This is a genomic window from Vibrio coralliilyticus (assembly GCF_024449095.1).
Lineage (GTDB): Bacteria > Pseudomonadota > Gammaproteobacteria > Enterobacterales > Vibrionaceae > Vibrio > Vibrio coralliilyticus_A.
Window position 1 is genome coordinate 57,672 of record NZ_CP024629.1, and the last position, 57,671, is coordinate 115,342.

The following is a 57,671-nucleotide window of genomic DNA, read 5'->3' on the forward strand; positions in this document are numbered from 1 at the left end:
AGCTCTGCCATTGTTCGATTTAAGTGATCTAGGCACCGTATATCAAAAAGGAGATTTTTATGTATCGTACCCTATGCCTGTCGGGTTTATTGGTTCTTTCTGGTTGCGCCAGCATGGAAAAGAATGACACCTTCGTACCGAACCCAGAGAAACATATTGTAAGGGGGGATAAGGAAAATGCGGTAGGCGCTTACTACTATTTGGCCAAAGGGATCGACGAGAAAACCGTTGAGCGCTCTATCACAATTTATTTTAGTGAATTTAACAAGTCTTACCAATATGATTTATGCCCTGAATTTAAGGGCTACAACGCGCTTAAAACGAAGATTACGGACAATAGTACTGGTAATGTTGAATACATACATGAGGAGATGCAGGTAGATTGCATGTCCACCCTGACGGTAGCGGAGAAAAAGAACAACCATGTTTTGGTCACGCTGGATATGAAACGTCTCGATGGATACAGAGTGTCATTTCAAAATGGTGTAGAAGACCATTTTCCTATAGTGACCGAGACAAAAACCTCATTCATGGGGCATAAGTCGCAGCCAGGCTACACCAAAACGAGTTCTGCCGATCCTAGTTTTAACATTTTTTCGAGTGAAGTTTCATACGTTACTCTGTTTTAACGTGAGGGCAGCATGAAAGAGCTATCTCTATTATTCTTCGTTTTTTTGTCGGCACTGTCTTTTGGTGTCATTGTTGTAATATTCATGCGAACAACCATGATATCTGCCTACGAGGGAATTTTTGGCGCTCTGGTTGTTAAGAGCTGGCAGAAGATTGTATCCGTCATTATCGTTGTGAGTTCACTATCGGGCGGTATTTCACTTCATTACTTGGAGCGTTATATCTTTCCGGTTGCCAGTAATGAGGATTCCAAAGAGGTGGTTCATAGCATTGATGCAAAAGTCATCGCTTATGAATCGCTAAGAGCCTTCCTGTCGGCTGCCAGTTCAGTTATGGCCGTGATGATGACTCTACTAGTGGCTAGCCTCATCATCGTATTAATATTGAAGGTTAAAGAGAAGCTCCCGAAAAATAGAGAGTAGAACTTATTAGACTGTGATGAAAAGGCCGCTATATATAGCGGCCTTTTGATATATGACCAATAAAACTAAATTTCAGTCAGGGCTTCTTCAGTGATAAGCCGTATTTCGCTTTTGAGATTCGGGGCTGAATTAAGCCTTTCAATACTCTCAAGGTGCACCAGATTAACTTCTTTTCCGAATGCCTCAAGAACGCCTGCTAACTTGTTTGTGTCATGAATGCACTGAACGGTTCCTAAGTCATCCAATACGTATTGGGCGCTGCGCTCAAATATTTCCAATTTTAACGCCGTGATGATGTCATTAGTACTCGGTTTGGAAATTTGCAGTACGGATATTTCAGGTAGAAGGCTTTCTAAATAGTTTCGAATGCCTCTCTCGATTGCTCGTGAGTTTTTGTAACGAGCGGAAGTGGCTCGAATGGATTCTATCTTATGGATGATCGTGAGGAGGGTAAGCACACTTTTATTGAAAAACATTGGCATTAATACCGGTGTCAATAAGCCTCTATTCGTACGGCGATATGACATTACCAGTTTGAAGCGAGATTTGGCTATCTCTTTTTTCTCCTTGCTTTCCTGCTTGTTTTTATCATCGCCACTCATGAACTGCTGGCGGTGGTAAAGATAGCGAAGTAGCTGTTTTTTCGCCTGAGTGGACCAAAACAGTGTGTTTTCACTTTGTAAAAAACGAGTGCCTAATGGCATGTCAGTGTACCCGTTTAGCGCTTCTTCATTGTGGAGAGCGATGCTTACGCCATTGTCACTCTTGAACCAATTGGTGTGCAGCATATAAGGCTTGATGTGACACCAGCGAAATCGGTTAGGTCGCAGCTGGCCACCTGATGAGCCTTTTGAATGAATTTGTTTTTCTTCATCACTACTTAACGGGTGCAAGACACCGGTCGCTTCTAGCGACTTTGAGTAAAAATAGATCACGCGGACCTCCAAGTTGTTTTCTGACATTTTCATAAGCAGTGTAACTCACGTTAGAGATTTGCGCTATATTAATTTACTCATTTAATTGTTATTGCTTGTTTGACTATCTTGCGCTCAACAACCACACCAACCGTACTAATGTCATTAAACAGACACTTAAAGATCCCTTCACTTATTGGTAACACCTATTAAAAATAATCCTATTTAATAGTTTTATCAATAACACTTGCCAAAGGAACCTTTACAGCTAATTTGTTTGTGCTATATTGATATGGTCAGTTAATTTTAAGGGGTAGCGATTTCTATGGAAGAGGAAAGTACAGTCGGCGAATGCTCTAACTGTGGTAAGTCAGCCCACATGGAGCAGAAAATGGCTGGATGGTTAGATTGTGAAGCGTGTCCATTTTGTATGACACTAGTACTGAAAAGTAGCCAGTCAGGAATGCCAGTAACATCAAACTCAGTGCTGGTGTGGCAAAACGTCAAAAGATTCTACTCTTGTAACTCCTTTAATGAGCTTCGAGCTGTGTTTAACACCCGAAGAGGCGATCTCTCAATGGGAGATACTCTATGAAAAATAGTGCTATCGATTTCCCTGAAGCTATAACGTGTTTTATCCGCTCAACATACACAACATATGAGCTGGCCCGTGTTTTACGCTCGGTAAACATCAATGTTGAGGTGAGTTACTCAACTACACAGCCCACTACATATGTAGAACCGCAAGCGCATACCTTGCCTGAGTTGGAGATAGTGTCTATGGAACGAGGCAATCTAACGATGTCCCGCCTTAAAGGCTCCCCTAACTCATTGCTAATGGCGCAAGCTGTCGCTTTAAGATGCGACACGATTCGAGCTGAAATTATTTAGTGATACCACCAGCTAAAAACTATTGGAGTTTTAAATGGATATTCAAGAAGTAACAACGTTAGATGCAGGTTACTTTCCTGCTTGCCCTTATTGTGAAGAGTTAATACAGCAAGACGCCTTAGTTATTAAGCATAACAGTGAAGGATATATGGCACTTGCCCATAGACAGTGCGTTGAGGGAGCTGAACATGCTGCAAGTATCTGAAACTTACTCGGTAAAGCACCTTTCGAATGGCGCAGGACGCATCTACATCAAAAACTCATCTCAACTGCGTAGGGTTGGCTATGTTTCTGGAGCTGCTTTTGATGTTTTGGATTATAGGGATGGCTTTAAGCTAGAACTCAAACCAGATGGTGAAAGAGCGGTTATGAACACATCTCGTGGCGAGCTGATTGAGCTGCGAAACAAAACTGTGGGTACGAAGCTAAAAGGGGTAGAACGCGTTACTGTTACGTTCTCTGAAGGCGTCCTTCTCATCACTATCCCAATAAACGAAGCAAAGCGTATTGCGCGTGAGCTATCCGCAAAGAAAGCACTAGATAACGGTACACCACTGCGAAAGGCTTCTTTATGCTCTGGTTTGGGGATGACAGCCTATCATCTAGCGAGGGGAATGCAGGAGCAGGGGATTGAGGTAGAGATGGCATACTCCGTTGATAATGACAAACTCGCTGTCGCATTACAGGTCGAGGGAAACCCGATCTGGGAAAACAAGACTGATGATGCCCAGGCATTTGCAATGGATATGCGACAAGTTCCGCTAAGTACTCTTAACCCAGTCCATATTGTAGAAGTTGGCTATCCATGCGTTGGCCAATCAACACTTTGTCCACCAGACAAGCGAGACTTAGATCATCCAATTGCGGGAACTTTATTTTGCTCGCTAATCTCAATGCTAGTTCAGCTCAACCCCGTTCTAGTTGTAATTGAGAACACGCCACTTTTTATATCTAGCCAAACATTATCGATCATGAGTCGCGAGCTCAAAGAATATGGATATAGAGTAGAGAGCACTAAAATTAGCGGTTACGAAAATGGTGATTTTGAAATACGAGAGCGTGCTTGCGTAACCATTATTTCTGATGGACTTCCACCTTTACGACCGGGGCTATTTCAAGCGCCGATGAGTGTTGAAAGACAATGCTTTAATGACATTCGTGAGGATGTGCCGCTTGATAGCTGGCGGTGGAGCAAGATGGAGCATGTGACCAAGAAGCAACATAACCCGAAACTGAATTTTAAGCACAACTTATTGTTTGGCGATGAAGACCAAGTTGCTACTTTAACCGCTAACTATGCATCACCACGAATTTCATCTGCGATGGTCGCTCACCCTGAATACGCAGAGAATGGTTTACAGCGATTAATCACGCCTCTAGAACACTCTAGGATCAGGGAAGTCCCTAAATCTCTATGGAAGGTTCTCGCAGATGTTATTAGTGGTAAACATCCATTAGTCAGTAGTCGCGGGAACTCAACACATGTACAACGAATGCTTGGCAATGGGCCTTCTCCTCGCGCTTGGTTCAACTTTGGCGGCTTTCTCGGGAAATACTTTAACTCCATCCGTGACAATGTCACACATTTAACTGTTGAACAGGTGGCTTAAAACACCCGTTGATAAGGGATGCACGCGCTGATTTTATCTGCCGTGATATCCATTAGGGCATGTGTTTCTTTCTTGTTATTTGATTCAGTGTTTGTTTGGGCATAGAATTGGCAGCGTTCACCTTTTTTCTCGTTTGATTGGGGTGGACAGATGGGTGGTAGTGTCGCAGCTACCACCCACTCCCTTCCTGCCTATCCAAACTCTGTTCATTAGCTAAGACTTTGCATCTGTTGGTTTTATTAAAAAACTAGCTTTGAAGCACGTAATTCATAATTAGCACTCATTGGAAGAAGAGTTTTGAATCTACAAGAGCTGAATGAGCAAGCGGAAACGCTTGATGTTACTTATAGCGGTATCGGTGAAAACAAAGAACTACCTCGACTTTGGATTGAGGGTGCGAAGCTGTCATTAGCAGGTTTTGCTAAAGGCATGCGATACACATATCAAAAGGTGAACAACTCCCTAGTATTAGAGCCGGATGAAAATGGAAAAGGTCGGGTTTCCGGCAGGAATAGGCATGGTAGAACGCTGCCGATCATTGACCTTAAAATACCACTGCTTGATGAATGGTTTGGCAGGGGTGCTCGCATCAAGGTGGTGTTTTCAGTAAATAAGATCACCATCACTTTGCATCACGAAGAGCAGGCTAAGCGTCAGCGAGAGGCTCAGTGTATTGCTAACTTGAAAAAGGGCACTCTGAAAGAAGCGAGTATATGTACTGGTGGGGGTATATCAACGACCGCCGTTCATGATGGACTAGCCGAAGCTGGCATCAAAGGTGACCTGTGCTGGGTTGTTGATAGCAACCTTAGTTACCTTCAATCAGCCGCGAAAAACTCATGGGCGATTAACGATACGACATCATTTTATGTAGGAAAGGTAGAAGAGGTTGAGTCCCAATATTTCACGGATGTCGATTTGCTTAGTTTTTCATTGCCTTGTACGGGTTTATCAAAAGCGGGGCGAAGTCGGCATAAACTCAAGCCAGAAGAGCATGAAAGCGCAACATCCTTATTCGGTCTTGTCAATGCTATAAAAAGCTCGAACGCCGCTATATTGGTCAGTGAAAATGTGCACGAAGCTAAGGGTTCATCAATCTACACATTGCTTATTCAGGAACTGAAACGACTTGGTTACAAAGTCCTAGAGCGTATTTTGGATGGCAGTGACACAGGTACGATTGAGAACCGCCCTAGATACTGGTTTTTAGCTGTCTCTGAAGGGCTGGCTGATGGCTTATCTTTCGATCTTGGCCATGTTGTCAAGCGATCGCAATTCGTTTCAGACATTCTAGAAAAAGACATCCCAGAATCAAGCTGGGGTACTCACGAATATCTTAATGACAAAGCTCGTAGGGATGCAGAGCAGGGGAAAGGGTTTAAGCGTCAACTGCTTTCCGGCAACGAGACTAAGGTGGGGGTTATTTTGCGCGACTACGCAAATAGTTGGGATCTTCCAGATTGACAGTGCATGTATGATGTATGAGGATTGACACTTTGATTGTTCGCACTTAGGAGGTTGTCCCATGGAGCTGTCCAAAAATGAGAGGATTGTGCTTATTCGTCATGTAGGAAACACTTATGCGGAAATAAGCTCTACTCCAATCAGTAAGCAATCGATATTGAAGTCGTGTGAAGATCGAGAGTCATATTTTGTGACACCCAACTTGGCTTTCGATGAAAGGCATGACATTTATTTATTCCCCTTTCTGTTAAATCTAGACGGCTCTCCTTGGGACGAAGCTAATGTCTTTTTATTCTCCGCAGCTAGAGAAAACAGTAAGGGCTATACCGTCTCTGATGCTCTACGACAAAGAGCAAGTATGCTGCTCGATTACAAGATATTCTGCGAGCATCACAATATTGATCATACGAATTTTGTAGGTCGTAAGCCCCAAAGACCTACGTATAAATATTTTTTTGAATTGTTACAGCACGTAGATAACGGAGCTTTGGCCAGAGCTAGCCTGAATAAAAGAACAAAGGTCGTTTATGACTATTACAAATATCTTTCTATACAACCAAACTCAACGATAGATCTTGAAAGAGTTGACACCGTTGAGTCTGTACGATTGTTCTTTAAGAATTCGCATGGAAGAAGTTATGGGGTTAACGTTGAGAAGCGTCACCAGAGCTTAGCGATCAGCAGGCAAGCTAGCCCAGTTCCTATTGGTTGTGTTAGGGAGTATGGCGAAGATCTTCGACCTTTGCGTGATGCAGAACTGGAAGACATGCTGAGGGTTTTACAAACCAAAGTATTTTCGGTTGATGAACGCCTTATACACTATATAGCGTTGCATACAGGTTCACGTAAACAAACTATTCTTACCATGCGAATGAAACATTTGGACGCATTTTCTTCTGACAAGCTCTTACCAGATAAAACGTACATGCTTAAAGCTGGTCCAGGTACTGGCATTGATACGAAATTTAATAAACCACAAACTCTATACTTCCCTGCGTCATTAGCAGCACAAATTTGTACATATGCAAAGTGTAAAAAAGCTAGAGAACGGCGCAATAAGTTTTTATCGAAGAATGGTGACGTGCTATGTGGAGAGGATATGTACCTTTTCCTTTCTCCAGAGGGTGAGCCTCATTACATGGCTAAGTCAGATCCAAGATATAAGACAAAGAAGAGTAGACCTCAAGGACGTAATACATCTTATATGAAAAAGAAGTTGCAGAGTTATTCTAATGAAGTATTTCCAGATGATTTTACATTTCACTGGTTAAGAGCAACCTACGCTCTTCGTTATTATCGTTTTCTTCAACCTCTTGTTGCAAAAGGACTAGCTACAGATGGAGACATTATCTCTATGGTGCAAAAGCGATTACATCATTCGGAACGAGCCACTACTGAGCATTACTTAAAGTTATTTGATGGGATTGACAATAGACTTTCTGCTCAACAAAAGTATGAAGAAAGGGTATTTGATTTATATGGGATGGAAAGGGGGGGGGGGAGTGTCTGACGCGAATTATGTTGTACGAGAAACAGTAATCGTTACCTTACGTGATCTAGTAGAAAATGAATATCTTTACCCGGAGCAACTTAGAGTTTCTTTACCTAACGGAGGGAAGAAGCTACCTATGGACTTGGGAGCAATTGCTTACGCTAAGAGAAAATACATAAATGGCCAAAACCAAAATCCATACCTTGTTGTAGAAGAGTCTTTGATAAAACATAGGCGTAATTTTTTGCGTTCTTTGATGGATTATATCGTCACAAAAGGGTATCAAGAGAAATCCGTAGTTGCCATTATAGGAAGAGTACGAGGTGCTTTCAACTACATAGAAGAGCGTGGTTTTGCAGAATTATTTTTGAAGGACACCGAGCAATCGGAAGTAGTGTATAGAGAGATATCTAAAGAACTTAAACATCAGGTTACCAGCAATCAAATCACACCGAGGCAGGCTGAGATCAAACAAGTGGACATTGCTTTTTTGATTCAGGTTCATTTTGGAAAACAGATAAGTGATTACATAGTTGGCAACACAGTGAAATTTAATGGTAGTGTTTCTGTGACGGCTCCTCGCAAACGTGCTGATCTAAAATATGCTTTCAACATTTATAAGTCTCTGGCTGAAGAGTTGACGAGTTTTCTCATATATGAAAAGAAGCTCCCTTTTAAGTTGAGAATGCCTGACTATACAACCTTTATATTTCCATATGCTACACATAGAGTTACACCCTACTGTAATCGCTCTACCGATGTGTACAACCACCAATTGGGTAGGATGGCAACAGAAAAAGAGTATTTTGATAAGCGTCCAAATAAGAAAAAAAGCGAGCTTAGGGAGAACTTAAAACGCTCCAATAAACGTCTTGCACAAGCAAACCTAGATCCTCGCGCGAAATGTCGTCGAGCCTTTGCCTGTACAGCTATGCAGTCTTATCAGATGTTGTTTATGATGTTGACTGGTGCATATGCAAGCGAAATAGCACAGTTAGAATTTAATGGTAAATTAGAATTCGATAAGTCGCTGACAAACAAAAGTTATCGCGCTATTAAACTTAGAGCAGCTGGAAAAACCGTGCAATATGATATTGCTGCTGGGGCCGTTTCGTTATTCAGAAAATACTTGAAATTAAGACAATGGGTTCTGGACGGAAAAAAAGAGAGTCGATTGTTTTTTGGATTGAAGGTCAAAGACTGGGAGCCTGTTTCTGTATCTGAAGCAAATATAAGGAGCTTTCAGCGAAAAAAGATAATCGGTATATTCATGCCTTCAGATTTTGAAATGCTGACATCTCGCCAGTTTAGAAAAACAAAAAGCCTTTTTTTACATGAGCAACCGGATGTTGATCGTCATACAGTGGCTCAAGTCTTAAACCACTCAGAACAGACTAACGAGCGCCATTATATGATGGTATCTCCAGAGAGAGCCCAAAACGAACTCTCAAGTTTTTGGGAGGCTGCGTATGAGGCATCAAGACATGTAGTTCAGAACGCTTACAAGGACCAAGACTGCAAACATCGCCCCATTGCTGCAGGTCATTGTGATGATTTTCAGCGCCCACAGTCTGCAATAGAGTCTCCCCCTATTGAACCGGATTGTAGAAAGCAGTATGGATGTCTTTTTTGTATTAACTATATTTGCCATGCCGATGATGATGACGATATCCATAAGTTGTTTAGTCTGCTTTACATTGTAACGGGCGTGCTCAATGGCGTTTCTGATGCAAATAAGGCTAATGAGCTTTTTTTACTGTTATCAGCTAGGGTCCGACAAATACTTCATCAAATTAAGATGAAATCCCCAAAAGGCTGTAAAAAAGTCAGCGAAATTAGTGACCGGGTATTTAAACTAGGAGAGCTTACCCCGTACTGGGAAAATCGACTTCAAAGATATGAGGCTCTAGGCTTAATATTTCTTGAAGAGCAAAATGGGATGAACCCGTGAACGACCCGAAAGTGATTCAAAATCGTTGTTATCTCTTGGCTTTGGCAGCTCAAAAATTGAGTAGTGAAGAGTTTATTGCACCGGATATATTCGACAGCGCATTAGGTAATCACATTCCAGATAATTTCGTCCTGTGTCGTGACAGAAGCAATAAAGTTACAGCTTACTACGGCCAGATGGACTGGGATTTAAAACCTTATCGATTGGCTGCTAGCGGTAATTATAAAATGAGCTTTGGAAAGTTGATTAAAACTAATCAACCAGGTAAAGATCTAGAGCTAATTAATGAGGTTAAGCAAATAATGTTTGTCCTCATGTATCATGTCAGGTCTGGTGTTAATGGTTCTTTATCTGTTAGCTCACTAATGAAATACTACAATGTCACCATGCATGCGGCACAGTTTTGTATAGATAGCGGTGAAAACCGTATGCTTGGACGACTGTGCTTATCGGAATTGTTTTCAAATCCATTTTACTTGGCTGCTTTTGTCAAAACTATAGATAACAAGCGAAGGAGACAGGTCATCCACGCACTTTTGAATCATCTCAACATCGTCGGCCACGAACGACTTGGTTACTTGGTTATCAATGACCCAAAGATGCATGAGCAGCTCGACCATAACCAACACCCTTTGATTCCCACAAGAATCTACCTTGAGATGATTAACTTTCTTACAGAAAGAGTGCAATTCCTCAAGGCAAAAACAAAAGGGTTGGAAGCATTTATAAAGGAGTTTTCAGATCCGTTTTATGGTTTGAATAAGAAGGCACAACGAAAGCAACAACGTGAGCAAGGGATCGAAAGCCCTGTTGTCAGGCCAACTATCAAGGAGGCGATTTTCGCTCATGGTTTGGATGACTTATTCTCTCATTCTGATTACAAGATTAATGGTAGGGCGAAACTAAACGGTGCATTGACCCGTATTCAGTATGAGATGAAGTCATTAATCCATCTCTATACGGGAATGCGGAATGATGAAGTAAATAGGTTAAGGTACGATTGCGTTATTAATCGGCCTCTTGAAGATTCTATAAAGGATCACCTTGGTAACGTTTTGGTTCCTGCTAGGTCGGTAGAGTTATTGTCAACAACAACCAAATTTACGGGGTACCAACAAGAGGATTCTTGGTTGGCCCACCCTGTAGTGTTGGATGCGATTTATGTACTCCGTAGAATTGTTCGAGGTTACGCTTTAATGATTGGCGTTAAAGCTGATGAATGCCCTTTACTAGTAAGTACGATGGCGATATTCAAGAAAAGCGAACTGGGTAATAAAAGGTTAGAAATAACGGCTCATAAAAAGGAAACAGCAAAGACGTTCCTCTGTAAACCACAGTTTAAAATTACGGAAGATGATTATGACGTTTTGCAGGCAAGTGATCCTAGTCGAAATTTTTCATTAGAACCAACCTATCAGTGTGGGTGTGTTTGGCCACTTACGACTCATCAATTTAGGCGTTCTCTCGCATTTTACGCAGTAAATAGTGGGTTCGTATCACTGCCCACTCTCATGCGACAATTCAAACACCTATCGCAAGAGATGTCTAAGTATTACAGCCGTAACAACGAGAATGTAAAAACGATTTTCGGTCATTACGATGTAGCAGAGGGTAAATACGTACTGCCATTAAATCACATAGTATATGAAGTTCAGGTAGGAATGTCACTTGCTACAGCTGAGGCTCTTCTAACTGACTTACTAGATGAAGATGTTAGCTTGCATGGTAAGACAGGAGCGTATTTAGAGAGGAAAAGGAGCAAGCTTAGGAATGGCGAGGTTTTAGTTGAAAAACTCAAGGAAGAAACTGCGCAACGAGTTCATAACGGAGAGATGAGTTATAGAAAAACATTGCTTGGTGGATGCACTAATACGGAAACTTGTGAATGTTCAATTTTAGGAGAATTTGCAGACTGTCTCAGTAGTAAATGCGCTGTTATAACATCAAGTAATATTGAAAAATTAATTGCTTTAACTCAGAGAGAGTTGCAATGCTACGAACCAAACTCTATCGAGTTTTTATCTGCGGAGTTAGAGTTGGAAGACTTATTGCGATATAAAAAGTACAGTATTGAACGTGAATACCTTTCACCTGAAGGAGATACAACATGACAGTAAAGAGTGGATTAGAGGCATGTTATGAAGCGTTTGAGCGCCTAAAGGAAGGTAAGCCGAACAATTCTAAGTTTTTCGGTATTGCTCCAAGTAAATTAACCCCTTCAATCGTGTCTCAGGAGGCTGGTTTCGATAGTGGGTATCTTAAGAGGAAACGCCCGAATCATCAGGGGATTATTTCTCTGATTGATGCTTTTAAAGAGGAAAGTAAAGACACGACTTTATCTAAAGCCGAGACTATAAGACGTGAAAGTCGCAAAGCAAATTATTACAAAGATGAATTAGAACGGGTCAGGCTTCTTCTGGAGCACTCTCTAGCACGTGAGTTGTTGCTTGCTACAAAGCTAAGGGAACTAGAAAAACAGCTCTATGATTCGAATAAAGTGATTAGAATAGATCCTAGTAAGTAGCCGATTGCAGTGTTCAAAATAAAAATTGGGTAGTGCTTTAAGTTTTTCTTATGTTAATGTGGTTCGCTTAACCTATGTTACAGCTACATGTTCTCTGCCAACCATAGTAATCTAATCAATAATCAGATCAGATTCTTCTAAGCGGGAATAACCCTCCCTAGAGTAGTGAAGAAAAAGTCAGGTTGTGTTGAAGGGCAATAAATTTTGTTATGAATCTTTAAAGATGTAACATCGACTATAATGGTTAATATCTAGAATTATCTAGGTGAGCTGAGAAAAAGCATAGTTCTTATAGGAACGGTGTTTTCTTTGCTGATTGAGATCGGATTGGCCGATGTTGGCAAACTAATTTCTGCTCCTTTATCATTTAGAGTCCCATGCTCGCTTAAATTTGACTTTTTTATGTAGAACAAAATCTCGTTCAAGGTTGAAGTACTCGTCATCGTTTCTCATCTATAAGTTCACTTCAAACATCATTCGGCTCAGCTTATACTTATATTCTAAGTCACCCAGATCATTTGTTTATCTATTGCCAAAGCAGATGACATAGGCGTCACTAAACTCTTTGGGCTTTATCATAACTATGCATGTTACCTACAATTAGTGACAGGCAAGCTCTGAAACAATATATTTTAGAGAGAGCTTTAGAAAACAGACATAATCGAGTGCTTTTACTCTTGTTTCACGCTCGACAAGTTGAACAGTTTTTCCCAAGATTTATGCTATAAAATTCAAAGTCGTAAAACAATATTATACGTATAACCATAATCATACAAAGCAAGGACTTCTAGTCAGATGAATAAGGGCATTCATGAGCATGTCACTAGCTAAGAATTTATCTATTGTAAAGCTGTGTGTATTCGTAGCCATCTTTCCTTTAGCTCAAGCAAGCCAATTTGTTGGGAGTAATGTTTGTGCCGACTGTCATCAGGAGGCTTTCCAAGCCTGGCAGGGTTCTCACCATCAACAGGCAATGCAGCATGCGACTGCCGATACGGTATTAGGTAACTTCAGCGATTTAAAGTTGGAGTTTAAAGGTAGTATCAACCGATTCTTTAAACGTAATAATCAGTTCTTGGCCAATATACAAGGGCCAGATGGGCAATGGCATGACTACCAAATCAAATACACCTTTGGCGTCACCCCACTTCAGCAATATATGGTTGAGTTTGAGGATGGTAGAGTCCAACTGATTCCTTTTGCGTGGGACTCAAGGCCTGAAAGCCAAGGTGGGCAACGATGGTTCCACCTCTACCCGAATATGACCCCCAAAGATGAGTTTTATTGGACCAACACAGGTCAAAATTGGAATTTCATGTGTGCAGATTGCCACTCGACCAACCTTGAAAAAAACTATAGTGCTGACACAAACACTTATAAAACAACGTGGTCTGAAATCAGTGTCGGCTGCGAGGCATGCCATGGCGCAGGGCAAGCTCACCTTGAATGGGTCAACTCAAGTCAACCATCAGAAGCGCACTTTGGCTTCGACCGTGATCTATCAAAAACGGTAAAAGAATGGGTATTTAAAGAAGGTAGTTCAGCCGCTCAGCCTCTTGCCATTGAAGATACCGAGCAATTGGCGGTGTGCGCACAATGCCATAGCCGACGAGTTCAGCTTAGCGAAAGTAACGATCATGTCTCCGGCAATTTTCTGGACCGTTACTTGCTAAGTACTATTACCCCCGAGCTGTATCATCATGATGGTCAGATATATGACGAGGACTACGTCTACGGCTCATTTCTGCAGTCTAAAATGGCTGAAAAAGGAGTCAGTTGTACCAATTGTCACGACCCGCACAATGCGAAATTGAAAATACCAGAGGAAACGGTCTGCGCTCAGTGTCATTCGCCACAAGAGTACAGCTCAGATAAGCACACTTTCCACTTACCCAGCAGCGAGGCATCAAAGTGCACAACGTGTCACATGCCGGAAACGACTTATATGCAAGTTGACCCCCGACGTGACCATAGTTGGCAAATCCCAAGGCCCGATCTTTCTATGGACATCGGTACACCGAACGTTTGTACGAGCTGTCACGAGGATAAAACCGATCAATGGGCAGATAGTGCTTTGGAGAAATGGTTTCCAAACTCAGAGCATCGAAACCCACGACACTTTTCGATCGCCTTTTATGCCTCGGCCATCAATCATAATAGTGCCGGAAATGCACTGTCATATGTTGCTCAGAACTCAGGGGAAAGTGCCATCATTCGAGCCTCAGCATTACAACGCATAGCCAATCATCCAGGGCAAAATAGCCTAGTGGCATTAGCACGAGCAACGAAACACCAGAACGAGCTCATTCGGTTAGGCGCGGTTCAAGGAGCAATCAACTATCCTTTCGATCAGAAATGGCAGCTATTGGCGCCTTTACTCGAGGATTCTGTTTATGCTGTTCGGACAGAAGCGGCAGGTGCCTTAGCCAAACATTGGCAATCCATGGCAATAGCTCAGAAACAGCGTATTGAGCCGGCACTTGAAGAGTATTTAAGTATTCAGATTTATAACAGCGATAGAGGCTTTGGAAGAACCAATCTTGGCAACGTCTATCGTGCACAAGGAAAGCTTGATAAAGCCATTACATCTTACACCTCTGCTATAGAAATTGAACCCTACTACCCTAACAGCTATATCAGCTTAGCCGATTTATACAAGTCAGCGGGAAAAGAGGAATTAGCGTTAAACGTACTCAAGCAAGGACTCAATGCTCAACCTTCATCTGGAGTATTCATGTACTCCATCGGACTATCTTTGATACGGCAGAAGAACAAGAGTGAGGCCATAAGCTACTTTAAGCAGGCTACATTCGCTGAGCCTGAGAACGCACAATACTGGCTTGTTTATGGGCTTTCACTAGAGCATTCAAGCCTGACGAAAGCTGATTCTGCACTTGCCAAAGCTTACAGCCTAAGCCAAGACCCAAATCATCTATACGCACGCTGCGATCTACAAGTTAGGCACAAGTTGAAAACCGCACAAGCCTGTATCAATAAGCTTGCACCTTTTGCTCCCAACGATGTGGTTTCTCAGTTGAAGGCTAAGTTACATTCACCTTCAAATGTAGTTAAGTGAAATTACTTGTCGTCACTAGACCAAGCGGTTGGTATACTATCTAGACTATGTTTATGTGAAGAGTAATAACCAATGAAAGATATGCGTCAAGCCATGTTGGATTCTGGCTTCAAGCTGATTAATGAACATGGGTTTGCCGGTGTTGGGCTTATGAAGATCATCAACGAGGCAGAAGGCACAAAAGGTTCTTTTTACCACTACTTCAAATCAAAAGAACATTTTGGCGAAATCCTACTTGGGGATTACTTCGATAATCACTTATCGATATTAGATGGCTACTTAAGTGATGAGACAATGGCTCGCCAACAAAGAGTGATTGAGTACTTTACGTTCTGGAGCAAATCCAAGCTAACAAACGACTTTCAAATTCAGTGTTTGGTCGTCAAACTGGCAGGTGAGATTTCAGGCACTTCCAACCAAATGCAGTCCACAATGTCGGAGGGTGCCGAGAAAATCATCCAGCGAATGGCAGATCTGTTTATTGAAGGAAATGAAAATGACGACTTTAATATCGCCGATCCTAAAGCGCTGTCTCGCACACTTTATGGTCTATGGCTTGGCTCTACCCTCATGGCGGCAATGCAAAGAAATCGCGCGATTCTAGATACGGCCATGCAAGAAACGATTTCCTCAATTAGCTAGACTAGCTCCCATATAGCCAAAGGCCCGCGATGCGGGCCCTTTTCGTTGGTGCTTTAGGTTAGTTACCAACACCACCATTATTTGTAGCTGGCATTTCCGGAGTGAGAGGCGGCCACTCTTTAAAGGTCGCTAAGTGTTGCTGCACTGCTGCCTGAGCAGGACCAAATACCCACATTTTTTCGCCCATCCACTTCAAGTACATACCTGACTCTTCTGCCGCTCTTTCGTAAGGGTCTCGGCGAAGGTTAAAGAGTAATGGTGCATTTAACTCCTCCTTCGCGCCACCCCAACCATGATTCTGTACTACAAAGTGGGCTTTCCAATCACCATAACGAACCGCCTGAAGTTTATCACGCTCATAATAGAAAATTTCATTACGATTCGATGGGCTATCTTTCGTGAGCATATCTAATTGGTTGTAACCATCAAGGTGGGCCTTGAAGCCATCGTGGCCTTTCAGTAGTTTTTCTTTGAGGTCGGTAGGGCCACCCGCTGCAGCGACTAGTGTTGGTAACCAATCCATGCCATCAAATATGCCGTTGTTCACAGAGCCTGCTGGGATTTTGTCTGGCCAGCTGACTAAAGCAGGTGCTCTAACGCCCCCTTCCCAAGTGGTCCCTTTCTCACCGTGGAATGGTGTCATACCGCCATCAGGCCACGTCATAATCTCAGGGCCGTTATCCGCGGTGAATATCACGATAGTATTGTCTGCTACGCCGAGCTCTTCTAACTTGGCAAACATCTCCCCTACATGGTCATCGAGATCTTTCATGACAACTTCTTGCAGCCCCCAACCATTTTTTCCAAGCATGGCTTCATACTCTGGCGACAGATGCGTCCACACATGGCCTCTCGAAGGACAATACCACGTAAAGAAAGGTTTATCGGCCTTGACCGCTCTTTCAATGAAGTCGATAGCGTGCTTATTCACTTCGTCATCAAGGGTTCTCATTCGTTCAATCGTCAGTGGACCATCATCTTTAATGGTTTGCTTCCCTTTGCCATCAGATTTTGCATGAATCACATTACGAGGCGCAAACTTCTGAAACGCAGGATCCGTAGGCCAATCGGGGTCTTCAGTGTATTCCATGGCGTTTAGGTGATATAGCCACCCCCAGTACTCATCAAAACCGTGCATAGTAGGTAGAAACTCGTCTCTGTCACCAAGATGGTTCTTACCAAACTGGCCAGTCACATAGCCCATCGTTTTCAATATCTCAGGTAACGTTGGGGTGTCCGCATGAAGACCCACCGGCTCTCCAGGCAAGCCAACGGTGTGCATACCGGTTCGCACTGGAAACTGCCCTGTTAGAAAAGCAGAACGCCCAGCGGTACAAGACGGCTGGGCGTAATAATCCGTTAGCATCATTCCATTTTCTGCGATGCTATCTATATTTGGAGTTTGGCTGCTCATCACCCCATTGTGATAAGCACTGACGTTAGAAATACCAATATCATCAGTAAAGATGACAAAAATATTCGGCTGCTCTTGGGCTGCAGCGCTGAAAGCAGGCCAAGTAGCCAAAAACACTCGCTATAAGAAGGTGAAGCATCCTTTTCATATGTTGCCCTCGTTCAATTTCTTCTAAGTAGGATATACAAGTCTCACTTCTAGGCAAAAATAATTGACCTGTATTTAAGTTGGCACACTATTTTTTATGAGGTTGATCTTGCCACGCGTTTAAAGTATGTTTAACTTTCATATAGTTACTTCTCATACCTCGAACTAAAGCGTAGCAGACAAAACAAGATGTACAAGTTGCACAGAAAAAGACTTTACTCTCTATAAGAGTCAAGCTTTACAAGTACCCTACGATTTTGAAACAGACACGATATGGTCAATCTCAGGTTGTTTAAAAGCTTACCAGCTGAATACTGTTTTTTTATATAAACCACATTATTACTCGATCAGTTTTGATTATGTTTGATACAAACTCCCACGAACCCACGAACCCACGAGGCATTTGTCGGAATTTTCGGGGTTATGTAGGCCGGTTGGTGTGTTGTGGTGCAGCTTCACTTGAGATCAGTTAACATTGTTTTGGTTGTAGGGTTAGACTGGCGTTGTTGCCTAAATCAGTTGAACCTTTTCCGAGTCCTGCGATCTGATCCTTTATGAGGATTAGACTGGTGGTGATATGGGTAAAGCGAAGAAGAAGATAACTAACTGGGCGGAGTACAATACGTCTCTGTGCAAACGTGGTTCGGTTACGTTCTGGATAGATGACTCCGCCATAGATGCATGGCAATGCAAAACCCATCATGGCAAGCGTGGGAGAGGCTTTCAGTACTCAGATACAGCGATTGAAACGGCTTTGATGATAAAGGGTATCTTCTCTCTGCCATTGCGTGCACTTCAAGGCTTTATCGACTCGATCTTCAAGTTACTAGATGTTCCGCTGACGTCCCCTGACTACACCTGTATCAGTAAACGCTCGAAGACAGTTCAGGTCAAATATCGCAATAAATCTAGAGGGGCTATTCGCCATATCGCCATTGACTCGACAGGTCTCAAAGTTTTTGGTGAGGGTGAATGGAAAGTGAAAAAGCATGGTGCAGAAAAGCGCAGAACATGGCGCAAACTGCACTTAGCTGTTGATGTAGATACCCACGAAGCTATCAGTGCTGAAGTTAGCCTTGTCAATGTTGGCGATAGTGAAGTGCTTCCTACATTGCTCAACCCACTACGCAGAAAGGTCATTACCGTATCTGCTGATGGAGCCTATGACAGCAAAAATTGCCACGAGACTTTGAAAAAGAAAGGTAGTATCCCGTTGATACCGCCTCGAAAGAATGCAGCCCTTTGGGAAGATGGCCATCCCAGAAACGAAGCAGTAACCGCCTTGAAAAATGGGACAATCTCGGAGTGGAAAGCCCAATCTGGTTATCACTATCGGTCAATATCTGAAACTGCAATGTCCCGATATAAAGGACTAACAAGCGGAAAATTGAGCTTGAGATGTTACAACGCTCAAGTGGGCGAAATCATGGCGAATGTCAAAGTAATAAACAAAGTCATAGGACTAGGTATGCCTGTCAGAAGCTAACGGTTAGCCCTATATATAGCGTCGTTGTTCTTTAAGCTGATTTGATCAACAACGCCGTGAGTCTTCAAAGTGATTTGATTCTTTAGTCATACCTGATGATTTGTAATATCGTTCATTGCCTTTATTATTGATCGGGCGGAGCGCCCGTTCAAGGTAAGTCAGGTTTTTTGTGTAAAAATATCGGCATGTAAGTTTGTTTGTTGAAAGTGCTGTGGATAAAAGTGTCGTTGTTTGTGGACTTAGCCCAGAGTGTAACTTTGGAGGAAATAGAACTCTTGTAACCCATCTAATGGCAATAGAGCTTCCGGCCTATTTCTCCCTCCTTCCTGCTGACTCTAAAACAGAGGGCTTGTTGAAGTCTGTTCACAGTAAACTAAATAAAGACCGAATAACGGAAATTACTCACTCAATTAAGCTTGCACTGAGGAATGTCGAGAAGACCCCATTTTTGTCATTGACTTATGTAGTTGGAGGTAAATCTTCTATGCAAACGCAACAAAAACAAATGGTTGAGTTAACTTATGCTCCCAAAAACACCTTGATAGTGGGAGGAGTTCTAGAATTAATAGCGATTGCCAAGTTATTGGGCATAGAGCCCCCTTTTTATCCGGCGCGAAGATCTTCAGTTGAACACATGCTAGCGGATAGTGGCATTAGGCAAAGCCTATCGCGTTTACCGATTCAGGTTACAATGATATTCAATACCGTTTCAGCGATTAGTTTTGATGATATGTGCGACTACTACACCAAGTACAACGCTCGCACATCTCAGTTACATTCACCTATTCAAACCACCATGATGAGTAATTCGTCTATCAACGATTGTGTAAAAGAAATCGCTGAGAAAACTAACTTGGAGCGATATGGAGGAATGACTAGTTCGTCCATGCGCTTAACTAAATCTGAACAAGGAATTGTCGCAGAAGCGACGTTGATAAAACTTGTCCTAGGTTCAATTGCGGGAGCAAATGCTCAAGATAAAAACAAAGTAGATGATTTCAATGGAAGAAAAGGAGTTTTCTCAGAAGAAACCATATCAACAACGAAGCAATATATCATTTTATTTTTGAAGGTTTGGCTGGATGGTATTTCAAAACAGATCGGTAGCGACAGAGATGGTTTTCACTATTCCCCTTCACTTTGGCTATCGCTTGGGTTGTTGATTAAGAAAATCATCGATACTTCGCCTATAAATGAAACCCAGGCATCCATTCATAGATCAGCTCAAATGTTAGCGCAGCTAGGCTATTCAAAATCAGCTGAACATTGGAACCAATGCAAAGTTATGGATCTAGATTTAACGGGGCAAAAATATAAAAACGCCACTGGTGGCGGGCGTTCATTTAGAGTGGGCTTATCGAACTACCTTCTAACCAAGATTTGTAATATCAGTCAATCCAAAGTCTGATATTTTTCATTCAAATTGGTTTGTACGATTTAAGTATTTCCCGAAAAGTTTGTTACTTTTACATGTTCAGGGCTATGCCGTTTAAGAAGGGACGAAACAGGCGTTGTTGATCAAATCAGCTTAAAGAACAACGACGCTATATATAGGGCTAACCGTTAGCTTCTGACAGGCATACCTAGTCCTATGACTTTGTTTATTGCTTTGACATTCGCCATGATTTCGCCCACTTGAGCGTTGTAACATCTCAAGCTCAATTTCCCGCTTGTTAGTCCTTTATATCGGGACATTGCAGTTTCAGATATTGACCGATAGTGATAACCAGATTGGGCTTTCCACTCCGAGATTGTCCCATTTTTCAAGGCGGTTACTGCTTCGTTTCTGGGATGGCCATCTTCCCAAAGGGCTGCATTCTTTCGAGGCGGTATCAACGGGATACTACCTTTCTTTTTCAAAGTCTCGTGGCAATTTTTGCTGTCATAGGCTCCATCAGCAGATACGGTAATGACCTTTCTGCGTAGTGGGTTGAGCAATGTAGGAAGCACTTCACTATCGCCAACATTGACAAGGCTAACTTCAGCACTGATAGCTTCGTGGGTATCTACATCAACAGCTAAGTGCAGTTTGCGCCATGTTCTGCGCTTTTCTGCACCATGCTTTTTCACTTTCCATTCACCCTCACCAAAAACTTTGAGACCTGTCGAGTCAATGGCGATATGGCGAATAGCCCCTCTAGATTTATTGCGATATTTGACCTGAACTGTCTTCGAGCGTTTACTGATACAGGTGTAGTCAGGGGACGTCAGCGGAACATCTAGTAACTTGAAGATCGAGTCGATAAAGCCTTGAAGTGCACGCAATGGCAGAGAGAAGATACCCTTTATCATCAAAGCCGTTTCAATCGCTGTATCTGAGTACTGAAAGCCTCTCCCACGCTTGCCATGATGGGTTTTGCATTGCCATGCATCTATGGCGGAGTCATCTATCCAGAACGTAACCGAACCACGTTTGCACAGAGACGTATTGTACTCCGCCCAGTTAGTTATCTTCTTCTTCGCTTTACCCATATCACCACCAGTCTAATCCTCATAAAGGATCAGATCGCAGGACTCGGAAAAGGTTCAACTGATTTAGGCAACAACGCCGACGAAACAGGTTAAACGTTGTTACCTCTGCGTTTTTCTGCGTATGAGTTGTTCATCAACTCATACGCAGAAGGGTAAGTCCTTTCCTGACAGAAGAAAGCTATTGCAGTGGACTATTCTTAACTAAATATTCACTTTCGTCTTTGCAAAAATGTTCTTCGTAACTCTGAGGTGAAACGTAGTAAGGTCTCATTGCATAAGGTCTTTCAAGCACACTATATTTGTCGGTGCTATCTGTAAGTCTAGTCCCTGTCCTCGTCATCTTTATCGGATAGGTAAGAAGTTGCATAAGCTGTGTCTTACTAGAGGGTTCTATGAACAGAGAGCTTCGTTCTATATCCATTGTTCCAGCTTTAGTGACCGCAACCTTCAGATTGAATCTAGCTTGCTCCTCATAAGGCCATGGTTCTGGACTTAGCGCCATCCATAGCTCCTCTTTCCACTTTTCAATTGGGACAAACGTGCTAGTGTAACTTCTCCATACTCCATCGAGTCCTTGTGTTACCCGCTCAGCCGCAACGAATACTTCAATGTCTTCAGGGGACCAGCCAGAGGCAGGATTGATAGTGTAAAGTAGTTCACCAATTGAACCTTTATACACGTTAGATGCTTTCCAATTCCAATTAGACGAACGAAAGTCCCATTCAAAAGGATATTCAACCGTCATACTAAGACCTACACCAGATAGCTGACATTTACTACTGAATGTGACACAAAGATAACCATTATCGCGAATGGCCATCCGCTGGTTTGGATTAGATAGGCTCAGTGTGGGCATTGTTATTAGCGAAAATATGCCTAACTCTTCATTGTATGTCGGATAAGAGCCATTAGGTGATAACTCCGGTGCTTCTTTAGCTCCCAGAGACCCTGGCATCTCTATCGTGATCTTGTCAGTATTCCCCATAAACTCAACTGAACCACGGAGCGACAATTCACCAAAAACTACAGTAGGCATAGGCGGAGGCAACTGCAGACCAGTTAAAACAGAAGGTCGACTAAAATTGGCGAACTTGGTTAAACTGGATAGTCCATTTAAAACCGTTTTACTAATTGGCTCAGGACTTACGCCACCAGCGCCACCTAAAAACTCAGACACTTTATTCAGTGCAAAGGCGGCGTCTGAATTTGGTGACCAACCATTTCCGCCACTATAAATCGCATGAGCTATATCTTCTTGATTTTTGAACATGTCGTGCAGGGCTTGATAGTTACGGAACGTTGTAGCACCCACTTGTTGGTCTACACCTGTCTCTAATAAATAACTAGTCAAGTAATCATCGGAAACCATTCCATTACTGTCTCTGACAGGTACCGAATTTGCCAAAGAACGCCCAGTTAGTGATATGTCACCACTGGCTATCGGTGTAATTAAAACATCAAGGGCAGAAGAGAAACACGAAGTACAGGGGTCGTAGCCAATCTCAAAATCGCCATAAATCCATTGAGTATCTTCATTGGCAATTAGCTTAGCCATTGATGTCACTCGGGTTGGCGATTTAGCGCGATTAAGTGGGTGGCTTTTATAAGGAGAAAATAGATTTGTAGCCACCCTATCATTATCTCCCATTGTGTGAAAGCTCAATAACAGCAGAGTTGTAAAGTCCGGGGTTTTGGTCGTACAAGGCCAGCACTCTTAACTTTCCTATTAATCGATTATACAAAATCATATAAGGTACTGAGTAAGACTTTGTTGGTGAAGCTGTAACGGGTTCACCATCTTGCGGCATAGGTAAATCCCATATCCATTTTTATGAGTTCCCCAACCACTGCTTGGCTGTATATATCCGGGATTTGGCTGTTATCTCCCTCTAAAAGCTGAAAACGGATAGCGATCCCAGTAAGTATTCATAAGCAGGATTTGACACCCATTTCTGTTCAGAGGGTTGCCCAAGCTCATATTGAATGATGGGCAAATCTGGTTGAGTCCAGTCATTCCTGTTGGTTTGATAATCGTTGGTCCAGTCCATAACTATTGTTTCTTTTACTAATGGGAACGTGAGGTGCTGACGGATTCGTGCTAATAAAGTTGCTATCCGAAGTATTACCCCTACTTATCGACGATACTAACTTCCAAGCGCTATTAACTTCATCTCTTGTGGGTTCAAAACTAATTGAGTTATCATCTTGAAGAGTCATATAATAACCATTTGAAGGGTCTTTTAGATAAAAAAAACGTTCCGTCAATATCTTCAGCGTCCCACCAACAGTATTGCTCTTTGCTTGCTGCAGGGCACAATTGAATGCTCGTATTCCCACCAGCAATTCTTAAGCCTTCCCCATCTCTAATCCATAGCCACCACAAATCAACTCTGCCACGTTTATTTTTGTCAATCAACGTTAACTTAGCATCAACATCTATGTTCCTTTCCAATACAGTTGTCCGAGATATTTTTTTTTGTGAGTATGCGAAGCGGGAGTCTTTATACTCGTCTTTTTTAGGTACAAAGTGATATCCTGTACCTGGATTGTAAGTAGGAATAAAACCAGCGAATGCACTAGTGCAGCTTGCACTCAGGATGATACTCCAAAACACGTTACTGTAGGTCATAAATTTACCTTATTTTGTTATTTATATTTAGGTCCCTTCGTCTATAACTGTGCACCACTCCTTGTGCTAATTTTCACAGTTAGTTTTTTCGCCCGCTAAGACACCTCCTTTTTTGTTCGCTCTCAACTATTTCAAAGTAAAGATATTAGCTGACTAAATAATCGCTATAGTAGATAAGAACGTTGTAGTGATTTTATTATTTCAAAGCTTCTTTCAGGTAATAAACAAAATTTTTATACCTACAATTATCTTTTTAAATGGCAGTATATTTTGTTTTGACTATCGATAAATTAATTAAATAGAAAAGTCAAGACCCACCTTTTAATAAAACCTCCATAGTTCACAAGCTAGTAATGGAAATCGTGATATAAGCATCAGACATCACAAGCTGGGTTATTTATGGCTGGCTTTGCGTTTCCTCCATCGACGTAAAATCTGATTTAGAGGGGCGTTGTTGATCAAATCAGCTTAAAGAACAACGACGCTATATATAGGGCTAACCGTTTAGCTTCTGACAGGCATACCTAGTCCTATGACTTTGTTTATTGCTTTGACATTCGCCATGATTCCGCCCACTTGAGCGTTGTAACATCTCAAGCTCAATTTTCCGCTTGTTAGTCCTTTATATCGGGACATTGCAGTTTCAGATATTGACCGATAGTGAATAACCAGATTGGGCTTTCCACTCCGAAATTGTCCCATTTTTCAAGGCGGTTACTGCTTCGTTTCTGGGATGGCCATCTTCCCAAAGGGCTGCATTCTTTCGAGGCGGTATCAACGGGATACTACTTTTCTTTTTTAAAGTCTCGTGGCAATTTTTGCTGTCATAGGCTCCATCAGCAGATACGGTAATGACCTTTCTGCGTAGTGGGTTGAGCAATGTAGGAAGCACTTCACTATCGCCAACATTGACAAGGCTAACTTCAGCACTGATAGCTTCGTGGGTATCTACATCAACAGCTAAGTGCAGTTTGCGCCATGTTCTGCGCTTTTCTGCACCATGCTTTTTCACTTTCCATTCACCCTCACCAAAAACTTTGAGACCTGTCGAGTCAATGGCGATATGGCGAATAGCCCCTCTAGATTTATTGCGATATTTGACCTGAACTGTCTTCGAGCGTTTACTGATACAGGTGTAGCCAGGGGACGTCAGCGGAACATCTAGTAACTTGAAGATCGAGTCGATAAAGCCTTGAAGTGCACGCAATGGCAGAGAGAAGATACCCTTTATCATCAAAGCCGTTTCAATCGCTGTATCTGAGTACTGAAAGCCTCTCCCACGCTTGCCATGATGGGTTTTGCATTGCCATGCATCTATGGCGGAGTCATCTATCCAGAACGTAACCGAACCACGTTTGCACAGAGACGTATTGTACTCCGCCCAGTTAGTTATCTTCTTCTTCGCTTTACCCATATCACCACCAGTCTAATCCTCATAAAGGATCAGATCGCAGGACTCGGAAAAGGTTCAACTGATTTAGGCAACAACGCCTTCTCTAAGTGTTAGTTAAAATAATTAAGGTCGACCCAACATGAAATACATAGTTCAGTATATCTTTGTATTAATGGCATTAATGCTGTTAGCTGGTTGTGATTCAGAAGACTCCCAAACATCAGTAGATGCAAAAGTTAATGAAATTAAGGTCACTCCTTCACCAACTTCGGTATTAGAAGGTCGTACGCAACAGCTAATCGCAATTGCTAAATACGATGATGGAAGCGAAAATGACGTCAGTGATTCTGTTTCCTGGGAGATTGTTGGAGACCCAACAATCGCGGACGTATCCGCTTCAGGTTTGATAACGGCCAACACTAAAGGTGACACAGAGATCACTGCCAGCAAGGATGGTATCGTCAGTAATACGGTGAAAGTTACTGTGTGTGACTTAGCAGGTGTATGTATTGATCCCTTCGATACAGGTAGTGGTAGGTTGTTCACTAATTCACCATCGGTGGCTTACTTAGATAGCATTGGTGGCAGCGCAACAGATGGTAGCTATATTGAAAAAGGGGCTTACGGCCCAGTTGGTGAATTCTACCTATTCAACTGGGGTAATGCGAATGCCCTGTGCACGGCCTACAATACTAAAAGCTTAGGAGGACGAACCAATTGGCGCTTAGCAACAAGAGATGAGTTAAAAGTGGAGCTGTACGACATATACGGCAATATGTTTGCCGACCGCGGCTGGCCTACCGAGTACTCATATTGGTCTATGACACCTGATAGTTCTAGCTATTACTACGTAAGCCTCAACAATGGTAAGATCTCCAGCTCCATCCCAAGCGGCATGAACCAAGCGTCCTGCGTCTCAGAGCCTTAACGTTGGACTATAAGCGCAACCCAATGGTTGGATAAACAAGCTATTCCTTAAATGTCAGGTGAAGCTTATCTTTGCTTTCCGAAGTAAGCGTCATCAATGGTGAGTTCACTGAGTCCTTGATGGTTACACTCTTCTTATAAAATGTAAAAATTTCCAGTTCGGCTTAACGAGATGCCGTGTAAGCTTTTAAGTCGGTCCAGCGACCCTTTCCATCCACCATAGTCAATTAATTTCTGAGTGAACTCAGTGTTGGTAAACAAGCTAGCTTGTGATTTGAAAACATTATGTGGCCCATAGTGCTTAAGGGTTTTGATATAGAATCTCATGTCCATACGCTAGGGCAACATTTACGGCTATAAGCATCAATAATGACAACCAAGTACAGGAACCCGTCAGCCATTAGGACAATATGATGTCAATGGCCCAAATTTAGTTTGGGCAAGTGACTGCGATATCACGTAACAGGTAGGAGTGCTTTGTTCGGGAATATTATTTTCGGTTTGGGACATGGATCCAATGCACATGTCCGCATGACCCGAACGATACATTTACAATTAAGATTATGTCTCTTTTTTGCTAGAGCGGTTTGAAATCATCGACTATCCATGTTCGGATCTTGAAGATGAATTTCGTTAATCATGCGATACAAATCAACCTCTTCATCAGAGAGCCCGATGGATTGATAGCAAGCGGAAAAGCTAGCAGTATTAAGTAATACACACTAGAGTTTTATCAGTAATTGGGTAAATTTTACAACAAACTCTTTCGCTGTGCTAGGTCTAAAGACCGAATAACTTAGCCAAAAAATCATTTTCCAGACTCAACTGACTTTCAAAGAAAAAGTCATAGGCTCATTCTCAAACAGCTCCTTTTACCATGTAGAAATTTGGTTACCGTGTAAGTTGTATTTCTGAGCTAATTAAGCGACAGTTTTATGACCTTTTGCCGCCGCCAATGCAATCTTAGCTTTAAATTCAGGAGAATGGTTTCTACGCTTTCTAGTAATAATCTGTTCCAATATCTCAGAGAACTATCAAAACAGATAAGTCATTTAAAGTTATGTCTGAGAATTGAACATCACTTCTAAGCTCAAGTATGCACAATGTTCTACACGGCGATGATGTCATCAATGCAATGTAACCCAGTTTTCAAAGAAACCTACCAGCGGTTGGTGAAAGCTGAAAAGCCCTAAGAAGTCGAGATCATTGCTTGAAATGGTATTCATACTAAATTGAATGTTGAGAGGTGGCGTCAGGTGAAATGAAAACATGGCTTAAAATTAGCTATTGATGCCATAGTCGTTTGCTATGCGTTTCCTGAATTTAACCAGGTAGCCCTTCTATCATCGGAACCTGCTCTAAGTTTTGATCCCATTCTGCCTTACTAGCGACAAATATATGAGCGTTTGGTTTATTTGAAATTGTTGAGTCAATACTTCCTGCAGGCACTGCTAAAAACGACCCACCCATTTGAACATTTGGCAGAGCAGAACCACAGTGCGAGCAAAAACTCTTCACGTGCTTTGTAGACGGCAGACTATACGTGCTTATGTTGTTTTCGCCCGATATCCACGTTAGAACAGCGGTAGTAGAAAACAAGTTAGACGCATGAGCGGAACCAGTATCTTTGCGACAATATTGACAATGACACATGAAAAAACTTTCAAACTCACCTTCAACTTCAAAGCTCACTTCACCGCAAAGGCATGACCCTTTATGTATTGCACTAATTTAATATATCCTCAATAAATAAAATTGAAACGAACACACTTAGACACAATGACTCCCTGTCGATTCTAGCTATCAATATCACAATATCGTGGATTAGCCAATTGAGGTCGGATAGACTTGCATACCGCTGACGAATAATTTAATTACCCTTACCGCAGTGTATCTAATGAGGTGTCGCACACTTCATTCCACTATGCTAATACTCATTGCTATGCTAATCAATACCAAGCACATTCCAAGGAAGAGAACATATTTGTTGGCCATGAAGGAAAACTCTTTCTTCGAACAACGACTTCGAGTAGGGGGGGGGCAATTACTTACTCTAGGAGCTTACGCCGTCAAGGTAATGCACCTTTGCAAGATGGGGTAACTTCTCATTGGAACACCGTACTCAGAGTGCAGAGTGGTGGCGCCTTGCAAACACTTTCCCGCCATGCTGTTCTTTGGCGTAACTCTGCCGCACCTAACACTCTTCTACTGAAGATATCCATTCTTATACAAAGAAGTCAAAAATTGCAGACACCCCATTCAACTAGCGAAGTATTTTACATAGGCGAGCTAACGCGTTTTAAGTAAAAATCCACCTGCATAGCAGGTGGCTTTGGTTGGCCCCCTATAAGGGGGCTCACTGCTATTTATCTAATCCTAGAAGCATTTGTCGCTCCTCTTCTTCTTTTCCCACACGATCTTGGTGCCTGACATATCTACGTATAATTTCCTCGTTCATCCCTACCCGAATCAAACAAAGTAACCTCGTTGCCAGAACTTATTACCCCAGAGCTTTTTCTTTCTCAAATACGGAAATTTGTTAAACAACCTAATCGCTGTACGACCTTTAAACAAACCCCATGTAATTTGAGATACTCATGCTCGGCGGAAGCCTCACGACTAAATGGACATGATCAATTTGGACGTTAAGCTCGACAACCTTGCATTTCTTCATATTGCTGTAAACGTAGATACTCCGATACAGCTCTTTGCCTAAATTTCCTTTCAGAATCTTTAGTCGATATTTAGGTGTCCAAACAATATGATATTGACACCGATGATAAACGTGTGAAGCGGATTCATATCTGCTCATGTTCGTTATTTCCTTCATTTGTTGGTTGCAAACGAGGACATCTTGAACATGAGCGTTCTTCGGGCAAAGCCCAAAAGAACGATCACCACCTTCTAAAGAAGGTGGTTTAGGGCCAGAAAATAAAAAATTTTATTTAAACTGAACAACCCACCCAACTAGAAAGCCTTGGGAAGCGGTATTATATGCGAAAACATCACCGTTATCGTAATCCACCCAAGTGGATTTATAGGCTAGGTTAAGATCCGACCAACTATTTATTTGGTAGCGCACACCTGTTAGCACTGAGCTTGTAAAATCTGTGTCGCTTCCAAGCCCGACATCGACGCTCGCGTGAAAATGCCAATCTTCACTAAGCGAGTTCGTCCACCGAATTCCAACCAGATAATCGATCCAGTCTTCATCGAGCGATTTCGCTTTGTCTAGAGCACCTCCCTGTGTATAGAGTTTGGCGTCGATGTCGTTGTCCCACCAACGGATTCCAGCCATATAGTCTATGGCGCCAACCTCGTACTCAACGCGCTTGAATCCTTTGGCTTCAAGCACACCTTGGCGGATGTCTACGTTCCCTTTCAATAATTCCAAGTTAGTGTTCAACACTGCATCGGAGTGACCACTGAGCTTCATAAAGCTGTAATCAACGTAGTAACCCCATTGATTGGCGTAAATGCCTTCAAGGCGCAGCATTGCTCCCATATCGATATGATCCATGATGAAAGCAGGATCAATATTTACATCAGTGGAGAGACCTCCAATTCGATTGTCTCCCCGAATGTTCAATGCCAATGCATAGATCTCCATGCTGTGTCGCCATTGTGAATGAGCCTCTGCTTCTGATATATCGCTAGCATCAGCAGAACATGCAGCCCAAAGTATACCGAGACAAAAAATATTCCTTTTTTCCACCTGCTACTACCCTCTTATGTGAGTGTTGACTCATATATTTAAGGTAGTTCATATTTGTAGGACTGATCAGAAAACCCCCTTTTTGTGTAAAAACCTCTGACATACAATTGACAATACGCATCTAGACTGACCGGTTTGTTTTGTTTATTGTGTATGGAAATCAACCACGAGGTGATGTATGAAATATGATCTAACATCAGTGCAAATGGAAAATGCTCTTAGCTTTATGAAGGAAGCATTTACAGCTAACCCCATGCCAAGTCAGGCGAGCAGAATCAAGAAACTAATGAGGCTTAAGTCCGCGCTAATCGAATATACAGACAAACTTTGCACAGCTGTCAGCCTAGATTATGGATACCGAAGCCAATTGGATACATTGATGGCAGACATCGTGCCTTGTATTGGCAATATTGATCATACGATTGACTGCCTACCGCATTGGATGACGTCGTCAATTCGCCACCCAGGTGCCTTGCTTTCTACGTCTAAAGTTGAAGTAGTTTACCAACCTAAGGGGGTGGTTGGGATTGTTACACCATGGAACTTTCCTATTATGCTGTCCGTGGGGCCACTAATATCAGCGTTGGCAGCAGGTAACCGAGCGATGATAAAGATGAGTGAATTTACCCCATACACCAACCAGGTGTTGGGTGAAATGCTCGCAACGGTATTTGATCACAGTGAAGTTCAAGTTGTGGAGGGTGAAGCAGATATCGCAGCATCGTTTACGGCGTTAAATTTTGATCACATGTTGTTTACGGGATCAACGCAAGTTGGTCGTCACGTAATGAAAGCCGCTGCGGCCAATTTAACGCCTGTTACTCTTGAGTTAGGCGGAAAATCGCCGGTGATTGTGGCGGAAGACATGCCGATCAATATTGCGGTAGAACGCATTATTTATGGCAAGAGCCTTAACAATGGGCAGGTCTGCGTAGCCCCGGATTACATATTGTTGCCAGAGAGCAAAATTGAGCACTTTATTGATGAGTACAAATCTCGGTACCAAAGCTTGTTTGTTGAAGGAGTGTATTCGAACAACCTGACCTCAATGGCAAACCAAAGGCAGTATGAACGCATCATGGCGTTGCTGGATGAAGAAGAGCAGGCAGAAACTCGAATTGAAGCCTGTCATAGCGATGCACTTGATCCTAGTAACCATAGTCTAGTGACCCACTTATTGGTTGAACCTAGTTTGACCTCTACTGTTATGACAGAAGAAATTTTTGGCCCTATACTGCCAATTATCGGGTATCAAAATATTGAAGAGGCGTTTTCCATCGTCAATAGTAAACCTCGACCTCTCGCATTATACCTGATGACTTTTGATCGAGACTTGCAAGCGCAAGTGAAAACCAGAGTTCATTCCGGGGGAATGTGCATCAACGATTGTGTGTTCCACTTGGCTGTGGATGACGCACCGTTTGGTGGCGTTGGAGAATCTGGGTTAGGACATTATCACGGTAAAGAAGGCTTCTTAACTTTCTCTCATGCTAAAACCGTAATGGAAACAGGCTTGGACCATAGAGTAAAACACTTGTTTTCAGCGGAAGATAAACGAATTGAAAGCAGCAGTCATGAATATGTTTGGAAAATAGCAAGTGATTTAAATTAAATTTCAGGTTTATTAATATGTTAGAGCGATTTTTTGAAAAAACGATCAAATCCTATTTGATCATCACAGGTCTACTGACTGCCACTGCATTCTCTACGTTTTTGGCACCAGAGTGGAGCATGAAAACTTTGTTTTCCTACAATGACGTCATGATGATGAATAAGGAGTACTTGCAAGGAACCTATCAGCATTGGGGAGTGATGGTGGGTTGTATCGGTGTTCTGCTCATGTTCTCGGCGAAATACAAGCAGCTTAGAACCTCAACAATGATTTACAGCGCGTTCGAGAAATCCATGTTTGTTGGCATTTTCTTGTACAACGTTTGTATCAATGATTACCAAATGGTTTTACGGTTGGAGTGGTGTATTCGCGCTCGATGCGTTCGTCACAATTTATTCGTTGGTCTACCTGTATTACTACTTGAATAGAGATAAAACGAAAACCCCAGCTCACCTTCGTTGATCACCTTGCGAAAAAAAGCCCGCTGTCGGTGCAACGTAGTTCACTTAAGAGGAGCTGCGTAGCGATTAACAGGGTATCGGGTCTTTGATATTTTTACCGCCCTAGGCCGATTTGGCTTAGGGCGTTTGTCTATAAAGAGGATAGATAAATCTCCTCGAAGGCTCTTTAAGCGTTTCGGCGTGTTACCTAAAGACACCGCTTTACTCATCATTTTGAGCTGGCTGGCTATAAATTGGCAAGCGTACTTAAAGCTGATTTCATTAGGTAAGCGTCCGTGTTCAACGGCAGCTTGACTAGCTTCTCGTCTCACCAAGTTATAACCAAGTAATAACCCCCACAGCTCTTGATAGACGAGTTCGACTGTTTTGCTTCTCAACACGGCGTTGTTGATCAAATCAGCTTAAAGAACAACGACGCTATATATAGGGCTAACCGTTAGCTTCTGACAGGCATACCTAGTCCTATGACTTTGTTTATTGCTTTGACATTCGCCATGATTTCGCCCACTTGAGCGTTGTAACATCTCAAGCTCAATTTTCCGCTTGTTAGTCCTTTATATCGGGACATTGCAGTTTCAGATATTGACCGATAGTGATAACCAGATTGGGCTTTCCACTCCGAGATTGTCCCATTTTTCAAGGCGGTTACTGCTTCGTTTCTGGGATGGCCATCTTCCCAAAGGGCTGCATTCTTTCGAGGCGGTATCAACGGGATACTACCTTTCTTTTTCAAAGTCTCGTGGCAATTTTTGCTGTCATAGGCTCCATCAGCAGATACGGTAATGACCTTTCTGCGTAGTGGGTTGAGCAATGTAGGAAGCACTTCACTATCGCCAACATTGACAAGGCTAACTTCAGCACTGATAGCTTCGTGGGTATCTACATCAACAGCTAAGTGCAGTTTGCGCCATGTTCTGCGCTTTTCTGCACCATGCTTTTTCACTTTCCCATTCACCCTCACCAAAAACTTTGAGACCTGTCGAGTCAATGGCGATATGGCGAATAGCCCCTCTAGATTTATTGCGATATTTGACCTGAACTGTCTTCGAGCGTTTACTGATACAGGTGTAGTCAGGGGACGTCAGCGGAACATCTAGTAACTTGAAGATCGAGTCGATAAAGCCTTGAAGTGCACGCAATGGCAGAGAGAAGATACCCTTTATCATCAAAGCCGTTTCAATCGCTGTATCTTGAGTACTGAAAGCCTCTCCCACGCTTGCCATGATGGGTTTTGCATTGCCATGCATCTATGGCGGAGTCATCTATCCAGAACGTAACCGAACCACGTTTGCACAGAGACGTATTGTACTCCGCCCAGTTAGTTATCTTCTTCTTCGCTTTACCCATATCACCACCAGTCTAATCCTCATAAAGGATCAGATCGCAGGACTCGGAAAAGGTTCAACTGACTTAGGCAACAACGCCATTTAATCAAGTTGATAAATCCGAGGGCTGGTAGAATTACTGTCGACACTGCATGGCTTAACAGGCATTCGAATATATAGGTCACAAGCTATTCCATACGCTATGTCATTGGGCTGAAAGGCGTCATCTAACGAAATTTAGAACTTGGATTGCCTCTAAATAGTTCATCAACCGTCAAGGTCAATGGCAATTTTACGGTTGGCAAAAGATCATGAAAATGGATTTCAATACCAGAATACTTTGCAAAGAAAAAGTCAAAGAGGCAAATTAGTAGTTCTTGGCATGAGCCTAGTGAGGTGAAAGTTACACACTGGGTTCTTAGGAAGAGGGCACTTGGTAACAAGTGTCATCCACCTGATAGATTGAATTTGTCAAAGTTGCTCCCAACCAGAAAAACACTAGTTTTTATAAGAACTCCGCTTCCTTTCATGACTCTTATCCATGGTATAGTGTGGTTCACATCCAGAATAATAACTAAAGGCAGGAGCTTAAAGTCGAGTCGTGACTTACGAGGTCTAGTACAATCTGTGTCAATAATAGCCTCTACTTAGTCAATTACTGTCAATAACTAGGGTAATTAACTTTTGTCAATGTTTTTTATTAGTTTTGATTGTAAAGTTATGATTTTTAAAAAATAAATTTATGTCAATATCTTATACACCTGCACGTTACCAAGCAGAGAAGGAGCACTGAGCCCTTTTTAGTTAGAGAGGATGGCAAAGAGAGGCTTTTTACTCCCATTGAACATAGCAGGCTAAAATCAGTCCCAGAGTCCCTCATCAATGGAGTGTGTATGACTGTTGCTCATCAAATCCTAGGTCAAAGTATCGATTACCTTCAAGGAAAGTTACCTATCAAATCTCTAGTGGAACAATTGATGACCAAACTCGGTTTAAAGCCATGTATGTCTGAGGATATTGGGTTAGATCGCGTAGCTATCTAGAAGCTAGGGATTCATTAATCAATCAGTGTATTATCTATAATTGGTTAGCGAGGGGAGAACTATGAAAAAGCTAGTTATAACAATGGGTTTGATGTTGCTTGCATCGACCGCAAACGCGACAACTACAGAGGCAGTAACTAAAGAGTTTGGTTTGGATATGGTCGATTCTGTAGTTGAACTTCAACTACAGACGGCATGTGGAACTCACATTTCAAGTACTGGTGCGCAAGTTTTAGTTGTTGATTCCGACTGCATTTCAAACGTGAATGAACTACTCACCACGTTAGAGACAGAGCCGAGTGCAACTCCACTGGTGAGTAAGGTTAGTGCGTTCATGGATGCTAACAACATCCCGAAAACGCTTTAATGGGGGAAAGGAGCCCTTTTGCTGAACTGCAAAAAGTAACGGAAAGACCAAGGCGATCAATGGGGTGATAGCTTTGAAAGACGTAAGACTAACGACGAGGGAAAAGAGCATCACCCTTTAGATTGAGGTCTGGAAAATCCACCCTGTATATTTTCATTGTCTGGAAAAGGATTGAATTAATGACTAAGCAGTGGACACATGACGAGTTGTGTAAAAAAGCGGTTGCGTGGTTAAAACGACCCCATAGTGCGGGTGGTTGTGGATGCCCTAACGCTTACTCAGAAGTTAATTCAGGCTCTAATGGTGGCGAGATTGTAGATGCCATTGGTTTAAAAACAGCGTCCGGTACAGAGAGTGTTGTTGTAGAGGTTAAGGTATCACGTAGTGATTTCTTGGCTGATAAAAAGAAAGCGTTTAGGCAAAATTCAGAGCTAGGCATGGGTAATTTCCGGTATTACATGTGTCCTGAAAATCTCATACGAGAAGATGAGTTGCCGCCTAAATGGGGATTGATCTATATAGGTCGGCGTGGCAAGGCGACAGTGATTTCTGGTCATAGAAAAGGGAGTAAGAAAGAGTGGTTCTTTGAAAGTAATCGAGATGCAGAACTAGGTATGGCGTCATTGCTACTCGCTAAGTCAGGTGATTTTGAACATCTAAATGATGTATCTAGACTGAATCAGCGCTTAGAGGCCAAGGTGAGAAAGCTACAAGTTAGACTTGAAGAATTAGAGCGTCCAATTAGGCATGAGGAACTAATTCGAGGGCTGGATGAGATGGCTACATCACTCAAACCCATTCCAAAAGCTGTAGGTTAATACTCTGGACTTTTCCAGACTTTCAGTGCTAGCAAACCTGTTTTGACTAGCGAATATTAGTTTTTCTGGGAAACCTGCGGAACGTTGGCCTTGCCTAGTTTTCCAGTGTTAGTCCAGATAAGGATATAAAGGGTAAAAATGATCACTGATGGCATTAAACAATCCGACAAAGCTAAGGTTTTTGATTGGCTTGTTGAAAGGCTTGAAAACGGCACATTAGAGATGCTGTTTAAAGCTGACGACTCGGACGGGTTAGAACACTTCGATTCAGTAAGTAGTTTTAATGGACTCATTAATGAAATAGCAGTTTCAAGTCAGCACCTGGCCAGAAAGAAATCGGCTAAATATGTAGTTTTAACTCTTGGTCAATTCGATGACATTAGAGCTGAAATATACTCTAGCTACTCTCAATCAGGCTGCATGGACGAGGATGCAGCGCAAAGCGCTGTACGAGCTTACCGCTCCATGACCAAGGCTGAAGGAGCCAACTTGATTTCACCATTACGTTAAATTATCAAGTAAGGATGTAAAGGATAGGAAGGTTATGCGCAATGAGTAGAGAAGCATTTGAAGCCGCAATTATTGTGCTTGCAGGGCAATCAGAGGCTAAACAGCCAAGTGGTTAACAGAGCTGGTTAAAGGTTACTTTTAAGAGGAAATGAAATGGTTAACAAATTTTGGCTTTTTGAATTAGGCATGTTGGTTTGGCTGGGTATTGTTATTTACGGATTCTTTACCGCTTGGACGTTACCACTTGTCTCAGCAATTACCATTTTAACGTTGGTTATGAGTGCCCATATGTACCGAAAAAATAAGCAGGACGATTCTTAGGGGGATAGAATGCCGAAATCAATACTACTCATCATCTCTTTTGTTTTGGCTTTTTCGTTGGTTTTATCAAGCGCAGCATTCTATATGTCGTTCGATGTTTATACGAAAGCGAAAAATACAGAACGTCAGCAAATGTGTGAAAAACAACAAATCATGGACTTCTTTGAGTGCATGAAGGGATAGAGGGAAAAGACGATGTCAGACAAAACATACAGCTTGCGAGCTTTGTATCTAGGTACTTCTGATGATGGTGTCAAAGTGCAAAGCCCATTCTTAGAAAATTGCGATGTTCAAGACACTTTAGATGCTTTCAAGAAAGATAGCATACCAAAAGATACAGCTCCGTTCTTTATCGACTTATGGGAAGATGAAGAAAGTACATTGGTAGAAACTATTGGGGTTTCTGAAGATACATACAAGCGCATTACTGGTGAAGAAGTTCTAACTTACTCCGATTATGAACAGGCTCACCAACTACGTGAAGACGCCATTTTTGGGGCAATGCAAGAGGTGTTACGTGAAAAAGGAATTGAAGTACCAGTTAACCCTGCATCTGAACAATTTGATGCTGCGCTAGCTGTTCATAGGTTCAAGAAGAAAGATCATGTTCTTGTTGACGTTAATGTTGACGATTTGCAGCTTGATAATGGTGAAAGAGTCTAACGGGGGAAATTCATGTTCTGTAGAAAAAGAAAGCGCCTACTCAAAAAGGTACACAAAGCAATTAAGTTACGTGCATCAGAGTCTCAAATTTATATGATTCGCAAAAATCATGGTCGTCAACTTTGTTTACAGAATCTATTAAACAAATAACGAAGGGAAAAACGCATGTCTGATATGGAGTTTACTAAATACTGGACTTCTGAGCGTGCTCGAAAAAAACAAACTGCACTGACAAAGCTTTCCAATGGCTTACGCAAAGAAGTTCTTGATAACCCCTTAGCAAATGAACTGTTTGAGCGTGAAGAAATCGAAGCAATCGAAGTTGCAGTTCAAGCGCTTAGTCAAGTAAAGCGCAAATTTGCGCATATCAAAGAGAAGAAAGCTCGCCGTGAAAAGCGCATGGACGAAGAGCTTACGGCCATAAAAGCAATATGCAAGAAACACGCTGCTCAGATTTTGGATTCTCTGAACCCAAACCATGAAACCTTCACTAAGGAGCAGTTTTGCTTGTGGGTGACGGCATCTAACTATACTCGTATGCGACTCGTTCCTGAGTTATGGGAGTTAGATATTAACCATAATATCGACAACCATCATTTGGACAGTGACCATACACTCCGTCAGCGTCATGTTGGGAGTATGCGCGATAAGGCATTAGAAGCTTTAGAGGAATGTTTAGATCGAGCATGGACGTTTTCAGTCAAGGAAGATGCTTGGGTGGCCAGTGTTCCAATTAAGGAAGCCGTGGAAACTATTCAAGCACTGACTAAGAGCAGTGAGTATTCAAATGTTGAAAAACGATATGCTCACCTAATCGAACCATTGGAAGCGTTTAACCGAGAGGTTGAAGCGGTTCAGCGTCGAAAAAACATTAAATCGGTATAACGAAGGAAATGGCATGAGTATTTCATTTTTTGGTTCACTTTTAGTACCTCAGTCAATGAGTGAAGAAGATGCTCAGGCGCTACAGCGTGAAATCTCAGAACGCGATGAGTTTGATGCGATACAAGTGCAGAGGGATGTTACTCGCAAAGCTACTTTCTTGTTTGAAGGTGAGCGCACTATTGAATCAAAAGGGCTTGAATATCCTGATGTTATGTTAGGTGCTTGGTGTGATACTGGTGGAGGCTCATTTTTCTATGAACCTGCCTACAAACCTATAGCTTACTTTCTGAAAGAGCGTGGTTACAACGTTCTAAGTTTCCATACGACTATTGAAAGCTAGTCAACAAGCCAAGAACCAAGGCGCAAAATGAAGCCACTGAAGCACTGGCTCTAAGAAGTCGAGCGAGTAGCCACAGTAACCAGATTGCTCTATTAGCGAAACCGATAGACACGTATCGGTACCGCTAAAATTGTTGATTACAAATGCTCTTGCGATATTGGCGTCTTACGATACGACCCACAAGCACCGCGTATCGATACTCACAATCAAATTCCTCACAAGTGTACGCATTGCGGTTTAGTAGCATATTTTGCACACGCTTATCCGTTTATCGAAGCCGATGGAAAGCGATTTGTGCATTGGGATGCGATGAGAGGTTTTAATCTAAACAGTGATCGCGAGGAATAATCAATAGCTGAGCACTAGGCAATGACTCGGCTTATGATATTTCCAGGACTTCAGGGCATTACTTCACAATAGTTAAAACAGAGATTATGATAGTAGGTATCCACTTTATGTATTGCATGAAAGTGGGCACAAAAAAAGCCACCGACTGCAATCGGTGACTTTGATGTAAGCTTACCTCATCATGAGTTCAAGTAACTGGCTGATAGCCAGAGCGAGATTGAGTAGGGCGATTAACCATTCAATCGGCATATGCTTCTCCTTCTATGTTGGTTTGCATTGAAAAGACCTTAGCGACCGCCATCGTTGAGGTCTTTTTTCTTATTCGCTTCCCAGTTTACGGGCTTATTAAAATTTCCAAAATTTAACGTGAATTTACTTTAGCATTCCTTCAAAACACTTTATTCATAAAAGCCAGCCATTTTAGACGGCGTTTTTACTTTCAGGGTTCTATCAAAACGAGCGCACACTGAATCAGGATAATCCCAGGCTCATCAAAGACGCGACCATAATTGGGTTAGTCTCATAGTTTTTGGAAATCTTTGACCGACTAAAGATGCCTTGGGCCTGCTGCTGTAAAAGTCGCGGGTGCGTCATGCGATTACAGGAATCAGCACGCCCTCATTAGCCGTGCGTTGAGGGGAGACATGCTGCAAGTGAGGGTTGAGTTTTTCTGGAAAACCTCTTCATAGGAAAGATCAAATATTGGACAAGATGGTATTTGATTGCTTGGATTGCATGAGGCGGGGTCAATAGACCAGTCAATTTTTGCTTATAGAGCTTCCTTGGAGTTAGGAAGATTGATAAGCGCTGGCGCAAATGGGCTACCTAGAAACCACCAGCCTCGATAATGTGTTAACACACACAGATGGTTTTGTTAAGAAGCGACCTAGTTTATTTCTTCCCAGAGCCATTCGTTGCCGAGAAAGCGTGTCAGTGCTGCTTTTCCTCGACAGGGCTTCTTGTAAAACCTAGGGCACCATCCATCGAAACTTTCGGTTCCATTCGATCTAAACTCGGGTGTTACAGTCAATACCCATTCCCCATCTTTATAATTCAGATGAAAAGTGTGGCCATCCAGTTCTTGTGTTTTGAAGCTCTTAGTTTTCATATGGTCAGGAATGACAACATTCACCGGCATGTAATCACTACCTAATTTTACCTTTGGTTTTTTTGGTGGCCATATCAAGCAGATTGGACATAATCATTTGAGGTAAGCCAACTCTGGATGCTTGTCTAAACTGATTAATCTGCTGACGTTGCACCCCATAGAGCTGTGCCAATTGGTTGTCATTCTCTACATCGTGCAGCTTTAGTAGTTCATCCACAAGCTGAGTGTTGTTTTTTGCTTCTTTCATAAGATAATTCGACTCTCTGGCTATCATTTGTAATTATTATAGATACATGAGTTAAGCGATCAAGGAGTATTCACATTAGCTTTCTCTCTAGCTCGCATTATTCCTGGCCACCAGCGCCCACTCACCTTCACTTTTTCTAAAAAAGTTTATTCGGGTTGAAATGTGGCCCTGCAATTCAAGTCATTAGACAATCTAACGGTTGAATCTGTGATTCTTGTCTTTTCCGTTGTAAGTCGGCTAATCGAACACAATAGGTTTCACTTTCTTTAAGTCTTGGTTTCCTCTGTATTTAACACAGTGAGGACAGACCCAATTCCCTTTGACTTTTTCCCACCCTATCGCTTTAGCGGATTTTACTATGTCTTTGTATGTTAGGAGTACGGAACTTTGGTTAGCACTACCTGACATTTCACCCACCCCGCGATTATCGTGGCTCCAACACCTAGAGGTTTCAGGGAGTCCATATTTATTTTTACCTCCAGTGTAAAGCTCATCGGCATGGTCTTCGCAAGACTCTTCACACCTTAGCTCAATCCAAACTGACATAACTGAGACTCCTATTTCGCGTTGTTGTCGTCAGACATTTGTGTTAATGGTTGCTGGTTTTGCTGAAAGACTTACCAGTCACACCTCATTAGGCTGGGGCACCGTGGATTAGAAAACGTATAGGGAAAGGCAGTTTCTATACACTTCATGCGCTTCCATTTTGGTCACACCATGATTGGCAAGCTCGATTTCTGCACTTTCCAGATCTCCAGTGCCGAAACATTCGTGTTTTTCTAACACATAGCGAATGAACTTACTTCGTGTTGGTGGTAGCGCATGCTTGCACTGCTCAAGTAGGTTGGACTGCATAATGTTATTCCGTTTCAAATCTTAGCGATTAATTAGCCTGAGCTAAAAATGATAGGTTATGGCCGTTATCTAACTCTGGGCACTGCGGATCTAGAATCCTGGCCAGAGAATCATTGACACACATAAGAACGCCCAAAGATTGATTCTCTGTTAGGTTGATGCCGATTAACTCTCCTACACCTTGACCATCTTCAAATACACCACTTTCAGATTTTACAATGGCATGATGCGAACTTTGCCAATCAATGTCTGAACCAGAAATAACCCCGTAGGATAGTTCACCAGTTAACCCAATCTTGCTAAGAGCTAGCTTATACATTTCACTGCTTGCAAGCTGCTTAGCTTCATTGATTGATGCATCACAATCAGATTCACCCGCTAAGTAAACAGGCTTACCATTTATCAAGACGGCAATGTGATCTGTGTTTTTAACAAACTCTGACGGTGTGTAAGGGCCAGTTGTAATTGTTGACTTCACTAGCAATTCTTTTAACTTCGCTTGATATTCGTTCATAGGTAACCTCGTGTTTGTTTTGTTCTTGATTGTGTAATTATATTATTTACATCGCTTATGTCAATAAAATAATTACACGCTTGCAAGTGAAATACTTCAAACAAGCCAGTTGAATGTTTTACGAAAGCTGGAATTCTGAGCTCTACTGAATACTTGATGCCGTTGATGTCAAAGCTGGTGGATGATTTTGACATAGCTGATGTGCCAATGCCTTGCGCTTCATGTGCCCGTTAATAAATCGCTTAGGCCAGCATTGGTGTCATCGCTGAGTTTTTAAGGGGCTAGGTGGTTATACCTCGCCCCATGTATAATGGTAGTAGCCAACTTCTTGTGGTTTTTTAGAAAAACTTGGCAGATATTAATGCTAGGTCAGTGTCGTGTTTCAACATAGCCTTGCAAATGACTCCCAGAAGCCCGTAGCTGAGTGATTGTTCTTCCTGACTGCTTTCGTTAAGCAATCGCAATAAGTCTCTGTTGCTTGCCGTAGAGCCTTAGTCAAAAGGTTAATGATTCTAGGCTGAGTTCGAGCTAGAAACTCATCAGAGAGGAGTGGAATAGGCAAGCACTCTATCAACGGTTCAATTTCTTCGTCGGACAAAGTCTTGCTACTGGTCAGAGATTCCAGCAGAGCAATCAGTACATGCTGTACTTCTTCCCCTGGTGGCTTATCAAGCATTGTGAGTTGCACAAGCTTACACAAACACGCCCTGACAAGTATCTTTATGCTGTCTCTATCCCATTGAGTTGATGAGTGTGCTGCGGTCAGTCTTGCTAAGGCATTTAAATGAGCGTCATCACCATTGTGAATTACCTCCTCCATGCATGCATACGCCATTGCGGTGGAGATATTCTGAAGGTTTAAGCACATTAGGTTATGTATGACCTCCATATTGGTGTTTCTGGTAATCTTGTCGTGGAAGTTAACCGGTACAAGTGGAGTGGAACACGACTCGAAACCACTCAACACTATTCTGGTAAAGTGATCGATACAGAAATGCCCAATATTAAGACTCGCGGCCAGAGCGTGGCTCATTAGGAAGTTATGAGTGCACAAATCTCTTAGTTTAATTTTCAAATCTAACGGTATGTTGAGCTTTGAATCAGAGTGTTGTTGTGTGCGCTCCAGTATGAGAGATAAGTTAGCAATGAAGTTGCTAGGCAACGACATTTCTTCATCCGAGTCTTGAAAGTAAACCGTGTAATGGTCGTCATTGTATACAGGCCATTTGCCTTGATAAGCCTCGCAGTATTGGTGTAGTAGCTCATAAACGTTCTCTGTCATGTGCCAATTACAGTCATCGAATAGATTTGGCCCGATGCAGGCGAGCAGCACGGCGGTCATCTCATCAATTACAAAATCAGTGCATTGTGTGCTTTCCGAAGGCTCGTCGTTCTTATTGATTAAGAGCTTTATGTCAGGACAGAGCACAGCTAGAATCGCTTTCTGGAAGTTATCCTGCCCGTTTATGAATCGATACTTCATGTCTATCGGTAATGAGGCTTGTTCCATTATTGGCTTCAGCTTCTCTCTCGATTCTCTGATAGGTGCCGTAATCTTCTCAATTTCAGCTAATATCTCGTCGCCTGTCGCATTCTCAGGAAGCTTGAGGATATAGAAGACTTCTTTTTCATCTTCGTTCATTATTGCAGAGGCAATATGGTAGACAGCGTGAATTGGCGACAATTTATCAGCCAGAGTTACCACTTTAGCTTGCAAGATTAATGGATCCCCTTTTTCTGCACCAATCAGCTTTTGGGCAGTTTCACCTTTACTGTCAATGAGGTATTGGGGGCATTTGGACACGAAGAACTTTCGCACCACCAGCTTAAGGTGGGATTGGTGTTCACAGGTATAGTCAAACGCGTGCAGGTATTTACCAACTTCCATTGGCCAATCTTGTTCTGAAAAGTGTTGGCGTGCATGAAATAAGAGGTTGAAACAGTACTTCGCGTTCTTATGCGGGTCATCGCAGAACCAATCTATGATCGTCTCAGCAACATCTTTAATCCTATGGCAGAAGTAAAACATCAGTCGCCATGAGTAGTCTTCGAAGTAATCATCAAAAACGCTTAAGGGTACTTCGGATGAGAGTTCTCTAGCTTTATCTTTGTCTTGTGAGTAGACCGATTCAAGGTATTGCCCCCACAAGTACACAAGGTTCCTTTTTTCATAATGCTCTAAGGACTCCTTCTCCTGGTACTTGTCTATGTTGTTGCGGATCAGCTGCGCGGCTAATTGGTAGTCCTTTTGGTTACCAGCCAATATAGAATAGAGCGTAACTATTTCTTCACGCTCCTTATCTTCAGGAGCAAGGGCTTCTAGCTTCTCCTCAAGCGTTTGGAACTGTCTTGATGCGTGAAGGTAAGACAGATAGGAGTGGTAAGGTTCAGAGAGCCATGGGGTTTCGTCGCCAAAGACGATATCAGATAGCAGCACTGCAAATTCAGGATAACCATGCATTGCTAATTCAGGTGCGATGAAATTTACAAACGAAGCATTGAGGGTAGTGTCTTTGAAACTGCGGATGGCACTCTCGATATCGCTATAAGGAAACTCATTGTCTTCAAGAATAGGGGCGCTTTTTGCCGCTAAGGCAATCATGTTGGCTTTAGCCGCAACAGTATCCTTCTCGGCCAGTATTTCGAGCGTACCAATAATCAGATCGCTATCCCCACTTTCATAGAGGAGTTTGCAAGCTTGAAAGTTACAGTGCTCTTCTTCTTTTTGGTTGATGAGTGCCTGCATTAGCTCTTCAGGCTCGCAATCGCGCAATGCTTCCATATCTTTACGCGCTGTGTCCAAAATAAACGAAGCTAGCATTGCATCGTCGAAGAAGTTCTTCGCTTCGATGTGCTCTCTGTTTCGCTTTATACAGTCTTCCATGGATAAGCTGGCCATGTGTGTATAACGGAACAAATGGCAAAGTATGTGTAGCAGCCTAAAGTCTGGTATTTCGCTTTCATCAACCAATAGTATGAGGTCGCTGCACAACCTATCGAATTGGTTTTTCTGTTCGTAAGTTAGGCAGAAAAAGTCCTTATCGATTTCCACGTGATTAGAAACGCACTGGAGAATTACGTTCTCGCGTTTGAATTCCTGTAATGGTTTTAGATGTTCTAGCCTTTCAAGCACTTTTCTTGCGTGATCATACATCGAAAGATCTATGGATTTTTCAAAGAGCGCGATTAGTTCAAAATCAGACAAGGTTTCGATACTTTCACAGATGGCCTCAACGTAGTCCCTTGTGGCAAGTCTACGAAGATAGACATGCTGGGGAATAGTAATGTCATCTAACGTTTGGGATATTTCTTCAAACCGCTGGTGGGCAGCGTCTGCGCCTTTTCTTTGTTCGATGAGTTTTAGTAGGGCTGCTTCTGCTAAACCTTGCGTTAACGACTCCAATTGCTGGCCTTGACTGTAACCCTCAACTGTTCTGGTATCTTCCTCATCTACCTCGTCGGTCAATATCACTTTAAGGCACGCAACGGCCAATTTTGCTTCTTGGTCTAAATCTGGTATCTCACTAACCATTTCCAGTCGGTCTAATGCTGAACTGATTTTGTTTTCCTGAAAAACCTTGAGCGCCTTGATGAGAATTGGGCGAATTGGTTTAAGGCTAACAGCGTCATTAACCTGCACCAATAGCTTGTCGATAAACACGCTATTGTTGACAAGCTTGTCTCCATTAAATGCATCGCCTGAACCGTTACTAGTGATATTAACAGTGCTCATAGTTACCTCATAGAGCTTGAGATTAGTGGGCTTCGAAGAGCTTGAGAAGAAAGGGCATTACCCATCAAAGACGATAGGTAATGCTAAGGAGTGTTAAGGGCTATTTGTTGCTGTCTTCGCCGTTTACGATAATCTTGTCACCCGTAACTTTGTCACCATAGAACGCATCACCACCACCGTTGGCTGTGATGTTGATGACTTGCTTTGGCTGAGCGTTGAGTTCATTGATAATGTTCATGAGCTGAGTATTTGCTTCGATAACGGCTGCAAGTTGCTCCTTGGATTCGGCCTCTTTGAACTCTCGCTTATCAAGCTCCTTGGCAATAGCAGCTGCAACGTTATCATCTAGCTTGGCCAAATTATCCAATGCGGCCTTAACGTACGCAGCTGTTGGTTTAATTGTCGACTTAACAAGGTCGTAAAGGGCACCACCAAGAAGCGCACTAGTCACAAAATCCATAAGCTATCTTTCCTAAATCCATGTTTTTGAGGTGGGCTATTATACAAGGACTTTCGCTGCAATAGAAAGCACATGCTTATAGCTTGAAGCTATCCCCATTGCTAATGAATTTCTACGTTAATGAACTGCTCGCTTTGAACACGGCTTAATTGCGACTCACTGATATCTTCGGTTGCCAGCAGCTGAGCGCGGCGCGTCTCATCGAGTTTGCAACTGGTAACCACTTGAACGGATACCTTGTTATCCATTGAGGCGACAAAAGCCTGAAGCTTTTCTGGCACTGAAACTTCAATGGTTCGAATTTGGACCTGACCTGTAAAGCCAGCCTCCACCGCTCGAAGTAGAGCGGTTCGAACTATGGACATTACGTGCGGGCACTGCTCGGCCTTTAAATCGAGTTGCTCTACCATCGTCTTCACTCCTATCGGTTACAGTATTCAGAGGCGATAATTCGCAGTTGGGTGCACAGCAAACGAGCAAGGCGGCGTTCGCTCCCTTTCACTATTTTCACCTTGTTATCAATACGCTGGTATATCTGACTGTTTAGCCATAGCGGATCTTCTCTGTCAGCAAACGGCAGTTCTGCGAGTTTTGCCAGTGGCCTAGCATCGAAATCATCCTTACCAGACAGTTGAGCATCCACATGCAGACTATTGCCGACCATCGCCAGCGCTTTGAGTCCAATAACGCAGCAAGAGAGATTGGTATCAATGGCTTCCTTCCATACGTCCTTGTTAGCGGAGAGTAGTGACTCATACGGAAACTGCGCGTACAAACACTCGATAAAGCGAGCGACTTCGAGTAGGTAGTAGTCGTATTTCGTACTGTCTGCTAGGAGCTTTTTGACTCTCGCGGGTGTATCCCCGATGAAGCCGCAGACGAAATCGGACAAGGTAGCCATGTTCATAAATTGGCCTTGGCTGAGTCTGCCCTCAACTGCCACCGCCCTCGACAGTGGAACTCCCATGCGGTCAACAATGGTCATCAGTTCTGTTGTAAACACGTACAACGGGCATTCGCTGTCAAAATAAATTGACTGTGATTTTGAGGGCTTGCGTAAATTGAGGTGGAAATCGCTAAAGATCTGGCGAACAAAGCTAGCTGAGTCGTAGATGACTTCGGTAGCAACCTGAACCACTTTCAAATCCAGATGATTGCCAGCAAGAGACTCTTTTAGAGCTAGCGCATTCTCAATCCCTAGTCGTCTACCTTGACCATCTACGATAAACCTGTCCACCTCCGGACCAATCTCTACAAGCGATAGAGAGGTGCCATTTTCCTGCTTACTGATCGGAGCGTTAACAGGGGTAATCACTGCTTCACTTCCAACCACCAGCACCGCTTCTGGGAATACCGTGTTATTACGCTCAACCAGATAGTCCGTTACGCCTTTTGCTCGACTGCTCTGAACCAAGCGCTGCATACGTTGTTTCTCGTCCAGCTCGGCGCTCTCTATCGATGTAATCGCGCAGTATTGCGCAAAACTCACTTTACCGAGATGTGTATCACCAATGCCCTCGCTACCTGTAATGCACAACAGCTGCACCGACTCATTCGCGGTAATCTTTTTGTTTTCCAGGATGCAGTTCTCGGTTGTCTTTGTGTCAGTCGTCATAGTGATATCTCGTCTTGTGGCGATGTTAAATTGTTAACTTGATATTAAGGGGTGTTGAAACGTTAATCAAGAAGTTTTTATTTTCCTTACTTCTATTTATATAAAGATGTTTCTGTTGTTTTGTGACTAAATAATAAGGGTTGAAATGCCTAGTAACGATGTTAATATGTTAACCATTAATTCACTAGGGCGACCCACTATGAACTTTTTTGATCTGACATCTCTGAACTACCAGATAGCTGAATCTAGCTACAACAAGTTTGAATCTTTAGTTGCTGAGCTAATGAAGCTGCTCAAAGAGGGCATAATTTTTCATTGTGGGTATTCAACTGGGAAGGATTCGAGCGTAGTAGTAAATGCGGCTATCGAGGCGATGCGCCGATGCTTAGACAATGAAGATATCGAAGCCGACAGGCCGCTGGTGGTGGTCACAGTGGATACACTTCTTGAGCCTAGCAATATTCAGATGTATGTACCGTTTGCGCATCAGCAAGTGCGTGACCTGTGTGAAGCGCATGGCATCAATCTTCATCTCAAACTGGTATCGCCGCCAATGCATCAGCATTTGATGGTGCTTTATGCTGGTTCCCAGAAACTGTTCACTTCCTCAGCGTCAGGACGAAAAGCCGATTGCAGCAGCTTATGGAAAGTCGAAGTAGGGAAACGCGCTCTGGAAGAAACCCGCCAGTATCTGCCTGAAGAGTACCGAAACGGAAAGTGGGCCAACCTCAGTGGTGTGCGTATCGATGAATCAACTCGTAGAAAGTCCAATATGAGCAAGCGTGGTGAAGCTGACCTTACCGCTGATAGTCTGATTGAACAGATCCGGAGTGAAGGGGAGGGATATGGCTACCACCGTTTTGCACCTATCGCTAACTGGACAACCCGCGATGTCATTGACTGTTTGAACCACGCTGGTGATACTCCAATGAAGAAAATGCCTTCTGGTTTACATATCCCTTGCTACGGTAAGAACTTCGGCCTTTTGTTGGCGATATACGGGGAGGGTTCAAACGATGTGTGTCAGGTTGGAGAAAGTGGCTCCTGTGGCGGAGTTGCACGTTACGGCTGTCAAACATGCGGTATGGTCAGTGAAGACCATTCTGGCAAAGAGATGCTGCAATACCCTCGTTGGGCTCGCTTTGGTGACGATGTGCTGCGTCTTCGTGATTACCTTTTCAGAACCTCACTGAATGTTAATAACCGCGCTTTCCATCCTCGTGCTACCTGTAGCGTGACTTCCAATGTATACCTTCAACCGAATGTGCTTAAAGCAACCATCCTGGAAAACATACTGTATCAGGCAGCGCAAATCACCGAAAAGCACCGTCAGATCCATGCTGACTTTGTGTCCAACCTAAATAATGGCAATGTCTCAACTGATGTGGGTGTGATGGATATCCAAAGCGACCCAACACTGCGAGAGGATGTAAAGCTGGATTACGTGGATGCTTATGTATCAAGAATGAGCGAGAAGCCAATGCTTGAGTTGTTCACCGAGCAACACGCCGTGATGTTATCTGCACTTTGGTCTTTGCATGGCGTAAAAGCGGCCCCTTATCGTCCGATGAAAATCTTAGACAATGTACAAAACGGGCACCGAAAACCTCTGCCACCGCTTAACGCTGAACTAAATGCGCTTCGTGCTAAACAAGGGTTGCTTGAGTGGGACGATACCAAGGTTTTGAACAAGGAGGTGCCTGATGCACTGGTGTTCCAGCTGTTTGCTCCGGCGAAAAAGTTCGACTCGAACATTAGCCAAATAGATGAACTGGCACACTGGATGCCACTGAACTTCACCAAATCCACTTCACACCATATGGCACCTTTGCTGCGTGACTTGGGCCACGACCTAATTCACCGTGACAGATTGCGCCCTGTGAATACGCTGGTGGTAAAAGTAAAGCTTGCAACTGATGGAACTAATCACAAGCTAACCGTTAATAAAGCCACCTCCTCTGGCAAGCTTAATCTTGTTGAAGGCTCAGCAGCGTATCAAGAGCTGCTGACACTGGCGCAAAAAAAGGCACAAACTGAGCTGGCCAAGATAAGTACTCAGTACAACATCACAAGCGATGCCGTTCTTGCCGATGTCGTTAAGCTTGATGGTATGTTTGAGATTGAATTTCATGCAGAGCTGCCTTTTGCTAAAGAGTTCACCACAGCCTTTAGTGGTGTAAGTGCGCACGCTCGCAGTCGAAAAGAAACCGGTATGCGATTTACTAAGCGTAAGCGCAACAAACAAAAGGATGGGGTATTTACCGCTGGTCGCACGAGTTTGCAAGATTACAACCCGTCAGTCGTCCCATTGCTGGTAGAGCAGCATCAAACCCAAGTCGGCTACTGGCTACCGGATAACAAAGAAACCAGAGCGCAGCATTTCTCATTGTACGATTACAACATGGACGCTGATTTTGTTCAGGGGTTAGCAGTATCAATGGATTTTGAAAGCAAGAAGTTCAACGTTTTCATGAAAAAGCACTGGTCAACTGCTATTGCCCGTCATGATGCTTACGTACGAGAAGGGTTCACTAATCGCTTGGGCGCAAGAAAGTATACAGGAACAGGCGTATTTCACTCGCTGATGAAAAATTCTGGCCTGAGTATGGCTCCGCGATTTCAGGAGTACGTGAACCAATCATTGGTTAGAACTGAAATCTTCCACGCCTCGCATCTGTATAACCTGTCAGACCGCAACTACCACGATGTACTAAACGCAAGTCATGTTATCTCAATGACTGAGCACCGTAGTCAAAAAGCCAATCAGCTACTGGCTGTGCGCAAAGTTCGTAATATCAAGAGAGCAGAGTTACAGTTTAAATTGAACACTCAATTGCCGGGATCTCATGCGAGCATCATTTGTCGACGAGTCATTGAGTTCTTGTCGCATTATGAAGAGCAAGCTTTTGCGATGGCGATACATGCTTCGCATCAGGGACTTGCAAACAAACCTTCACCATCACTTAGAGGCTGCGTGAATCAAATGTGGGTGAGTGAGTTTAGTCCGGTAGCATCAAACTTCAAAGAGCTACTTAAACTGGTAACAACAGCGAGTGAACTGGCAGTTCTGAAAGCAGATCTTACCGCCATGACATCCGTGTTTAATACATACAAGAGTAAGCTAACGCTGGTGGAAAGCTCACTGCAAGCACGATGCGCGACGATTGTGGATTGTTTGGTGGGGACTCAGCAAAACACTGACGTTTCAGATTTTGTTGATGATGGCATGGGTAACATGGAATTTCTTGATGAAAGCTTGGTTACGCCAATTGTTGAGGCATATTTAGCCGTTGGTGCTACTCGTAACCGCTTTCTAACTGAGATGGGACTGAGTAACGTTCTGGCGGCATCAAAAGGGGTTGGCGCAAGAGACAAGCACATTGCAGCAACTTGCTACGATTCTGCCATCGCGAACTTGCATTCAACGGCTCGCTCGTTAGCTTCCACGCTGCAAGAAGTGAATTATGACCAAGCATTGAGAAATGTCGTTACTCTTGAGTGTCGTACCAGTACAATCATGACCCTATCGCAAGAAAAACAAGATCGATTAGCGGCGCTTAGGGCTGCTAGTTAAAAATGCTAGGTATAACCATGTTAACTGATGTCCAATTTGAACAACTACAACGACTGTCTAGGAAACCGCGTAATGCCAAGGTCGCAGAGATAGTAAAAGATTTGTTCTTAAACCATGGAATAGATGAGCAGGATGGGGTAATCGACGCGATGGATGAGCCTTTTGATTTCAAGCGTTACGTGCGAACAGGGCGTGACACTTTGCTGTCCTCGTACAATGGGATTATCGCATTAAACCAATTTCTTTCATCTGGTCAGCCTGGTACTCAAAAGCACTTCGAGCTTATTCTTGCTCTGTATCAGTACCAGCCAAACAATAATACCCAAAAACAACTAGAGCTACGTATTGTCCACCAAGTTCCGGCAAGCCGTGTTGCTGAAATCACTGATACCACTGTTCAACACCTCAGTCGCAGCGTCAGCCAGTACAACAAGAAACAGAAAATGATTGAGGAAGTTAGAGCGCACTTCTAATGCCTCCAGTCAGATCCTATCCCTTTCTGGCTTATACTGCTTAGGCAGGGCTTACATTGTTACTATCTTCGGTTTCCCAACTTACAGACAATGACAGAAGCCAGTTGGCTTCAATTTGAGCAAGTCAATCGTCCAGCACTTCACTTAAATCGCCATGTCGGATTTGTCACACTTTAATCCGAGTGGCTTTTTTTAACTGGGATAGCCACCAGCTCGGGTTAATTGGCTAAGGTTTTTTAGAAAAACGATAGTAGTTCACCACCGTCCCACTTCAAACCACACAGTAACGCCTTCATATACATCTTGATGTAATTATTATATTGACACCTTTTTTGTAATTATTATAATTACAGGTATTGATGTATTAATGAGCATTCATAGCAATGAGTACAGAAAAAAATACAACTGCCCAAAAGGTTTTGAGAATGTTTAACGATGGCCAAGCTCTGGAAGCTTTTGAGGCGGCGTTAGATTGGGCAGACACAGTTCGGGAAGCTAGCGAATATAGCATTTACAGGTTTGAAGATAAGTCTAGCGTTCGCGTATACATCACCGATGAACATGAAATCGCAGTAATCGAAGAGTGACGATGCCCTTATCTTTAACAGGAGGAAAAACATGGCTGTAAAATACTGTGCTGAGATTGAAATTAAGTACGAGCCGCACGAATGTGACAAGGAGTTTGTTTCTTACACTATTAGAGCTCTGAACCAATCTCTGAGAGATAAAGCCATCGACCAGGTGCTGATTGATGGTGGGGTTCTTTGGTATGAACGGTATTACACAGAAAGCAGCTAGCTTTCTTCACCACGCTCACCAATCACCGCGATACTTCGTCTGCCTCCTATTTGCATTCCCGAGTTTTTCAGAAAAACCTCTTTGACAATCGAATTAAGTGCAGGGCAATACTGCACTTAATGTAATTAAAACATTGACATTGATTTTGTAATTATTATAATTACACATATCAACTTGATTGTAACCATTCGAAATACGCAAGTGTACAACCTGTAACATTCACCCACGTCACAAGAAGATAGGTGCTGAAACATGACCAAAATTGTAATCAAATCAGAATCGGAGTTTGAGGAGATAAGCGCAGACTTAAACGCAACTCTTGAGCACCCTCTGGCTTACGAAGAGGGTTTTTGGGAGCAAGTCAATTATGACGAAACCGTTGCTGCTTTAGATAAGTGGCGTGAAGACCACCCGCTCTCTACCTGTCAAATTGACGGAAACAACAAGGACAGCTGAATGCGACTAACTCAACCAACTAAAAAAGCACCAACTATGGCAGGTTTGTATTTTTGCCGTGAGTGTAACGGTAGTGCTCAAGAAGGTTGGACACCTATAGCAGTATTTGAAGTGGATGGCACCTTATGGGTCGAAGATGCAAGCTATTGCACGAAGCTGCTCTTATCTGAACATCTCGCCGCATTGGACTGGGAATGGTGCAAAGCAGCTTAGTTGCCTTATTCGATACAAGTACCTTGCGAGTGGGACGCATAAAGGAGTTGCTCGATTTAGAGCGATCAAAGAAATAATGGATGGAGTATAATGATGTCTAATTTGACACTCATAGACTGCTTTGCGGGCATAGGTTCTTTCTCGCTTGGAGCTCAGCGTAATGGCATTGAAATAACCGGACACGTAGAGTATGACGGGTTTCGTGACCACGTTTTATCTAAGCACTTTAATTGCAGTAACTTTGGCGATATTCGTTACTTTGCGAAACCGCTGAAAGAAATCCCGTATGCGCTCGAAAACCTTTCAGAGCCAAACCAAGAGCTCCCCAGTTTTCTATCCAGTTGTCAGGCTAATCGTCAGCCAAAGCGTAACAGCTCAAGCTTTGAAGAAGATTCCGTGCCAAGTGAGCATTACGATATCGAGTTTGCATCACTCGAAGATTTCATGGAAGGGGTGATCGAGTGCCCAAACATGATGTCTTTCTCTATTCCATGTCGTGATGTTAGCCGAGCTAATTTTTGGCGCGTAGGAATGCATGGTGAGCAATCGGGTTTAGTCACGGAAGCTGCGCGTATCATTGAAACTCTAGTGCCAGACTATGTACTTGTAGAGTGTACTGAGGACTTCTTTAAAGCGGGGATGGGGGGAGCATGGCTTATCGATAAAATGATGGAACAGGGTTACTCCCACATAGAGTGGCAGGTCGTTAGCGGCGCGGCATTAGGCTACCCCCAGCTTCGTAGCCGAGCGATCATTGTTGGTGCGCAACCAGATACTGCGCTAGCTCGATCAGGTGAAAGCGCTTTTCATGAACTTGAGCGCTATGTGAATAGAATTCAGTCGGGCTCGTGGACGTGGCATTGTCGTACAAAAGACGAAGTGGATAGCGACTATGTTAGGCGACATATGCTCGATGAAGACCCCAAGTCGATTAAATGGCGATCTCTTTCTCTTAATGCACTAGGGGATTCACTTATCGTTAAACTTCCAGAGCTTATTTTTTGTCAAATTGTGCGCTTAGAGTCTTCACCAGTTCAACCCAACTTATTTGCGTCAATGCCTGAAGGTACGGTGATGCCATTCAATCACGATGAAGATGTTTCAAGAAATGGCGCGGTCTTTAGTGGCACCTATTACGCTAGAGAACGGAACAAGAACATTGATCTTCTATCTAGCAACCCAGAACTTAAAAATAAGCTCTTTCCCACGCTCTTTCGCAAAGAAGGTAATAATCTATGCTCTGGCAAAAGCAGAACAAAGCGCCCTGGTAGTCAAGGTGGGTATGCTGGCCTCTTTCAAACAGAGTACGGAATTACTCAGGGTGGCTTATCACTTGCTTACTGTCACAGGATTATGGGCTTTCCTAAAGGTTGGGTGTTTTCTGAAGACAAGTCCGATCATAAATTATGTTGATTGCAGTAAAATTAGGATTAGTTAAATGGGATACGTTACGGAAATAATACCTCAATGTGATGGTTGCCATACGACAAATATTTCGCATAGAGGGGATACTGAGCTCATGGTAGTAAGAAGTATTAAGTTAGATGGTTGGCTTGTAAAGAATGACGTCTTTCTTTGTCCTGATTGTTTAGATAATGGATTACAGATATCCAAAGGTTTGGTAGTTAAAATAAAGGGTTGCCGCGATATTAGATCAGAGTAGAGCTGTATTATGGTCATAAAAATATTGAGTTCTCTGATGTAATTGTTATAATTACACATGTTAGCTTAACTAGTAACTGTCTTTGGTGGCTTTACATCAATTACAGGCCAAGGAAATAGTATGCATAGCAAGATTCAGTTTAGGAACCAGACACAGAGCCTAGCAGAACTCCATGATGCATTAACTGGGGCAGCACTTGATGAGAGCCTGGGCCTTTATCAATGTCATAACTGTATGGTGCATTACCACACTGAAAGCTACCAAGCGTTGCAGGCCGACAACAACGGTCAGTGTGTAGCATGTAGCTCTTCAGCAATTAAGTCAGTCCAATAGCGAACACAATTCTAGGTATCAAATGAATCATGCAATAGCTAACGATAATGATGCCAAGTGCAGAATTGAATGGGGAGCATTAAGGGCAGGGTATCGCTAAGAATACCTAATAGAAATAGTTAGGCCACTGATTAGCAGTTTGATAATGACGAAAGAGTGTAACGGAGGAAGTGTAATGGCAACGAATGGAAATCATATAACAGATAGAGAGCTGTCAGCAGTCTTTGGGAATGTTTCAGTTAAATATTTTCCGACACCTCCTGCGGAGTCGAAGAAAGCCAAACACTTGAAATGGTCCACAAAGCGATTCTGCCATGTGGATTGGCCTTGGACGGATAAGCATTGGTTGCTTGATGAAATTACACATGCTGACTTTGGCTATATCAATGATGGAAATTACATTCTATTTTCAAGCGCTACAAGTGACAGTCAACAAGTAGAGTTTTTAAGTCACTTTGAAGTTTCCTTGCTTGATGGTGGGGAACTAGATCTTAACGGATTAAGGAAGGTGCTGACCAACTTAATGCAAGTCGTTGACGCTGCACATAGTAGTGGTTTTGCCTTTGCTGTTGATGAAATGAAAGCTCATTTAGATTCACAGCCAAGCATGAAAGAGTTTAAAGAGCATTTGAGTATCGAGCGCGATAACGCATATCGAAATGACTTTTAATCGGTCAAATAAGGAAAAGGGCACAATGATTAATGAGCTTGGTTTTTGTACAAAATGTGGCAGTGAATATGAAAACTTGCCCGAGCTTTCACCTTGCCCCAGTTGCAAAAGTGAGCAGCCAGAGTCAGAAGGAACACCAATGAGCGGTGGTGAATGTCCTGAAACTTCTAGTGTCCCATTTCTTTGACCGAAGGAGTGGGATTACTCTCACTCTCACCTTGCTTCATTCTTATTCCTGCCAATTCATGACATACAGACTAGGCAGGCTTTCCTTTGGATCTGTTTTTACGCGCTTAATCTCCGTACCACCTTCCAAGAGCTCATCGTAAAACTCCTTCAGTTCAGCTGAGGGTGTTCCTTCCGCGTCAGAGATAAGATTGCAATACTTATAATTGATACTGTACACCTCAAATGTAATGTCAGCAGTGTTAAGCTCCTTCAACTTAGCGAGCTTCTCGGCATACGTTGTTTTTCTAGAGCCATTTACACCATCAATTGTGCGATTGTAGTTATTCAAACATTGAACCTCAGAGAGTCCGATATTTTTGCGATGTTCTGATGTGGCTATAATGGATTTTAGCACGTTGAGCTTAGGGGTTAAGGGTTTCAAATCGGCATTGGTTTCCACATAATTTGCGGCCATACATGGTTTTTCAAGAAAACTCTTAGGAAAATAGATGTAGAAATGTGGCGGGAGTTGTTCTCGGCTCCCTTCCTGGGGAATTAAGTCATCATTCTCGATCATGCCAAGATAAAACGCAGCTTGGCTAGTTGTGATCGGATAGTTGACTGCATTGTGCATATTCTTGTTGTCGTTCTTAAACTGATCCATATTTTGCTCTGTATAGGCGTCCACGTGAAAAATGGCATTACCTACAGTTAAAATATCTTGGCTCATATAAGCACTCAGAACCTCGTGAATTAAGTTAACTTGTTGAGTTGTTATCATTCTTAGTATGACGTGGCCACCCATGCATCCCCCTTTGGATTATTTACATTTCTCGCTTTGATAAACTGAGACTGTATCTAACTGGCGATTGACTTAATTGGCGTAAGGCACGATTTGTTAAGTGGGACTGCTGATTCAGTGCGCGAAACGGCGGGACAGACAAACCAGGGAAGTTTTCCTGAAAGGTCGGTATCTTTTTTCCAATAAGACGTTTTTTTCTAAAGCGTGTGTTTGGGGAGGTGATCCACCAGCGTGGCATTTTTGCTGGTGGTTTTTCTGGATAAGCGGATTTTCATTTCTCTTACCAAATCCAACAAGGCTTGTGGTGTTTCCGGTGAATGCAAAAATGGAGGTGTGTTTTAGTTCAGTGTGAACCTGATAATCATACTCAGATTCGTTGACCTGACTTACATTGTCGTCAGGTCAGTTTAAGATGTTGGTCATGTTGTGCGCTTTTTAGTCGTTATTCTCCAGCAGGAATAAAAAGAACATCGGCTTTTTTAAACTCTATTGGCTGCCAAAAAATTTCCACATCACTCTCGTAATGATACAGATCATTAAATCCATATATGTCCTTATCCCCCTTCGATATGGTGGCCGTCCACCATGTATTCTGCTCTCTATCGAAATAAACTGGGACATTTGGTAGTAAATTGATTACAACGAATGTGTACTCAGGTGGGTAAGTATCTTCGTTTTCGATGTCGAAAAACACTCCATTCTCCAGCTTCAACGCCTCGGCGTCTTGAGTTGCAGCTTCATCTGAAACTGATACTAGTTTTTCTTGTCTTTTAGGTAACATTTCTAATTCCATTGCACAGTAAAACAATCATTAAATTCGATGTTGACACATTCATTACAAACAGCGTAATCAATCACCAAATTCGCGTAGCGATCTGCTTTCATTATCCAGTAGCAGTAGTTGGTCTAAGTTCAGGCTTCTTTAATCCACTTAATAAGTGACCAAGTGCTTTTGAATCCTAGCTTGTTCAGCTCTTCACGAACCTTGCCGCAAGCAACGGCCTGACCGCTATATTCACAATTAAGCTGAGTTCTCTCGAATGTAACAGTGCGAATATGGCGATCATTAACGTGTCGAGTTTTACATGAGACTTTAGCGCCAATAACGTGAGTTTGAGTATCCATAGTGATATCCCTACATTTGTAACCTTGTGTAATTATATTATTTACATGTGGAGTGTCAATATAATAATTACATAAAGAGTGGTTGAATAGGAAGTGATGGGAAAGGATTGCCACCAGCAAAACACTGCTGGTGGTTTTTCTGAAAAACTACAGTGTGACCGCGCAATAGGTTGAATGTGTGTCAAGTTCTTTGATCGCTACACTGTCGGTTCTACATGCTTCAGAGTCACCGCAGTGCTTGGGAATGCATGTGAACTCAAACTCGTTTTCTGACACTACAAGACAGGGCATCTCAACCAATCCTGAATCATCGTTCGATTTTTCAATCGCGGTCTCTGTCAAATCCTCCACTACATGAGAGCCATTGAATGA

General features: G+C 42.8%; 52 protein-coding genes and 10 pseudogenes (1 of these 62 only partly in view). 38 read left to right on the forward strand and 24 right to left on the reverse strand.

What is annotated here, in order from left to right:
• Positions 1–59: 59 nt before the first annotated feature.
• Positions 60–629 carry a hypothetical protein gene (locus CTT30_RS22695; protein ID WP_252037852.1) on the forward strand — a complete coding sequence of 190 codons (570 nt, stop codon included), beginning with the start codon at positions 60–62 and terminating at the stop codon, positions 627–629.
• A 12-nt stretch (positions 630–641) separates the two neighbouring features.
• A complete protein-coding gene (locus CTT30_RS22700; protein ID WP_252037854.1) occupies positions 642–1,052 on the forward strand; it encodes a hypothetical protein in 411 nt (136 codons plus the stop codon).
• 65 nt (positions 1,053–1,117) lie between these two features.
• Here CTT30_RS22700 and CTT30_RS22705 read toward each other — a convergent pair whose 3' ends face one another.
• Positions 1,118–1,987, reverse strand: a complete 870-nt coding sequence (locus tag CTT30_RS22705; RefSeq protein WP_252037856.1) for a hypothetical protein — start codon at positions 1,985–1,987, stop codon at positions 1,118–1,120.
• A 304-nt stretch (positions 1,988–2,291) separates the two neighbouring features.
• Between CTT30_RS22705 and CTT30_RS22710 the strand changes: the two genes are divergently transcribed.
• From CTT30_RS22710 to CTT30_RS22760, 11 genes are all read left to right on the forward strand, one after another.
• Positions 2,292–2,561 (forward strand): hypothetical protein, encoded by a 270-nt coding sequence (locus tag CTT30_RS22710; protein ID WP_252037858.1) that lies wholly within the window; start codon positions 2,292–2,294, stop codon positions 2,559–2,561.
• Positions 2,558–2,857, forward strand: a complete 300-nt coding sequence (locus CTT30_RS22715; protein WP_229631549.1) for a hypothetical protein — start codon at positions 2,558–2,560, stop codon at positions 2,855–2,857. Before CTT30_RS22710 ends, CTT30_RS22715 begins: the two co-directional genes overlap by 4 nt.
• A gap of 34 nt (positions 2,858–2,891) precedes the next feature.
• Positions 2,892–3,062, forward strand: coding sequence for a hypothetical protein (locus CTT30_RS22720; RefSeq protein WP_252037860.1), 171 nt, complete (start codon positions 2,892–2,894; stop codon positions 3,060–3,062).
• A complete protein-coding gene (locus CTT30_RS22725) occupies positions 3,046–4,467 on the forward strand; it encodes a DNA cytosine methyltransferase (RefSeq protein ID WP_252037863.1) in 1,422 nt (473 codons plus the stop codon). Before CTT30_RS22720 ends, CTT30_RS22725 begins: the two co-directional genes overlap by 17 nt.
• 297 nt (positions 4,468–4,764) lie before the next feature.
• Entirely contained in the window at positions 4,765–5,931 is a 1,167-nt protein-coding gene (locus CTT30_RS22730) for a DNA cytosine methyltransferase (protein WP_252037864.1), read from the forward strand.
• Between the two features lie 61 nt (positions 5,932–5,992).
• Positions 5,993–7,441: a site-specific integrase gene (locus CTT30_RS22735; protein ID WP_252035344.1), complete on the forward strand. Its 1,449-nt coding sequence runs from the start codon at positions 5,993–5,995 to the stop codon at positions 7,439–7,441.
• The gene (locus CTT30_RS22740; protein WP_252037866.1) at positions 7,434–9,374 is read left to right on the forward strand and encodes a hypothetical protein; all 1,941 of its coding nucleotides are present in this window, start codon (positions 7,434–7,436) and stop codon (positions 9,372–9,374) included. Before CTT30_RS22735 ends, CTT30_RS22740 begins: the two co-directional genes overlap by 8 nt.
• Complete coding sequence (locus CTT30_RS22745) at positions 9,371–11,485, forward strand: site-specific integrase (protein ID WP_252035341.1); 2,115 nt, start codon at positions 9,371–9,373, stop codon at positions 11,483–11,485. The genes CTT30_RS22740 and CTT30_RS22745 overlap by 4 nt, the downstream gene beginning before the upstream one ends.
• Positions 11,482–11,898, forward strand: coding sequence for a hypothetical protein (locus CTT30_RS22750; RefSeq protein ID WP_252035340.1), 417 nt, complete (start codon positions 11,482–11,484; stop codon positions 11,896–11,898). The genes CTT30_RS22745 and CTT30_RS22750 overlap by 4 nt, the downstream gene beginning before the upstream one ends.
• Before the next feature lie 811 nt (positions 11,899–12,709).
• Positions 12,710–14,974 (forward strand): multiheme c-type cytochrome, encoded by a 2,265-nt coding sequence (locus CTT30_RS22755; protein ID WP_252035339.1) that lies wholly within the window; start codon positions 12,710–12,712, stop codon positions 14,972–14,974.
• Between the two features lie 72 nt (positions 14,975–15,046).
• On the forward strand, positions 15,047–15,616 hold the full coding sequence (locus CTT30_RS22760) for a TetR/AcrR family transcriptional regulator (protein WP_252035338.1): 570 nt from the start codon (positions 15,047–15,049) through the stop codon (positions 15,614–15,616).
• 58 nt (positions 15,617–15,674) lie between these two features.
• Here the strand turns inward: CTT30_RS22760 and CTT30_RS22765 are convergent.
• Positions 15,675–17,178 (reverse strand): annotated as a pseudogene (locus CTT30_RS22765) (arylsulfatase).
• A gap of 576 nt (positions 17,179–17,754) precedes the next feature.
• Here CTT30_RS22765 and CTT30_RS22770 point away from each other — a divergent pair.
• Both CTT30_RS22770 and CTT30_RS22775 read left to right on the forward strand, forming a co-directional pair.
• Entirely contained in the window at positions 17,755–18,663 is a 909-nt protein-coding gene (locus CTT30_RS22770; RefSeq protein WP_252037867.1) for an IS5 family transposase, read from the forward strand.
• A 211-nt stretch (positions 18,664–18,874) separates the two neighbouring features.
• Positions 18,875–20,071, forward strand: a complete 1,197-nt coding sequence (locus CTT30_RS22775) for a hypothetical protein (protein WP_252035336.1) — start codon at positions 18,875–18,877, stop codon at positions 20,069–20,071.
• A 155-nt stretch (positions 20,072–20,226) separates the two neighbouring features.
• Here CTT30_RS22775 and CTT30_RS22780 read toward each other — a convergent pair whose 3' ends face one another.
• The 4 genes and pseudogenes from CTT30_RS22780 to CTT30_RS22795 form a co-directional block, all read right to left on the reverse strand.
• Entirely contained in the window at positions 20,227–21,135 is a 909-nt protein-coding gene (locus CTT30_RS22780) for an IS5 family transposase (protein WP_252035329.1), read from the reverse strand.
• 178 nt (positions 21,136–21,313) lie between these two features.
• On the reverse strand, positions 21,314–22,765 hold the full coding sequence (locus tag CTT30_RS22785; protein ID WP_255907076.1) for a hypothetical protein: 1,452 nt from the start codon (positions 22,763–22,765) through the stop codon (positions 21,314–21,316).
• Between the two features lie 570 nt (positions 22,766–23,335).
• Complete coding sequence (locus CTT30_RS22790; RefSeq protein WP_253076524.1) at positions 23,336–23,764, reverse strand: hypothetical protein; 429 nt, start codon at positions 23,762–23,764, stop codon at positions 23,336–23,338.
• Positions 23,765–24,268: 504 nt separating this feature from the next.
• A pseudogene (locus CTT30_RS22795) lies at positions 24,269–25,178 on the reverse strand (IS5 family transposase).
• A gap of 118 nt (positions 25,179–25,296) precedes the next feature.
• Here CTT30_RS22795 and CTT30_RS22800 point away from each other — a divergent pair.
• Complete coding sequence (locus CTT30_RS22800) at positions 25,297–26,085, forward strand: Ig-like domain-containing protein (RefSeq protein WP_252035332.1); 789 nt, start codon at positions 25,297–25,299, stop codon at positions 26,083–26,085.
• Positions 26,086–26,150: 65 nt separating this feature from the next.
• Here CTT30_RS22800 and CTT30_RS22805 read toward each other — a convergent pair.
• A pseudogene (locus tag CTT30_RS22805) lies at positions 26,151–27,094 on the reverse strand (transposase family protein).
• An 81-nt stretch (positions 27,095–27,175) separates the two neighbouring features.
• On the opposite strand from CTT30_RS22805, the pseudogene CTT30_RS22810 reads away from it, so the two are divergent.
• Positions 27,176–27,274 (forward strand): annotated as a pseudogene (locus CTT30_RS22810) (IS110 family transposase); the annotation flags it as partial.
• 133 nt (positions 27,275–27,407) lie between these two features.
• Here CTT30_RS22810 and CTT30_RS22815 read toward each other — a convergent pair.
• The 3 genes and pseudogenes from CTT30_RS22815 to CTT30_RS22825 form a co-directional block, all read right to left on the reverse strand.
• Positions 27,408–27,815, reverse strand: a complete 408-nt coding sequence (locus CTT30_RS22815) for a GFA family protein (protein ID WP_252037937.1) — start codon at positions 27,813–27,815, stop codon at positions 27,408–27,410.
• 631 nt (positions 27,816–28,446) lie between these two features.
• A pseudogene (gene tnpA / locus CTT30_RS22820) lies at positions 28,447–28,896 on the reverse strand (IS200/IS605 family transposase).
• A 129-nt stretch (positions 28,897–29,025) separates the two neighbouring features.
• The gene (locus CTT30_RS22825) at positions 29,026–29,733 is read right to left on the reverse strand and encodes a hypothetical protein (protein WP_370689718.1); all 708 of its coding nucleotides are present in this window, start codon (positions 29,731–29,733) and stop codon (positions 29,026–29,028) included.
• Positions 29,734–29,977: 244 nt separating this feature from the next.
• On the opposite strand from CTT30_RS22825, the pseudogene CTT30_RS22830 reads away from it, so the two are divergent.
• Together CTT30_RS22830 and CTT30_RS22835 are read left to right on the forward strand one after the other, a co-directional pair.
• Positions 29,978–31,394 (forward strand): annotated as a pseudogene (locus CTT30_RS22830) (coniferyl aldehyde dehydrogenase).
• A gap of 34 nt (positions 31,395–31,428) precedes the next feature.
• Positions 31,429–31,873, forward strand: a pseudogene (locus tag CTT30_RS22835) (hypothetical protein).
• A gap of 40 nt (positions 31,874–31,913) precedes the next feature.
• On the opposite strand, the pseudogene CTT30_RS22840 reads toward CTT30_RS22835, so the two are convergent.
• A pseudogene (locus tag CTT30_RS22840) lies at positions 31,914–32,261 on the reverse strand (IS4 family transposase); the annotation flags it as partial.
• Between the two features lie 47 nt (positions 32,262–32,308).
• A pseudogene (locus tag CTT30_RS22845) lies at positions 32,309–33,219 on the reverse strand (IS5 family transposase).
• An 80-nt stretch (positions 33,220–33,299) separates the two neighbouring features.
• Between CTT30_RS22845 and CTT30_RS22850 the strand changes: the two are divergent.
• The 10 genes and pseudogenes from CTT30_RS22850 to CTT30_RS22895 form a co-directional block, all read left to right on the forward strand.
• Positions 33,300–33,590: pseudogene (locus CTT30_RS22850) on the forward strand (group II intron reverse transcriptase/maturase); the annotation flags it as partial.
• 500 nt (positions 33,591–34,090) lie between these two features.
• Positions 34,091–34,240 carry a hypothetical protein gene (locus tag CTT30_RS22855; protein ID WP_252037873.1) on the forward strand — a complete coding sequence of 50 codons (150 nt, stop codon included), beginning with the start codon at positions 34,091–34,093 and terminating at the stop codon, positions 34,238–34,240.
• Between the two features lie 61 nt (positions 34,241–34,301).
• Positions 34,302–34,607, forward strand: coding sequence for a hypothetical protein (locus CTT30_RS22860; protein WP_252037875.1), 306 nt, complete (start codon positions 34,302–34,304; stop codon positions 34,605–34,607).
• A gap of 179 nt (positions 34,608–34,786) precedes the next feature.
• Positions 34,787–35,425 carry a hypothetical protein gene (locus tag CTT30_RS22865; protein WP_252037877.1) on the forward strand — a complete coding sequence of 213 codons (639 nt, stop codon included), beginning with the start codon at positions 34,787–34,789 and terminating at the stop codon, positions 35,423–35,425.
• Positions 35,426–35,563: 138 nt separating this feature from the next.
• Complete coding sequence (locus CTT30_RS22870) at positions 35,564–35,935, forward strand: hypothetical protein (protein ID WP_252037879.1); 372 nt, start codon at positions 35,564–35,566, stop codon at positions 35,933–35,935.
• A gap of 153 nt (positions 35,936–36,088) precedes the next feature.
• Entirely contained in the window at positions 36,089–36,256 is a 168-nt protein-coding gene (locus tag CTT30_RS22875; protein WP_252037880.1) for a hypothetical protein, read from the forward strand.
• Positions 36,257–36,265: 9 nt separating this feature from the next.
• Positions 36,266–36,439: a hypothetical protein gene (locus CTT30_RS22880; RefSeq protein ID WP_252037881.1), complete on the forward strand. Its 174-nt coding sequence runs from the start codon at positions 36,266–36,268 to the stop codon at positions 36,437–36,439.
• Between the two features lie 12 nt (positions 36,440–36,451).
• Positions 36,452–36,919, forward strand: coding sequence for a hypothetical protein (locus CTT30_RS22885; protein WP_252037884.1), 468 nt, complete (start codon positions 36,452–36,454; stop codon positions 36,917–36,919).
• A 165-nt stretch (positions 36,920–37,084) separates the two neighbouring features.
• Positions 37,085–37,804 carry a hypothetical protein gene (locus CTT30_RS22890; protein ID WP_252037886.1) on the forward strand — a complete coding sequence of 240 codons (720 nt, stop codon included), beginning with the start codon at positions 37,085–37,087 and terminating at the stop codon, positions 37,802–37,804.
• 13 nt (positions 37,805–37,817) lie between these two features.
• Positions 37,818–38,144, forward strand: a complete 327-nt coding sequence (locus CTT30_RS22895) for a hypothetical protein (protein ID WP_252037888.1) — start codon at positions 37,818–37,820, stop codon at positions 38,142–38,144.
• 1,493 nt (positions 38,145–39,637) lie between these two features.
• Here the strand turns inward: CTT30_RS22895 and CTT30_RS22900 are convergent.
• From CTT30_RS22900 to CTT30_RS22935, 8 genes are all read right to left on the reverse strand, one after another.
• Positions 39,638–39,847, reverse strand: a complete 210-nt coding sequence (locus tag CTT30_RS22900; protein WP_252037889.1) for a hypothetical protein — start codon at positions 39,845–39,847, stop codon at positions 39,638–39,640.
• Positions 39,848–40,084: 237 nt separating this feature from the next.
• A complete protein-coding gene (locus CTT30_RS22905; RefSeq protein ID WP_252037891.1) occupies positions 40,085–40,393 on the reverse strand; it encodes a hypothetical protein in 309 nt (102 codons plus the stop codon).
• A gap of 108 nt (positions 40,394–40,501) precedes the next feature.
• Positions 40,502–40,702 carry a hypothetical protein gene (locus CTT30_RS22910; protein WP_252037893.1) on the reverse strand — a complete coding sequence of 67 codons (201 nt, stop codon included), beginning with the start codon at positions 40,700–40,702 and terminating at the stop codon, positions 40,502–40,504.
• A gap of 28 nt (positions 40,703–40,730) precedes the next feature.
• Positions 40,731–41,216: a hypothetical protein gene (locus tag CTT30_RS22915; RefSeq protein WP_252037895.1), complete on the reverse strand. Its 486-nt coding sequence runs from the start codon at positions 41,214–41,216 to the stop codon at positions 40,731–40,733.
• A gap of 382 nt (positions 41,217–41,598) precedes the next feature.
• A complete protein-coding gene (locus CTT30_RS22920) occupies positions 41,599–44,949 on the reverse strand; it encodes a hypothetical protein (RefSeq protein WP_252037896.1) in 3,351 nt (1,116 codons plus the stop codon).
• Positions 44,950–45,049: 100 nt separating this feature from the next.
• Positions 45,050–45,409 carry a hypothetical protein gene (locus tag CTT30_RS22925; RefSeq protein ID WP_252037897.1) on the reverse strand — a complete coding sequence of 120 codons (360 nt, stop codon included), beginning with the start codon at positions 45,407–45,409 and terminating at the stop codon, positions 45,050–45,052.
• Between the two features lie 101 nt (positions 45,410–45,510).
• Positions 45,511–45,819, reverse strand: coding sequence for a hypothetical protein (locus CTT30_RS22930; RefSeq protein ID WP_252037899.1), 309 nt, complete (start codon positions 45,817–45,819; stop codon positions 45,511–45,513).
• Positions 45,820–45,830: 11 nt separating this feature from the next.
• Entirely contained in the window at positions 45,831–47,024 is a 1,194-nt protein-coding gene (locus CTT30_RS22935; RefSeq protein ID WP_252037901.1) for a DNA sulfur modification protein DndB, read from the reverse strand.
• 199 nt (positions 47,025–47,223) lie between these two features.
• On the opposite strand from CTT30_RS22935, the gene CTT30_RS22940 reads away from it, so the two are divergent.
• The 9 genes from CTT30_RS22940 (at position 47,224) to CTT30_RS22980 (ending at position 55,204) form a co-directional block, all read left to right on the forward strand.
• Positions 47,224–50,598, forward strand: coding sequence for a phosphoadenosine phosphosulfate reductase domain-containing protein (locus CTT30_RS22940; RefSeq protein WP_252037903.1), 3,375 nt, complete (start codon positions 47,224–47,226; stop codon positions 50,596–50,598).
• Between the two features lie 17 nt (positions 50,599–50,615).
• The gene (locus tag CTT30_RS22945) at positions 50,616–51,071 is read left to right on the forward strand and encodes a hypothetical protein (protein ID WP_252037905.1); all 456 of its coding nucleotides are present in this window, start codon (positions 50,616–50,618) and stop codon (positions 51,069–51,071) included.
• A 425-nt stretch (positions 51,072–51,496) separates the two neighbouring features.
• Positions 51,497–51,658: a hypothetical protein gene (locus tag CTT30_RS22950; protein ID WP_252037907.1), complete on the forward strand. Its 162-nt coding sequence runs from the start codon at positions 51,497–51,499 to the stop codon at positions 51,656–51,658.
• Between the two features lie 31 nt (positions 51,659–51,689).
• Positions 51,690–51,869 carry a hypothetical protein gene (locus CTT30_RS22955; RefSeq protein ID WP_252037908.1) on the forward strand — a complete coding sequence of 60 codons (180 nt, stop codon included), beginning with the start codon at positions 51,690–51,692 and terminating at the stop codon, positions 51,867–51,869.
• A 252-nt stretch (positions 51,870–52,121) separates the two neighbouring features.
• Positions 52,122–52,325: a hypothetical protein gene (locus CTT30_RS22960; protein ID WP_252037910.1), complete on the forward strand. Its 204-nt coding sequence runs from the start codon at positions 52,122–52,124 to the stop codon at positions 52,323–52,325.
• The gene (locus tag CTT30_RS22965) at positions 52,326–52,538 is read left to right on the forward strand and encodes a hypothetical protein (protein WP_252037911.1); all 213 of its coding nucleotides are present in this window, start codon (positions 52,326–52,328) and stop codon (positions 52,536–52,538) included.
• A 90-nt stretch (positions 52,539–52,628) separates the two neighbouring features.
• Positions 52,629–53,951 carry a DNA cytosine methyltransferase gene (locus CTT30_RS22970; protein WP_252037913.1) on the forward strand — a complete coding sequence of 441 codons (1,323 nt, stop codon included), beginning with the start codon at positions 52,629–52,631 and terminating at the stop codon, positions 53,949–53,951.
• A gap of 370 nt (positions 53,952–54,321) precedes the next feature.
• Positions 54,322–54,534, forward strand: a complete 213-nt coding sequence (locus CTT30_RS22975; RefSeq protein WP_252037914.1) for a hypothetical protein — start codon at positions 54,322–54,324, stop codon at positions 54,532–54,534.
• A 175-nt stretch (positions 54,535–54,709) separates the two neighbouring features.
• A complete protein-coding gene (locus CTT30_RS22980; RefSeq protein WP_252037916.1) occupies positions 54,710–55,204 on the forward strand; it encodes a hypothetical protein in 495 nt (164 codons plus the stop codon).
• 229 nt (positions 55,205–55,433) lie between these two features.
• Here CTT30_RS22980 and CTT30_RS22985 read toward each other — a convergent pair whose 3' ends face one another.
• From CTT30_RS22985 to CTT30_RS23000, 4 genes are all read right to left on the reverse strand, one after another.
• Positions 55,434–56,177, reverse strand: coding sequence for a hypothetical protein (locus CTT30_RS22985; protein ID WP_252037918.1), 744 nt, complete (start codon positions 56,175–56,177; stop codon positions 55,434–55,436).
• A gap of 439 nt (positions 56,178–56,616) precedes the next feature.
• Positions 56,617–56,955 (reverse strand): hypothetical protein, encoded by a 339-nt coding sequence (locus CTT30_RS22990; protein WP_252037920.1) that lies wholly within the window; start codon positions 56,953–56,955, stop codon positions 56,617–56,619.
• 131 nt (positions 56,956–57,086) lie between these two features.
• Positions 57,087–57,299, reverse strand: coding sequence for a hypothetical protein (locus CTT30_RS22995; protein WP_252037921.1), 213 nt, complete (start codon positions 57,297–57,299; stop codon positions 57,087–57,089).
• Between the two features lie 147 nt (positions 57,300–57,446).
• Positions 57,447–57,671 carry the 3' portion of a hypothetical protein gene (locus CTT30_RS23000; RefSeq protein WP_252037923.1) on the reverse strand. Its footprint extends 195 nt past the window's final position, so the window shows 225 of its 420 coding nt (coding positions 196–420); the start codon falls outside the window, past its right edge; its stop codon occupies positions 57,447–57,449.

Coding starts and splice junctions, on each gene's coding strand:
- CTT30_RS22955 (WP_252037908.1), top strand. CDS start 51,690: ATGGCTGTAAAATACTGTGCTGAGATTGAAATTAAGTACGAGCCGCAC.
- CTT30_RS22890 (WP_252037886.1), top strand. CDS start 37,085: ATGTCTGATATGGAGTTTACTAAATACTGGACTTCTGAGCGTGCTCGA.
- CTT30_RS22755 (WP_252035339.1), top strand. CDS start 12,710: ATGAGCATGTCACTAGCTAAGAATTTATCTATTGTAAAGCTGTGTGTA.
- CTT30_RS22800 (WP_252035332.1), top strand. CDS start 25,297: ATGAAATACATAGTTCAGTATATCTTTGTATTAATGGCATTAATGCTG.
- CTT30_RS22790 (WP_253076524.1), bottom strand. CDS start 23,764: ATGACCTACAGTAACGTGTTTTGGAGTATCATCCTGAGTGCAAGCTGC.
- CTT30_RS22885 (WP_252037884.1), top strand. CDS start 36,452: ATGTCAGACAAAACATACAGCTTGCGAGCTTTGTATCTAGGTACTTCT.
- CTT30_RS22965 (WP_252037911.1), top strand. CDS start 52,326: ATGCGACTAACTCAACCAACTAAAAAAGCACCAACTATGGCAGGTTTG.
- CTT30_RS22995 (WP_252037921.1), bottom strand. CDS start 57,299: ATGGATACTCAAACTCACGTTATTGGCGCTAAAGTCTCATGTAAAACT.
- CTT30_RS22945 (WP_252037905.1), top strand. CDS start 50,616: ATGTTAACTGATGTCCAATTTGAACAACTACAACGACTGTCTAGGAAA.
- CTT30_RS22725 (WP_252037863.1), top strand. CDS start 3,046: ATGCTGCAAGTATCTGAAACTTACTCGGTAAAGCACCTTTCGAATGGC.
- CTT30_RS22980 (WP_252037916.1), top strand. CDS start 54,710: ATGGCAACGAATGGAAATCATATAACAGATAGAGAGCTGTCAGCAGTC.
- CTT30_RS22855 (WP_252037873.1), top strand. CDS start 34,091: ATGACTGTTGCTCATCAAATCCTAGGTCAAAGTATCGATTACCTTCAA.
- CTT30_RS22735 (WP_252035344.1), top strand. CDS start 5,993: ATGGAGCTGTCCAAAAATGAGAGGATTGTGCTTATTCGTCATGTAGGA.
- CTT30_RS22900 (WP_252037889.1), bottom strand. CDS start 39,847: ATGAAAGAAGCAAAAAACAACACTCAGCTTGTGGATGAACTACTAAAG.
- CTT30_RS22870 (WP_252037879.1), top strand. CDS start 35,564: ATGATCACTGATGGCATTAAACAATCCGACAAAGCTAAGGTTTTTGAT.
- CTT30_RS22920 (WP_252037896.1), bottom strand. CDS start 44,949: ATGAGCACTGTTAATATCACTAGTAACGGTTCAGGCGATGCATTTAAT.
- CTT30_RS22710 (WP_252037858.1), top strand. CDS start 2,292: ATGGAAGAGGAAAGTACAGTCGGCGAATGCTCTAACTGTGGTAAGTCA.
- CTT30_RS22905 (WP_252037891.1), bottom strand. CDS start 40,393: ATGTCAGTTTGGATTGAGCTAAGGTGTGAAGAGTCTTGCGAAGACCAT.
- CTT30_RS22950 (WP_252037907.1), top strand. CDS start 51,497: ATGTTTAACGATGGCCAAGCTCTGGAAGCTTTTGAGGCGGCGTTAGAT.
- CTT30_RS22875 (WP_252037880.1), top strand. CDS start 36,089: ATGGTTAACAAATTTTGGCTTTTTGAATTAGGCATGTTGGTTTGGCTG.
- CTT30_RS22780 (WP_252035329.1), bottom strand. CDS start 21,135: ATGGGTAAAGCGAAGAAGAAGATAACTAACTGGGCGGAGTACAATACG.
- CTT30_RS22990 (WP_252037920.1), bottom strand. CDS start 56,955: ATGTTACCTAAAAGACAAGAAAAACTAGTATCAGTTTCAGATGAAGCT.
- CTT30_RS22930 (WP_252037899.1), bottom strand. CDS start 45,819: ATGGTAGAGCAACTCGATTTAAAGGCCGAGCAGTGCCCGCACGTAATG.
- CTT30_RS22940 (WP_252037903.1), top strand. CDS start 47,224: ATGAACTTTTTTGATCTGACATCTCTGAACTACCAGATAGCTGAATCT.
- CTT30_RS22960 (WP_252037910.1), top strand. CDS start 52,122: ATGACCAAAATTGTAATCAAATCAGAATCGGAGTTTGAGGAGATAAGC.
- CTT30_RS22860 (WP_252037875.1), top strand. CDS start 34,302: ATGAAAAAGCTAGTTATAACAATGGGTTTGATGTTGCTTGCATCGACC.
- CTT30_RS22975 (WP_252037914.1), top strand. CDS start 54,322: ATGCATAGCAAGATTCAGTTTAGGAACCAGACACAGAGCCTAGCAGAA.
- CTT30_RS22770 (WP_252037867.1), top strand. CDS start 17,755: ATGGGTAAAGCGAAGAAGAAGATAACTAACTGGGCGGAGTACAATACG.
- CTT30_RS22970 (WP_252037913.1), top strand. CDS start 52,629: ATGATGTCTAATTTGACACTCATAGACTGCTTTGCGGGCATAGGTTCT.
- CTT30_RS22760 (WP_252035338.1), top strand. CDS start 15,047: ATGAAAGATATGCGTCAAGCCATGTTGGATTCTGGCTTCAAGCTGATT.
- CTT30_RS22915 (WP_252037895.1), bottom strand. CDS start 41,216: ATGAACGAATATCAAGCGAAGTTAAAAGAATTGCTAGTGAAGTCAACA.
- CTT30_RS22750 (WP_252035340.1), top strand. CDS start 11,482: ATGACAGTAAAGAGTGGATTAGAGGCATGTTATGAAGCGTTTGAGCGC.
- CTT30_RS22910 (WP_252037893.1), bottom strand. CDS start 40,702: ATGCAGTCCAACCTACTTGAGCAGTGCAAGCATGCGCTACCACCAACA.
- CTT30_RS22880 (WP_252037881.1), top strand. CDS start 36,266: ATGCCGAAATCAATACTACTCATCATCTCTTTTGTTTTGGCTTTTTCG.
- CTT30_RS22865 (WP_252037877.1), top strand. CDS start 34,787: ATGACTAAGCAGTGGACACATGACGAGTTGTGTAAAAAAGCGGTTGCG.
- CTT30_RS22695 (WP_252037852.1), top strand. CDS start 60: ATGTATCGTACCCTATGCCTGTCGGGTTTATTGGTTCTTTCTGGTTGC.
- CTT30_RS22700 (WP_252037854.1), top strand. CDS start 642: ATGAAAGAGCTATCTCTATTATTCTTCGTTTTTTTGTCGGCACTGTCT.
- CTT30_RS22715 (WP_229631549.1), top strand. CDS start 2,558: ATGAAAAATAGTGCTATCGATTTCCCTGAAGCTATAACGTGTTTTATC.
- CTT30_RS22935 (WP_252037901.1), bottom strand. CDS start 47,024: ATGACGACTGACACAAAGACAACCGAGAACTGCATCCTGGAAAACAAA.
- CTT30_RS22895 (WP_252037888.1), top strand. CDS start 37,818: ATGAGTATTTCATTTTTTGGTTCACTTTTAGTACCTCAGTCAATGAGT.
- CTT30_RS22720 (WP_252037860.1), top strand. CDS start 2,892: ATGGATATTCAAGAAGTAACAACGTTAGATGCAGGTTACTTTCCTGCT.
- CTT30_RS22925 (WP_252037897.1), bottom strand. CDS start 45,409: ATGGATTTTGTGACTAGTGCGCTTCTTGGTGGTGCCCTTTACGACCTT.
- CTT30_RS22985 (WP_252037918.1), bottom strand. CDS start 56,177: ATGGGTGGCCACGTCATACTAAGAATGATAACAACTCAACAAGTTAAC.